At 63.6% G+C, this 53546-nt stretch carries 65 protein-coding genes and 1 pseudogene (2 of these 66 cut by a window edge); 17 read left to right on the forward strand and 49 right to left on the reverse strand.

The genetic code is table 11. The features are described from left to right. The 10 genes from F2P45_RS15295 to F2P45_RS15340 form a co-directional block, all read right to left on the reverse strand. Positions 1–443, reverse strand: partial view of a hypothetical protein gene (locus tag F2P45_RS15295; RefSeq protein ID WP_166876545.1) — the 5' portion only. Its footprint begins 76 nt before the window's first position; 443 of the gene's 519 nt are visible here — the first part of the coding sequence; it begins with the start codon at positions 441–443; its stop codon lies beyond the left edge, outside the window. Positions 444–510: 67 nt separating this feature from the next. Continuing rightward, entirely contained in the window at positions 511–1089 is a 579-nt protein-coding gene (locus tag F2P45_RS15300; protein WP_166876548.1) for a hypothetical protein, read from the reverse strand. 193 nt (positions 1090–1282) lie between these two features. Beyond that, positions 1283–2008, reverse strand: coding sequence for an amidohydrolase family protein (locus F2P45_RS15305; RefSeq protein ID WP_166876551.1), 726 nt, complete (start codon positions 2006–2008; stop codon positions 1283–1285). Beyond that, entirely contained in the window at positions 2005–2658 is a 654-nt protein-coding gene (locus tag F2P45_RS15310) for a hypothetical protein (RefSeq protein WP_166876554.1), read from the reverse strand. The genes F2P45_RS15305 and F2P45_RS15310 overlap by 4 nt, the downstream gene beginning before the upstream one ends. A 26-nt stretch (positions 2659–2684) precedes the next feature. Continuing rightward, entirely contained in the window at positions 2685–3311 is a 627-nt protein-coding gene (locus F2P45_RS15315) for a GIY-YIG nuclease family protein (protein WP_166876557.1), read from the reverse strand. Further along, entirely contained in the window at positions 3295–4368 is a 1074-nt protein-coding gene (locus tag F2P45_RS15320; RefSeq protein WP_166876560.1) for an aminotransferase class I/II-fold pyridoxal phosphate-dependent enzyme, read from the reverse strand. Before F2P45_RS15320 ends, F2P45_RS15315 begins: the two co-directional genes overlap by 17 nt. 3 nt (positions 4369–4371) lie before the next feature. Continuing rightward, positions 4372–6480, reverse strand: a complete 2109-nt coding sequence (locus F2P45_RS15325; RefSeq protein ID WP_166876563.1) for an MSCRAMM family protein — start codon at positions 6478–6480, stop codon at positions 4372–4374. A gap of 10 nt (positions 6481–6490) precedes the next feature. Then, positions 6491–7810 carry a hypothetical protein gene (locus tag F2P45_RS15330; protein ID WP_166876566.1) on the reverse strand — a complete coding sequence of 440 codons (1320 nt, stop codon included), beginning with the start codon at positions 7808–7810 and terminating at the stop codon, positions 6491–6493. A gap of 5 nt (positions 7811–7815) precedes the next feature. After that, entirely contained in the window at positions 7816–8520 is a 705-nt protein-coding gene (locus F2P45_RS15335; RefSeq protein WP_166876569.1) for a hypothetical protein, read from the reverse strand. Positions 8521–8604: 84 nt separating this feature from the next. Then, complete coding sequence (locus F2P45_RS15340; RefSeq protein WP_166876572.1) at positions 8605–9207, reverse strand: hypothetical protein; 603 nt, start codon at positions 9205–9207, stop codon at positions 8605–8607. Positions 9208–9429: 222 nt separating this feature from the next. Here F2P45_RS15340 and F2P45_RS15345 point away from each other — a divergent pair, with 222 nt between their 5' ends. The 3 genes from F2P45_RS15345 to F2P45_RS15355 all read left to right on the forward strand — a co-directional run bounded on the left by F2P45_RS15345 (position 9430) and on the right by F2P45_RS15355 (position 11348). Next, positions 9430–10041, forward strand: a complete 612-nt coding sequence (locus tag F2P45_RS15345; RefSeq protein WP_166876575.1) for a DUF6624 domain-containing protein — start codon at positions 9430–9432, stop codon at positions 10039–10041. 69 nt (positions 10042–10110) lie between these two features. Then, positions 10111–10908 (forward strand): isocitrate lyase/PEP mutase family protein, encoded by a 798-nt coding sequence (locus F2P45_RS15350; protein WP_166876578.1) that lies wholly within the window; start codon positions 10111–10113, stop codon positions 10906–10908. 95 nt (positions 10909–11003) lie between these two features. Further along, positions 11004–11348, forward strand: a complete 345-nt coding sequence (locus F2P45_RS15355; protein ID WP_166876580.1) for a CCDC90 family protein — start codon at positions 11004–11006, stop codon at positions 11346–11348. Between the two features lie 92 nt (positions 11349–11440). On the opposite strand, the gene F2P45_RS15360 is transcribed toward F2P45_RS15355, so the two are convergent. The 3 genes from F2P45_RS15360 to rpsO form a co-directional block, all read right to left on the reverse strand. Next, positions 11441–11836 carry a DOPA 4,5-dioxygenase family protein gene (locus F2P45_RS15360; protein WP_166876581.1) on the reverse strand — a complete coding sequence of 132 codons (396 nt, stop codon included), beginning with the start codon at positions 11834–11836 and terminating at the stop codon, positions 11441–11443. Between the two features lie 89 nt (positions 11837–11925). Beyond that, positions 11926–14043 carry a polyribonucleotide nucleotidyltransferase gene (gene pnp, locus F2P45_RS15365; RefSeq protein ID WP_166876583.1) on the reverse strand — a complete coding sequence of 706 codons (2118 nt, stop codon included), beginning with the start codon at positions 14041–14043 and terminating at the stop codon, positions 11926–11928. Positions 14044–14208: 165 nt separating this feature from the next. Continuing rightward, complete coding sequence (gene rpsO / locus F2P45_RS15370) at positions 14209–14478, reverse strand: 30S ribosomal protein S15 (RefSeq protein ID WP_054263682.1); 270 nt, start codon at positions 14476–14478, stop codon at positions 14209–14211. Between the two features lie 297 nt (positions 14479–14775). Between rpsO and F2P45_RS15375 the strand changes: the two genes are divergently transcribed. Further along, on the forward strand, positions 14776–15261 hold the full coding sequence (locus F2P45_RS15375) for a hypothetical protein (protein WP_166876585.1): 486 nt from the start codon (positions 14776–14778) through the stop codon (positions 15259–15261). On the opposite strand, the gene F2P45_RS15380 is transcribed toward F2P45_RS15375, so the two are convergent. Together F2P45_RS15380 and F2P45_RS15385 are read right to left on the reverse strand one after the other, a co-directional pair. Continuing rightward, the gene (locus F2P45_RS15380) at positions 15251–15874 is read right to left on the reverse strand and encodes a hypothetical protein (protein ID WP_223164753.1); all 624 of its coding nucleotides are present in this window, start codon (positions 15872–15874) and stop codon (positions 15251–15253) included. The two genes, F2P45_RS15375 and F2P45_RS15380, sit on opposite strands and share 11 nt — an antisense overlap. Positions 15875–15957: 83 nt before the next feature. Next, positions 15958–16746 carry a substrate-binding periplasmic protein gene (locus F2P45_RS15385; protein WP_223164754.1) on the reverse strand — a complete coding sequence of 263 codons (789 nt, stop codon included), beginning with the start codon at positions 16744–16746 and terminating at the stop codon, positions 15958–15960. Positions 16747–16943: 197 nt separating this feature from the next. Here F2P45_RS15385 and F2P45_RS15390 point away from each other — a divergent pair, with 197 nt between their 5' ends. Beyond that, positions 16944–17660 carry a hypothetical protein gene (locus tag F2P45_RS15390; protein ID WP_166876589.1) on the forward strand — a complete coding sequence of 239 codons (717 nt, stop codon included), beginning with the start codon at positions 16944–16946 and terminating at the stop codon, positions 17658–17660. 9 nt (positions 17661–17669) lie between these two features. Here F2P45_RS15390 and F2P45_RS15395 read toward each other — a convergent pair whose 3' ends face one another. From F2P45_RS15395 to F2P45_RS15425, 8 genes are all read right to left on the reverse strand, one after another. Next, on the reverse strand, positions 17670–17906 hold the full coding sequence (locus F2P45_RS15395) for a hypothetical protein (protein WP_166876592.1): 237 nt from the start codon (positions 17904–17906) through the stop codon (positions 17670–17672). After that, the gene (locus tag F2P45_RS36760; protein ID WP_267877350.1) at positions 17903–18025 is read right to left on the reverse strand and encodes a hypothetical protein; all 123 of its coding nucleotides are present in this window, start codon (positions 18023–18025) and stop codon (positions 17903–17905) included. Before F2P45_RS36760 ends, F2P45_RS15395 begins: the two co-directional genes overlap by 4 nt. A gap of 264 nt (positions 18026–18289) precedes the next feature. Beyond that, positions 18290–19834, reverse strand: coding sequence for a 2-isopropylmalate synthase (locus tag F2P45_RS15400; protein ID WP_166876595.1), 1545 nt, complete (start codon positions 19832–19834; stop codon positions 18290–18292). A 68-nt stretch (positions 19835–19902) separates the two neighbouring features. Next, positions 19903–20769, reverse strand: coding sequence for a CDP-diacylglycerol--serine O-phosphatidyltransferase (gene pssA / locus F2P45_RS15405; RefSeq protein ID WP_166876598.1), 867 nt, complete (start codon positions 20767–20769; stop codon positions 19903–19905). 128 nt (positions 20770–20897) lie between these two features. Further along, positions 20898–21647, reverse strand: coding sequence for an SIMPL domain-containing protein (locus F2P45_RS15410; RefSeq protein ID WP_187367176.1), 750 nt, complete (start codon positions 21645–21647; stop codon positions 20898–20900). 243 nt (positions 21648–21890) lie between these two features. Beyond that, positions 21891–22907, reverse strand: coding sequence for a ketol-acid reductoisomerase (gene ilvC / locus F2P45_RS15415; protein ID WP_166876601.1), 1017 nt, complete (start codon positions 22905–22907; stop codon positions 21891–21893). Between the two features lie 70 nt (positions 22908–22977). Next, positions 22978–23469, reverse strand: coding sequence for an acetolactate synthase small subunit (gene ilvN, locus F2P45_RS15420; protein ID WP_054263691.1), 492 nt, complete (start codon positions 23467–23469; stop codon positions 22978–22980). After that, positions 23469–25196, reverse strand: coding sequence for an acetolactate synthase 3 catalytic subunit (locus F2P45_RS15425; RefSeq protein WP_166876604.1), 1728 nt, complete (start codon positions 25194–25196; stop codon positions 23469–23471). Before F2P45_RS15425 ends, ilvN begins: the two co-directional genes overlap by 1 nt. Positions 25197–25696: 500 nt before the next feature. Between F2P45_RS15425 and F2P45_RS15430 the strand changes: the two genes are divergently transcribed. The 7 genes from F2P45_RS15430 (at position 25697) to F2P45_RS15460 (ending at position 29472) form a co-directional block, all read left to right on the forward strand. Further along, on the forward strand, positions 25697–26266 hold the full coding sequence (locus F2P45_RS15430) for an RNA polymerase sigma factor (RefSeq protein ID WP_099876475.1): 570 nt from the start codon (positions 25697–25699) through the stop codon (positions 26264–26266). Further along, on the forward strand, positions 26263–26655 hold the full coding sequence (locus F2P45_RS15435) for a DUF3619 family protein (RefSeq protein WP_166876606.1): 393 nt from the start codon (positions 26263–26265) through the stop codon (positions 26653–26655). The genes F2P45_RS15430 and F2P45_RS15435 overlap by 4 nt, the downstream gene beginning before the upstream one ends. 50 nt (positions 26656–26705) lie before the next feature. After that, complete coding sequence (locus tag F2P45_RS15440; RefSeq protein ID WP_229505097.1) at positions 26706–27458, forward strand: DUF3106 domain-containing protein; 753 nt, start codon at positions 26706–26708, stop codon at positions 27456–27458. Further along, the gene (locus F2P45_RS15445; RefSeq protein WP_166876609.1) at positions 27448–27987 is read left to right on the forward strand and encodes an RDD family protein; all 540 of its coding nucleotides are present in this window, start codon (positions 27448–27450) and stop codon (positions 27985–27987) included. The genes F2P45_RS15440 and F2P45_RS15445 overlap by 11 nt, the downstream gene beginning before the upstream one ends. A gap of 12 nt (positions 27988–27999) precedes the next feature. Next, a complete protein-coding gene (locus tag F2P45_RS15450; RefSeq protein ID WP_166876612.1) occupies positions 28000–28290 on the forward strand; it encodes a hypothetical protein in 291 nt (96 codons plus the stop codon). 293 nt (positions 28291–28583) lie between these two features. Then, the gene (locus tag F2P45_RS15455) at positions 28584–29096 is read left to right on the forward strand and encodes an RING finger family 4 domain-containing protein (protein ID WP_166876615.1); all 513 of its coding nucleotides are present in this window, start codon (positions 28584–28586) and stop codon (positions 29094–29096) included. A 1-nt stretch (position 29097) separates the two neighbouring features. Continuing rightward, positions 29098–29472, forward strand: coding sequence for a hypothetical protein (locus F2P45_RS15460; RefSeq protein ID WP_166876618.1), 375 nt, complete (start codon positions 29098–29100; stop codon positions 29470–29472). Between the two features lie 53 nt (positions 29473–29525). Here F2P45_RS15460 and F2P45_RS15465 read toward each other — a convergent pair whose 3' ends face one another. The 7 genes from F2P45_RS15465 to F2P45_RS15495 are packed head-to-tail and all read right to left on the reverse strand — an operon-like array spanning position 29526 to position 35712. Then, the gene (locus F2P45_RS15465) at positions 29526–30503 is read right to left on the reverse strand and encodes a beta propeller repeat protein (protein ID WP_166876621.1); all 978 of its coding nucleotides are present in this window, start codon (positions 30501–30503) and stop codon (positions 29526–29528) included. Between the two features lie 17 nt (positions 30504–30520). Next, complete coding sequence (locus F2P45_RS15470; protein WP_166876624.1) at positions 30521–31309, reverse strand: hypothetical protein; 789 nt, start codon at positions 31307–31309, stop codon at positions 30521–30523. A gap of 7 nt (positions 31310–31316) precedes the next feature. Beyond that, complete coding sequence (locus tag F2P45_RS15475; protein WP_166876627.1) at positions 31317–31715, reverse strand: DUF4150 domain-containing protein; 399 nt, start codon at positions 31713–31715, stop codon at positions 31317–31319. Between the two features lie 25 nt (positions 31716–31740). Further along, positions 31741–32829 carry a hypothetical protein gene (locus F2P45_RS15480; protein WP_166876630.1) on the reverse strand — a complete coding sequence of 363 codons (1089 nt, stop codon included), beginning with the start codon at positions 32827–32829 and terminating at the stop codon, positions 31741–31743. Beyond that, positions 32826–33917 carry a DUF2169 family type VI secretion system accessory protein gene (locus F2P45_RS15485; RefSeq protein ID WP_166876633.1) on the reverse strand — a complete coding sequence of 364 codons (1092 nt, stop codon included), beginning with the start codon at positions 33915–33917 and terminating at the stop codon, positions 32826–32828. The genes F2P45_RS15480 and F2P45_RS15485 overlap by 4 nt, the downstream gene beginning before the upstream one ends. A 48-nt stretch (positions 33918–33965) precedes the next feature. After that, positions 33966–34475: a DUF6484 domain-containing protein gene (locus F2P45_RS15490; protein ID WP_166876636.1), complete on the reverse strand. Its 510-nt coding sequence runs from the start codon at positions 34473–34475 to the stop codon at positions 33966–33968. After that, positions 34462–35712: a hypothetical protein gene (locus F2P45_RS15495; RefSeq protein WP_166876639.1), complete on the reverse strand. Its 1251-nt coding sequence runs from the start codon at positions 35710–35712 to the stop codon at positions 34462–34464. Before F2P45_RS15495 ends, F2P45_RS15490 begins: the two co-directional genes overlap by 14 nt. Before the next feature lie 264 nt (positions 35713–35976). On the opposite strand from F2P45_RS15495, the pseudogene F2P45_RS36995 reads away from it, so the two are divergent. Further along, a pseudogene (locus tag F2P45_RS36995) lies at positions 35977–36096 on the forward strand (hypothetical protein); the annotation flags it as partial. Between the two features lie 192 nt (positions 36097–36288). On the opposite strand, the gene F2P45_RS15505 reads toward F2P45_RS36995, so the two are convergent. The 13 genes from F2P45_RS15505 to F2P45_RS15565 all read right to left on the reverse strand — a co-directional run bounded on the left by F2P45_RS15505 (position 36289) and on the right by F2P45_RS15565 (position 46270). Then, a complete protein-coding gene (locus F2P45_RS15505) occupies positions 36289–37023 on the reverse strand; it encodes an rRNA pseudouridine synthase (protein WP_166876645.1) in 735 nt (244 codons plus the stop codon). Further along, the gene (gene ltaE / locus F2P45_RS15510) at positions 37020–38060 is read right to left on the reverse strand and encodes a low-specificity L-threonine aldolase (RefSeq protein ID WP_166876647.1); all 1041 of its coding nucleotides are present in this window, start codon (positions 38058–38060) and stop codon (positions 37020–37022) included. Before ltaE ends, F2P45_RS15505 begins: the two co-directional genes overlap by 4 nt. Next, positions 38057–38953, reverse strand: coding sequence for a class I SAM-dependent methyltransferase (locus tag F2P45_RS15515; RefSeq protein WP_166876650.1), 897 nt, complete (start codon positions 38951–38953; stop codon positions 38057–38059). The genes ltaE and F2P45_RS15515 overlap by 4 nt, the downstream gene beginning before the upstream one ends. Further along, a complete protein-coding gene (gene iscX, locus F2P45_RS15520) occupies positions 38940–39134 on the reverse strand; it encodes a Fe-S cluster assembly protein IscX (RefSeq protein ID WP_166876653.1) in 195 nt (64 codons plus the stop codon). The genes F2P45_RS15515 and iscX overlap by 14 nt, the downstream gene beginning before the upstream one ends. A 13-nt stretch (positions 39135–39147) precedes the next feature. Beyond that, positions 39148–39489: an ISC system 2Fe-2S type ferredoxin gene (fdx, locus tag F2P45_RS15525; protein ID WP_166876655.1), complete on the reverse strand. Its 342-nt coding sequence runs from the start codon at positions 39487–39489 to the stop codon at positions 39148–39150. Between the two features lie 55 nt (positions 39490–39544). Beyond that, positions 39545–41434 (reverse strand): Fe-S protein assembly chaperone HscA, encoded by a 1890-nt coding sequence (gene hscA, locus F2P45_RS15530; RefSeq protein WP_166876657.1) that lies wholly within the window; start codon positions 41432–41434, stop codon positions 39545–39547. Positions 41435–41567: 133 nt separating this feature from the next. Continuing rightward, entirely contained in the window at positions 41568–42083 is a 516-nt protein-coding gene (gene hscB / locus F2P45_RS15535; protein ID WP_166876660.1) for a Fe-S protein assembly co-chaperone HscB, read from the reverse strand. A 22-nt stretch (positions 42084–42105) separates the two neighbouring features. Further along, a complete protein-coding gene (gene iscA, locus F2P45_RS15540) occupies positions 42106–42429 on the reverse strand; it encodes an iron-sulfur cluster assembly protein IscA (RefSeq protein WP_166876663.1) in 324 nt (107 codons plus the stop codon). A 33-nt stretch (positions 42430–42462) separates the two neighbouring features. Then, positions 42463–42852 carry a Fe-S cluster assembly scaffold IscU gene (gene iscU, locus F2P45_RS15545; RefSeq protein WP_166876666.1) on the reverse strand — a complete coding sequence of 130 codons (390 nt, stop codon included), beginning with the start codon at positions 42850–42852 and terminating at the stop codon, positions 42463–42465. Between the two features lie 27 nt (positions 42853–42879). Continuing rightward, positions 42880–44136 carry an IscS subfamily cysteine desulfurase gene (locus F2P45_RS15550; RefSeq protein WP_166876669.1) on the reverse strand — a complete coding sequence of 419 codons (1257 nt, stop codon included), beginning with the start codon at positions 44134–44136 and terminating at the stop codon, positions 42880–42882. A 19-nt stretch (positions 44137–44155) separates the two neighbouring features. Further along, positions 44156–44638, reverse strand: a complete 483-nt coding sequence (gene iscR / locus F2P45_RS15555; protein ID WP_166876672.1) for a Fe-S cluster assembly transcriptional regulator IscR — start codon at positions 44636–44638, stop codon at positions 44156–44158. A gap of 187 nt (positions 44639–44825) precedes the next feature. Then, positions 44826–45308 carry a hypothetical protein gene (locus F2P45_RS15560; RefSeq protein ID WP_166876675.1) on the reverse strand — a complete coding sequence of 161 codons (483 nt, stop codon included), beginning with the start codon at positions 45306–45308 and terminating at the stop codon, positions 44826–44828. Positions 45309–45490: 182 nt separating this feature from the next. Further along, complete coding sequence (locus tag F2P45_RS15565) at positions 45491–46270, reverse strand: uracil-DNA glycosylase family protein (RefSeq protein WP_166876677.1); 780 nt, start codon at positions 46268–46270, stop codon at positions 45491–45493. 165 nt (positions 46271–46435) lie between these two features. Between F2P45_RS15565 and F2P45_RS15570 the strand changes: the two genes are divergently transcribed. After that, a complete protein-coding gene (locus F2P45_RS15570; protein WP_229505098.1) occupies positions 46436–46876 on the forward strand; it encodes a CBS domain-containing protein in 441 nt (146 codons plus the stop codon). A 185-nt stretch (positions 46877–47061) separates the two neighbouring features. Here F2P45_RS15570 and F2P45_RS15575 read toward each other — a convergent pair whose 3' ends face one another. Beyond that, the gene (locus F2P45_RS15575) at positions 47062–47649 is read right to left on the reverse strand and encodes an NAD(P)H-dependent oxidoreductase (protein ID WP_166876680.1); all 588 of its coding nucleotides are present in this window, start codon (positions 47647–47649) and stop codon (positions 47062–47064) included. Positions 47650–47914: 265 nt separating this feature from the next. On the opposite strand from F2P45_RS15575, the gene F2P45_RS15580 reads away from it, so the two are divergent. After that, positions 47915–48127: a DUF2970 domain-containing protein gene (locus F2P45_RS15580; protein ID WP_166876683.1), complete on the forward strand. Its 213-nt coding sequence runs from the start codon at positions 47915–47917 to the stop codon at positions 48125–48127. Positions 48128–48134: 7 nt separating this feature from the next. On the opposite strand, the gene maiA is transcribed toward F2P45_RS15580, so the two are convergent. The 3 genes from maiA to F2P45_RS15595 are packed head-to-tail and all read right to left on the reverse strand — an operon-like array spanning position 48135 to position 50351. After that, complete coding sequence (maiA, locus tag F2P45_RS15585; protein WP_166876686.1) at positions 48135–48779, reverse strand: maleylacetoacetate isomerase; 645 nt, start codon at positions 48777–48779, stop codon at positions 48135–48137. After that, entirely contained in the window at positions 48776–49801 is a 1026-nt protein-coding gene (locus F2P45_RS15590; protein WP_166876689.1) for a fumarylacetoacetate hydrolase family protein, read from the reverse strand. Before F2P45_RS15590 ends, maiA begins: the two co-directional genes overlap by 4 nt. 7 nt (positions 49802–49808) lie before the next feature. Then, a complete protein-coding gene (locus F2P45_RS15595) occupies positions 49809–50351 on the reverse strand; it encodes a VOC family protein (protein WP_166876692.1) in 543 nt (180 codons plus the stop codon). 88 nt (positions 50352–50439) lie between these two features. Here F2P45_RS15595 and F2P45_RS15600 point away from each other — a divergent pair, with 88 nt between their 5' ends. Further along, positions 50440–51372, forward strand: coding sequence for a LysR family transcriptional regulator (locus tag F2P45_RS15600; RefSeq protein ID WP_166876695.1), 933 nt, complete (start codon positions 50440–50442; stop codon positions 51370–51372). Positions 51373–51568: 196 nt separating this feature from the next. Then, positions 51569–52135 carry a gamma-glutamylcyclotransferase gene (locus tag F2P45_RS15605; RefSeq protein WP_166876697.1) on the forward strand — a complete coding sequence of 189 codons (567 nt, stop codon included), beginning with the start codon at positions 51569–51571 and terminating at the stop codon, positions 52133–52135. Positions 52136–52196: 61 nt separating this feature from the next. Here F2P45_RS15605 and F2P45_RS15610 read toward each other — a convergent pair whose 3' ends face one another. Beyond that, positions 52197–53330: a PA0069 family radical SAM protein gene (locus tag F2P45_RS15610; RefSeq protein ID WP_166876700.1), complete on the reverse strand. Its 1134-nt coding sequence runs from the start codon at positions 53328–53330 to the stop codon at positions 52197–52199. 105 nt (positions 53331–53435) lie between these two features. Continuing rightward, positions 53436–53546: the 3' portion of a tRNA-uridine aminocarboxypropyltransferase gene (locus tag F2P45_RS15615; protein ID WP_166876703.1), read on the reverse strand. Its footprint extends 525 nt past the window's final position; the window shows 111 of its 636 coding nt (coding positions 526–636); the start codon falls outside the window, past its right edge; the stop codon is at positions 53436–53438.

Genomic DNA, 53546 nt, shown 5'->3' on the forward strand with positions numbered 1-53546 from the left:
GCCGCATTGACGGGACGCGCGCCCGCCTCTTGCTGGGCGATCAGGGCATTGTATGGATCGGCGACGCGAATCAGGCGGCCGGTATAGGCATCGAGCACGGCGAGAAAGCGGACAGGAATCAAGCTTATCCGTGGCGGAGTGCAGCGGAAATCGAACATGACGTGCACTTCTTCGGCAATCGAAGGCATGCACTGGACGGCGATGAACATATCCTTCGCCTGCATGCGGCGCGCAAAACACTGCTGAACCTCGGGGTGCAGCAGTGCGCTCAGTACAAAGCGGTCGCCGCTGGTGCCGCCGTAGTTTTTGACGAGTTCGGAAAATTCATGCACGGCGTTGCGGATGGCGGCGCTCGTCTCTTCGGTGATCGGCGCTTCGATCGGGGCGGAGGATGTGTCGGGATCGGGGGTTTTCTTGTCTGTCGGGTCTTTTGGATTTGGCATGAAACTGACTCCTGAAAAAGAGACAATCGGCCCGCCCCGGCAGCGGCGGGCGTGCTGGATGATCGGATCAGTACACGATGCCGGTCAGCGATGGATGATGGGAGGCCAGCGATGGATGATGTGCTGCCACCGATGGATGATGGGTTGCCAGCGACGGATGATGCACGGCCAGCGATGGATGATGCAGCGCCACGGATGGATGGTGCGTCGCCAGCGAAGGATGGTGCACTGCCACGGCCTGGGATGGGTGGTGCGCAGCCAGCGACGGATGATGCAGCGCCACCGCTTGGGATGGATCTTGCACGGCCAGTGACGGATGATGCACGGCCAGTGACGGATGATGCACCGCCAGCGACGGATGATGCGCCGCCACGGATGGATGGTGGGTCGCCAGCGAAGGATGGTGCACGGCTGCTGCCTGAGATGGGTGGTGCGCAGCCAGCGACGGATGATGCGCCGCAGCGGCCTGGAATGGATCTTGCGGCGCCAGCGACGGATGGTGCGCCGCCAGCGATGGATGGTGCAGCGCCAGCGATGGGTGATGGACTGCCAGCGATGGATGATGGACTGCCAGCGATGGGTGATGTACAGCTAACGAAGGATGGTGCGAAGCAAAAGCGGGATGGTGTTGAGCAAAGTCTGCCATGATGATTTCCTGTCGAAGAGATGAGTCGTTCTGAAACGAGCCGCCAGCCTGTTGGTAATCAATGCAGCTATTCGAAGCTGATCTCCATCATCATGATTTTGATCAACTGCGCAGCGCAACGCCATTCTTCCACGCTTGATTGGTCGAGGTACCTGTCTGAATAGTGAGCTTGATCTCTTCGGCGCCAGATCGCTCAGTGCCCGATCAGGCGCAGCAGATTCTGTCCCAGCACCAGCGCCTCGTCGTCCGGCGCCAGGCCGAGCATGCCGATCTTGGCCAGCTCCACGCCCGGATGCAGCCACGGCCCGTCCGACCCGAACAGCAGCTTGTGCGGGCCGGCGCGCCGCACCGCCATCTCCAGCAGATCGAAGCGGCGCACGCCGGCGCTGTCGGCGAAGATATTGCGGTGGCGCGCCAGATGGTCCACCAGCGCCAGCTGCGCGCTCCAGTCGTCGGCGAAGCTGCCCAGGTGCGGCAGGATGAAGTTCACGTCCGGGAACTGGCTGGCCAGCAGTTCGGCCACCGCCACTTCGCCCGTCACGTCGTACAGCACCGGCAGGCGAAAGAAGCGCGCCGTCTCGCACACCTCGCGCGAGATGCGGGCGTCGTGCCGGTGCAGCTTGATGCCCACGAAACCGTACTCCTCGACGGCCACCCGCACCAGCGCGCGCACGCGCCCGCGGTCGCGCTGCGCATGCACGAACGCGAAGCCGTAGAAGCGGCCCGGATCGGCCGCCACGATGCGCGCCACGCTGCGGTTGGCCTGCGCGTAGTCGGAGTGGAACGCGGCCAGCAGCACGGTGCGCGCAATGCCGGCCTGGCGCGCCCGCGCCAGGTAGCGTTCGAGGCCGGCGTCGCTGTCCCACGGGCCGGAAAAGCCATCGCCCTCGCCCGCGTGGCAATGGCAATCGATGATCATAGATCAAGCACGATCCGGCCGCGTCCCTGGCGGCGCCAGGTGCCGCTGTTGGCGCCGCTGTTGGCGCCGCCGGCCAGGCCGGGCTGGCGCATACGCGGCAGGTGGCAGCGCAGCGCCGCGTCGAGCGCCTGGCGCGCTGCGCGCTGCGGGTCCATGCCCTGCCCCGCCATGCCGGCTTGCTGGGCGGCGGTGCCGGCGATGCGCACGAAGCGGCGCGCCATTTCCAGCTCGCGCTCCTCGCCATCGAGACCGGCCGCTTCCATCTCCAGTGCCTTGGCGACGGCGTTCCCGAGCGCGCCGCCAATCGCCGTGCCCACAACCGGAATCGGAATGAAGGAACCGAGCGCTTTGCCCACGAACGGCAGCGCGGTCTTGGCCAGGCCCTTGAGCACGCCGCCGAGCGGCTTGGCGACCTTGCCGATGAAGGAACCGACCTTCTTCACGCCCTTCCAGATCCCCTTGAACATCTTGCCGAGGAACTGCTCCAGTTCTTCCTCGCTGGCGACCGACATCAACTCCATCGCCAGCGCGATTTCCTCCTGTTCCCCGAAGGGGCCGGGTGCTTCGAACTCCATCACTTCCAGTTCGCCCGACGCAGCCTGGCGGCATTTGGCGCATCCACATCCTGATCCTGATCCTGATCCTTGCATGATGATCTCCTTCGGTTGGTAAATCGCTAGCCCCAGAACTCGCCGAGCAGTTCGGCCTCCAGTTCCTTGCGCTGGTTGGTCAGCACGCCAGGCGGCTCGCCCGGTTTGCGTTTTCTGACATCCATCTTCGTGTGCAGGTCCTTCTCGGTCCTGCGCCGCGCGGCAGCCGACGGCGCCGGTGCCACGAATACCCGGTGCTTGCCCACGTCGAGTCCAAGCATGGTGGCGCACAGCAGATGCTGGCGCAGGCGCCGCCCCACGTCCTCGCTCTGGCCGCTGTAGGCGCGCTTGCCCGCCGGCCCATCGAACTCGATCAGGTACAGGCCAGCGAGCTTCGCTCCCACCCTGGCTACCGCGTCGCGCAGCGGACCGTAGGACTGGTACGTTGGCGCAGCGCTCATCTTCGCCAGCGCGGGCGCGATGCTGGCCGGCTGCTCGTCCTGCGGTTCGTCGTCCTCGACCGGGTAAGGGTAAGGATAGGGTTCCGGCCACGGCGCCAGCACCGGATAGCGCCAGCCGCCCCACGCCGGCCGGCGCGGCCTGGACGGCCCGCTACGGCCCGGCGACGGCCGTGGCCCGCGCCCCGCTCCAGCGCGCCGCCCGCCCCGCTCTTCTTCCATCTCGAATGCCACCATTTCAAATTCCGTATTCATATTCCCTCCTTGTCTGCATGCCTGATGGCGCCTGTGCGCGCAGGCAGGCCGCCAGCAGCGCCAGTGCGCGTTCGATCTCGTCCGGCGCATGGCGCGCCGTGACGATGAAACTGAGCGCAGCCTGCGCGCCCGAGCGCTGCAGCACCGCGTCGACCCCGGCGTGGCGCAGGCAGGCGTGCAGCGCCACGCCGTCGACGCCGCGCCGCGGCGCCAGCGTCTGCACCGGAAACGCACTCGCATGCAGCGCAATGCCATGCCTGGCCGCGCCGCCGCGCCACTGGGCCACGCGGCGCCACAAGCGCGCGCGCAGGCGCTCGCCGTGCGCGCGGTTGATGCGCAGCGCCGCCAGCGCGGCCCGGATCGACGCCACCGGCGGCGGGCTGGAATGCACGCGCGCCTGGCTCGATTGCCCGAAACGGCGCACCAGCTCCGCGCTGGCGCACAGCACCGCCAGCGGCGCGCCGAACGCTTTCGAGAGCGAACTGCCGGCCACCACGTGCGGCCCGTCGACCCCGTGCCGCCGCAGCGAACCGCCGCCGCCCTCGCCGAACAGGCCGATGGCCTGGGTGTCGTCGAGCACCAGCCAGCCGCCCGCCTCCCGCATCAAGGCGGCGTAGGCGGCCAGCGGCGGCGGCCGTGGCGCGCCGGGCACGTGGCCGTCGGCCAGGATCAGCGGGCGCCGTCCCTGCCTGCGCGCCGCCTGCGCGAGCCGGCGCGCGCCGTCCACATCGGCATGCCCGAACACCGTCAGCGGCGTGCCGCGTGCCGCCGCGCGTTCGGCGCCGGCGCGCGCGATCGGGTAGCTGGCGCCATCGACCAGGATCGCCAGCGGCTCGCGCGCCAGCAGCTCGAACAGGTCGCAGAACAGGTGCAGGGTCGATGGCAGCAGGGTCGCCGCCTGGCAGCCGCACAGCAGCGCCAGCGCTTGCGCCAGTTGCGCGGCGCCGGGCGGCTCCCTGCTGGCCGCCGGCCGCCCCAGCGTCAGCGCATCCCAGCCTCCCAGGTCCGCGCTGGGATGGCGCATGCCGAGATACAGGGCGCTGGAAAAGTCGAGCATGGCCTAGGCCATCCGCGCTTGCTGCTCGAGGCGCTTGCGCAGCAGGATCGAGGGCAAGGTGCCTTCCGCCTTGGGATCGCGCGCGTCCACCGTCAGATCGACGCCGGTGGCGGCGCGGTAGGCGTGGATGTAGCCCTGGATCTGCGGACGCCAGAAGCGCGCCCAGTTGAAGGCCTGGGTCGGCTCGTAGATGTCGCTCCAGGCGCCGTAGCGCACCGACAGCAGCACCTGTTCGCCGAACATGGCCAGGCTGCGGAAGTGCATCACGCTCGTATCGGACCATCCCTGCAGCTTTTTCATGGCGTCGACCCGGTCCATCCACGGTTCCGGATAGGCGACCATGATGCGGGTCGGCAGGAACTCGCGGAACTCGGGGCGCGCCAGCATCCACTGCTGCATCAGCATTTCGATGCGCGCCGTCGAGGGCAGGTCGCCGAACTGGTTGTGCGCCCCCTGCGACAGGATCAGGTGCACTTCTTTCAGACCGTTCAAGACCGGGAAGGCGTCGGCCTTGACGGTGGTGTCGTCATCCTGGCGGTAGAACGCGGTGCACAGGCGCAGCAGGTAGTGGAACGCTTCGAGGAATTTCGAGCGCGTGTCGGCCGGGCGGAAATGCTGGACCGCCTTGCCGTCGAGCCGCACGCCGTAGTGGTGGTCGTACTCGTAATTGCGCCGCACCACGGTGAGGCGATGCTGTTCGTCCTGCGTGTAGCCCCAGATCAGGTTATTCAAGGGCCGCAGCGGATCGATTTCGAGGTTCGCCAGCGGATCGTCGCGGCCCAGCGCGCGCACGTTCTGGAAGCGCTGGGTGATCGCGTTCATGGTCTGCACCAGCATGCCCTCCTCGTGCCAGTAAGACCAGATCAGCTCCAGCAGGCAGGGATTGGCCAGCTTTTGCTGGACGATGCCGAAGCACAGATCGGCTTCGCCCTCGATCCCGCGCAGCAGGTGGATCGGCACGTCGGGCAATTTGCGCCGGATGATCGCCAGGTACGGCAGCACCTTGGTGCCGTCCACCGTGGTCTCCAGGTAGTCGGCGTTGAAGGTGGTTTCCAGGTCGCGCGTGGCCGGAATGTCGCGCCGGTCGAGGTAGGCCTGGTCTTCGGCCGGATTGAACATGTTCGGCTGGCTCAGGACCCCGCAGTTGACCATCACGAACGCTTCGGTCGCCACCTTCAGCACGCGGTAGGCTTCCGAATCGTTGAAGGGCAGCGCGCGGCGCTGGCGCAGCTGCTCGAACAGCTGGCTCTTGGCCTCGAACGCGGGGCCGCGGTTGGCCGGGGTGCAGAACAGCGCATCCATGAAGTTCAGGTAGTTCGTAAACGACATCGCATCGGTGCTGTTGCGGATCAGGGTCCACAGCGGCAGGTCGTCGGTCGGTTCGGTCTCGGTGCGCGTCATCGACACGCCGATATTGCCCGAGATCGGGCTCGGCGTGCGCTCGTCGGCCACAAAGCCCTGGCGGATGCCGATCATGGCCGGCGCGGCCAGTGGCGCCATGTTGATGCCCGGCGCCAGCGCGGCGGCCGAGGGCCGGCGCTCGAATGCCAGCACCGCCTCGAACTGCTGCGGCCCGGCGTGGCGCACCACGCGCGAGAGCACGTAGGGATCATCCTCGCGCGCGATCCAGCCCGGCGTGGGCAGCACCCGCACATGCGGCCTGAGGTCGGACTGGTTGCCGGAAAAGCGGATGGTCGCCACCACCCGGTCCGCCACCCGCGCCACGCTGCAGGCATTGGCCTGGCAGTCGACGGTTTCGTAACTGAGTTCGGCGCGCAGTTCCAGCGCCAGCTGGAAGCAGACCACGGCGCGGCAGCCGCCGTCGACCTTGACGCAGCGCGGCTCGGTCAGCGGATAGTGTTCGTACACCACCACGTAGCTGCCCGGCGCCAGGTTGGCGACCGTGGCCTCGCCGGCGCTGCCGGTGAGCGCGCTCGCTTCGAGCTGCTCGTACGACGGCGTCCAGCGCGCCGCCTCGAAGCTGTCGATGCCCTCCGCGTGGCGGTACACGCTGATCGCGCCGTTCGATACCGGCGCGCCGGTCTGGGCCTCGTGCACGGTCACCTCGAGCGACCCGCTACGGGCTTGCTTCAGATTGTTCTTGCTGCTCATGTCATTCTCCTCAGTGGAAAGTCAAAGGTGCCCGGGGAAGCGCCGGCGCTTGCGCCTCCAGCGAGGCGCACAGGAAGCTGGTGTCGAGCGTGCTGCGCAGCGCCCAGTGGGTCAGCAGTTTGGCCAGCAGGACGTTTTCGTCTTCCGGCCCGACCAGGCCGTCGGCGCGCGCCTGCCCCAGCACCGCGAACACCAGCGATGGCGGGGCGCGGTACATCTGCGCGGGCGCCTTCTCCCAGCGCCGGTACAGCGACACCAGCAGCGCCGGCTGGCGCCCGGCCACGTCGAGTACCTCGGGCAGGGTCTTGCCGCGCAGCGCCGCCGGCTTGTGCCGCACCAGCAGCTGGACAAACGCCGGCATGGCGCGCCGCAGCCGCCCCAGGAGATCGACCGTCTCCGGCGCCAGGGTCGCGCTCGGGTAGTAGTCGTGCCACACCGTGGCCAGGCGCTCCCACTGCGGATGCGGGTACAGGGCCTGCCCCATCGCGCAACTGAGCATCACGCGGATCCACGGAATCGGATGCGGGTCGTCGGGACTGAGGCGAAACACGAACACGCGCGGCAGGCTGACCACCCCGATCAGGCCCAGGGTCGAGACCACGCCGACCCGCGCCACCGACCAGAAGTCGGCCACGATTTCGGAAATCCAGCGCTCCCACCACTGCCACGTTTCGCGCTGGGCCGGGTCGCTCTGCTGCATCGCCTGCAGTTGCGGGCGCAGCGAGTTGACCAGGTCGAGCAGGGCCGCGCCCTGGTGCCCGACCTCGTGGATCAGCGAGGACGCGATGCCGCTGCCGATCATGCGTTCGCGCGGCACCCGCACCACCGCCACCGGGTTCTCGCCGCCGCCCGGCAGGCGGGTGCGCGCGCGCCGGATCGCCGCGCCCGGCCCCCGGTCCAGGTAGCAGACCACGGGCGGCATGCGGTAGTAGCCGCCCGGCAGCGCCAGGGCGTCGGCCGCGACCGCGTCGAGGCCGGACAGCCAGACCCCGTTTTCGTGCTCGCTGCGCTGGGTGATGACGTCGTTGAACAGATCGAACTGGGTGAGCGTGGCATTGAACTTCAGGCGCAGGAAGGTGAAGCGGCGCTGCGCCTCGGCCGCGCTGGCGCTCGCTTGCGCGCCGGCCAGCCAGTGCTGGAAGGCCGCCACCAGCGCCTGCAGTTCGCGCCGTCCCGTGACCAGGTAGCGCTCGAGCGCCGACTGGGCCGACGGCAGCAGCGCGGCGGCCGGCACCATGGGCTCGATCAGGGCAAAGGGACGGACCCGCGCCAGCCTGGTTTGCAGGGAACGCGCTTCCTGTTCGAGCAGCGACGCGGCATACGGGCTCATGGCGGTCAGGCGCCGTAGATGACGATCTTGTTGCCCTGGCGGCTCCAGCGTCCGCTGGCGCCCCGCCCGCCGCCCGCACCCATGCCGCCGCCCTGCTGCGCCATGCCGCCAGCGCCGCAACTGGCGCAGCCGCCGCCGGAGGCGCCGCGTTTGAGCAGGCCCGGTGCGTGCTGGCGCGCCGCCGCCATGGCCGCATTCTGGGCGATCGCGCGCGGGTCGCCCGAGCCGGGTGCCTGCGAGGCCTTCTGCACCGTGTCGGCGGCCAGGCGCACGAACTGGCGCGCGCCTTCGTACTCGCGGTCGTCGCCGCTCATCTCCGCTTCGAGGCCAAGCGCGCCGCCGGCCGCCGAAGCCAGTCCGCTGCCGATCTTGGCGCCCAGCGGGCCGCCGAAGTAGCCGCCGATGGCGCCGCCGGCCAGCGGCAGCGCTTTTTTGGCCACGCCTTTGAGCACGCCGCCGACGGCCTGCCCGACCGGCGAGCGGATCACGCGGCCGGCGGTGGCGCCGACCTTGCGAATGAAGTCGCCCAGGAACTGGTCGAGCTCCGCTTCGCTGTTCACGTTCAGCAGTTCCTGCGCGTATTCGGCTTCCTGCTGTTCGTTCAGACTGGATTCGCCGCTCCACTCGCCCTGGCCGAATTCGAACTGTTCGCCCTCGAAGCTGGAGGTTTCCTGGCCATATTCCATTGTCGTGCGGTCGATGTCATGCATGATGCGCTCCTCTAGAAAAATGAAACAACAAGGTGAAACAACGAAGTAAAACAACACAGTGCCCGGATGGACAATCGGTCCGGATCAGCAATCGTGAAGAATCAGTTGGCCCGCCCGGCGGGTCCAGCGGCCCTGCGTGGCCGGCCGCGCGTGCACATGCGGCAGCAGGCCCGGTGCGTACTGGCGCGCGGCCGCTTGCACGGCGGCGCGCGCGGACTGCGGCGTCGCGCTGCCGGCATTGCCCGCGTGGCGCGCGGCTTCGTCGGCCAGGCGCACCAGCTGGCGCGCCAGGACGAATTCCTTGTCTTCGGCGCTCAGGCCTTCGAGTTCGAGGCCGAACATGCGCGCACCGAGGTTGATGCTCACCGTCTTTGCGCTGGCGCCGGACACAGGGCGGCGCTGCGGAGACAGGATCGGCCGCACGGCGCGCAGCAGTTCGGTGACCAGCAAGGGCCCCATCGGCGAACGGGCCACGCGCGCACCGAGCACGCCGGCGCCGGCAATCGCCCGGCCCAGCACGCGCCTCAGGTCGGCCGGTTCGGCCGCTTCGAGCAGTTCGGCGGCCAGCGCCAGGTCGGCGCTGTCGTCCGGGAGCGGCGCGGCGTCGAACTCCTGTTCGCTCGGGCGCGGCGCGGCGTTGGTGAAGATGTCGAACACCGGACTGTATTCAAGCAGGCGACGGTTCACGGGCAGCCCCTTTGGTTGGTGGTGGATGCGCGGGGAAGAAAGGGTGATGCCGCTGCGCGTCCTGCTCCATCCATTGCAAGGGCTGTGCCAGCGCGCGTGAGGGGCAAATTCGCGATATCGCGGCAGCGGCGCCGAAAAGCGTTTCGGGAAAGCGGTATAGTCACGCAGGAGCGGCGAAAAGCGTTTCGCGATGGCGCCGGCCTCTACTGTGAAGGAGAAAGCATGCGTCAATGGATGTTTGCAATCGGCACGATACTGGCCGCATCGGCGGTCTGCGCGGGAGAAGCGGCGGGCCAGGCTGGCACAACGCCAGTGGCCGCGCCACAGCAGCAAGGCGCGCACCCGCACATCGCGGCCGAACTGCTGGCCATGATGGAGCGCGACCAGGAAGTGCGCCGGCGCCAGGATGCCGCGCCGGATTCGATGGCGATCAGGGCCGAGATGCTCGCGCTCGACGCCAGGCACGAGCCGAGGATCAAGGCCATTCTTGCCGAGATCGGCTGGCCGGGCGTCAAGGCGGTGGGCCCGCACGGCAACCAGGCCATGTGGCTGCTGGTGCAGCACGCCTCGCCGGCCATGCTCAAGCAAACTCTGCCGTCGATGAAGAAAGCGGCGCAGGATGGCGAATTGCCTTGGTCCACAGTGGCGCTGAGCATCGATCGCGACCTGCTCAACGACTACAAGAAGCAGCTGTACGGCAGCCAGTTAGTCATCAACAAGGCCGGCAAGCCGGAACTGCGACCGGTCGAGGATGAAAGCCGGCTCGACGAACGGCGCGCGAGTGTTGGCCTGGAACCGATCGCCGATTATCTGCGCCGGTTCGAGGCGCCCTGACAAGGTATAGTAAAGAAAGCACGGCCGCCAAGGGGCGCCGCCCGACTCACCGTCCACCATGGAGACACCATGCAAGTCCGTAACGATATTCTGTTCCACGCGCTGCACACCGATGGCCTGTTGATGCTGGCCAATTGCTGGGATGCGGGCAGCGCGCGCATTGCGCAAGCGGCCGGCGCCAGGGCGCTGGCGACGAGCAGCGCCGCTGTCGCCTGGTCGCACGGCTTTGCGGACGGCAGCATTTTGCCGCGCGAGCTGTTGATGGCCTCCGTGAAAGGTATCTTGCGCGTCAGTTCCCTGCCCCTGACGGTCGATGCGGAAGATGGCTACAGCGACGATCCGGCGCAGGCGGCCGCGCTGGTGGGCGAACTGATCGACGCGGGCGTGGTCGGGATCAACATCGAGGATGGCGGCGGCACGCCGGCGCTGCTGGCGGACAAGATCCGGGCGATCCGGGCGCTTGCCGCCGCGCGCGGTGTGAACCTGTTCATCAATGCGCGCACCGATGTGTATCTGCGCGGAGTCGAGGCCGGCGCGCGCGTGGAAGAAACCATCCGCCGCGCCGCCCTGTACCAGGAAGCCGGGGCCAGCGGCCTGTTCGTGCCCGCCATGGTGGCCGAAGAGGATATCGCGGCAGTGATCAAGGCCACGCGCCTGCCGCTGAACGTGATGGTGAGGGACGGCGTGCCGCCGCTGGCGCGGCTGGCGCAGCTGGGCGTGCGCCGCCTGAGCGCCGGTTCGGCCATTTCGGAGACGACGTTCGGATGCATTGATGCGCTGACCCGGCAATTTTTGGACAGCGGCACGGTCAACGAGGCGGGGTTTCCGCGGATGGGGTATGGGGCGTTGAACAGCTTGATGGGTTAGAACGTCGACAAAAAACAGCTCACCCAGCGCACTCGGAATGGAACCAGATAGGCTACAACATGTCAAAGTGATATTGGGCATGATTGGAGAAGGTGATGGCAACAATTCCGTTCGACACCTTGAAAATGGCGGAGCGGCTGGAGCGCGCAGGTTTCTCCGTCGAGCAGGCGAAGGTACAAGCTGCCATGCTTGCTGAAATAGTCAGCGCGGCAGATGCCAGTATCGTGGAGCGGTTTTCAAGCAAACATGACGTATCACGGGAATTGACTGAGATTCGCTCCTCCATCGAGAAATTGGACGCTAAAATAGACCGGACAGCGGCCGACGCAAAAGCCAGCGTGTCCGAGGCCAAAGCCGAACCGGTGCGCTGGGTCGTTGGTGTGGGACTGCTTCAAATGGCTTTAATCGCCGGACTCGTCCTGAAGCTGGTTCCCGGATAGCCGCCGCAGCAGAACGCTACGCGGCCAGTCATCTGCGGCGCGACGATGGCGCCCGTGCGCGCCAGTCTCATTCGCCGCGCAAGCCCACGCTCCTAAAACGCCGACTTGCCAAATCGCGCCACACCCTGGTTCACGCCCGGCGGGTCGAGCGTTTCCAGCTTGAGCGGCAGCGGCTCGCCGATCCAGTGCGCCAAGGTAGTGTGGTCGGCCACGTCGTCGTCAGTCAATGGATGCACCAAAGCGCGCAAACCGGACGCTTCAAGCAGCGCAACGACCCCCGGCAGCATCGCCTGGCTGTAGTGAATCTCGTACTCCGGCAGCGGATGCGGGCCGACCGCATGCTCGCCCGGTTCGCCAACAAAAAACAGTTCCGGCATGGCGCCGCTGTCCTTCGCATCGAGCAGGCGTGCGCGCAAGGCCAGTGCCTGCGCGCGCGATGCAGCGTCGTAGTAAATATGTGCGTGGTACGGGGCGTTAAGCTCGTCCATGAAAATCATCCTTTCCAAATGGGGGCAGTCCGAAAAAAACCGCCAGGGCTTGCGCGCTGGCGGTTTTTACAGGCATTGCTAGACAACGATTACTGAGGAGCCGCTTCCGCGCCTTCAGCAGCTTTCATCGACAGCTTCAGACGGCCGCGGTCGTCGGTTTCCAGAACCTTGACGCGCACTTGCTGGCCTTCTTTCAGGTAGTCGGCAACCGCGTTCACACGCTCGTTGGCGATCTGCGAGATGTGCAGCAGGCCGTCCTTGCCTGGCATGACCTGGACGATCGCGCCGAAGTCGAGCAATTTCAGCACGACGCCGTCGTAGGTCTTGCCTACTTCGACCGAGGCGGTCAGTTCTTCGATGCGGCGCTTGGCTTCCTGGCCGGCGGCGGCGTCGACCGACGCGATGGTGACGATACCTTCGTCGCTGATGTCGATCTGGGTGCCGGTTTCTTCGGTCAGCGCGCGAATGACGGCGCCGCCCTTGCCGATGACGTCACGGATTTTCTCAGGATTGATCTTGATGGTGATCAGGCGCGGTGCGAAATCCGACAGTTCGGTTTTCACATGCGGCATGGCCTTCTGCATTTCGCCGAGGATGTGCTGGCGGCCTTCTTTGGCTTGCGCCAGAGCCACTTGCATGATTTCCTTGGTGATGCCCATGATCTTGATGTCCATCTGCAGCGCGGTAATGCCATTGGCGGTACCGGCTACCTTGAAGTCCATGTCGCCCAGGTGATCTTCGTCGCCCAGAATGTCGGACAACACGGCGAACTTGCCGCCTTCCTTGATCAGGCCCATGGCGATACCGGCCACGTGCGCTTTCATCGGCACGCCGGCATCCATCAGCGCCAGGCAGCCGCCGCAGACCGAAGCCATCGATGAGGAACCGTTCGATTCGGTGATTTCGGACACCAGGCGAACCGAGTAGCTGAAGTCTTCAGGGTTGGGCAAGGCGGCGATCAGCGCGCGCTTGGCCAGGCGGCCGTGGCCGATTTCGCGACGCTTCGGGGTGCCGACACGGCCGGTTTCGCCGGTGGCGAACGGAGGCATGTTGTAGTGCATCATGAAGTCGTCGGTGTACTCGCCCATCAGCGCGTCGATCTTCTGGCTGTCGCGCGCGGTACCGAGGGTAGCCACGACCAGCGCTTGCGTTTCGCCGCGGGTGAACAGGGCAGAACCGTGGGTGCGCGGCAGGATGCTGGTGCGGATCGCGATCGGACGCACGGTGCGGGTGTCGCGGCCGTCGATGCGCGGCTCGCCGTTCAGGATCTGCGAACGCACGACTTTGGCTTCGATATCGAACAGCACATTGCCGACGTCGACATTGTCCGGCTGGGCGATGCCGGTGGCGGCAGCGTCAGCGGCCAGGGCGGCGTAGACTTCCTGGAACGATGCCTTCAGCTTGGCGGTACGGGCAACCTTGTCCTTGATCTGGTAGGTTTCGTTGATGTTCGTTTCGGCCAGTTCTTTCACGCGGGCGATCAGCGCTTCGTTCTTGGCGGGAGCGGTCCATTCAACTTCCGGCTTGCCGCCGTCGCGCACCAGTTCGTGGATCGCATCGATCACGACTTTCATCTGGTCATGGCCGTAGACCACGGCGCCGAGCATGATTTCTTCGGACAGTTGCTTGGCTTCGGATTCGACCATCAGCACGGCCGTTTCGGTACCGGCGACAACCAGGTCCATCTCGGAGGTCTTGAGCTGGGTGGTGGTCGGGTTCAGGATGAACTGGCCGTTGGCGTAGCCGACGCGCGCGGCGCCGATCGGGCCGCTGAACGGGATGCCGGAGACGCACAGGGCGGCGGAAGCGCCGATCATGGCGGCGATGTCCGGATCGATCTCAGGATTGACCGACAGCACGTGGATGATGATCTGAACTTCGTTCAGGTAGCCTTCTGGGAACAGCGGGCGGATCGGACGGTCGATCAGGCGGCTGGTCAGGGTTTCTTTTTCGGAAGGACGGCCTTCGCGCTTGAAGAAACCGCCTGGGATTTTACCGGCTGCGTACGTTTTCTCGACGTAATCGACGGTCAGCGGGAAGAAATCCTGGCCTGGCTTGGCGTCTTTGCGCGCAACCACGGTAGCCAGAACGACGGTGTCTTCGATCGACACCATGACGGCGCCGGAGGCTTGACGGGCGATTTCGCCGGTTTCCAGAGTGACTTGATGTTGGCCGTACTGGAAGGTTTTCGTAACTTTATTAAACATGGGTAATCCCTTTCTATTTGCCGACAGATTTTCAGGCGCTGTCGTCCACCTCACCACAGGCAACATTGCTTGCTGCCTTTACTACTTTTTCGGGACTGGAAATGCAAAAATGCCCGCGACAGCAAGCTGTGCAGGCATTTCTTGATCAACTTGAAACGGCAAAAATTACTTGCGCAGACCGAGTTTGGCGATCAGATCGCGATAACGGGTAGCGTCTTTGCTTTTCAGGTAGGACAGCAGGCTCTTACGACGGTTGACCATCATGATCAGACCACGGCGCGAGTGGTGATCTTTCGCGTGCGCTTTGAAGTGGCCGTTCAGTTCGTTGATGCGTGCGGTCAGCAGAGCGACCTGAACTTCAGGGGAGCCGGTGTCGTTTTGCGCACGGGCGTTGTCCGCGATAATCGCGGCTTTATTGATGTTTTCTACGGTCATGATAGTACCTTTCACATGCGGTGCACGAGTCGCAACCCGACACACCGTGAACTTCGATTGATGAACCGGCCAAAACGGCCAGACCCGCAAGTATATGCGAAAAGCGCCCGGGCCGCCAGAAAAGCTTGCGCCGCAGCGCCCCGACGGGATTTTTGCCATCTCAAGCGTGGTATTGATGTGAAAATGCGCAAAAAACGAGATGCGGCCAGAAACGCACGCCGTGACGACGTCCTCAGGCTGGTGCATGATGGTGTTTTGAGCGATTCCAAGGTGGTTTTTATGCGAACACGAGCAAAAATGGCAATCCTGAGCGTTGTGCTGAGCCTGGCCGGCTGCGCGGCGATGATGCGCACGCCCCCAGTGCCGGGCGACACATTCGACGTGGTGCGCGCCAAGTTCGGCGAGCCGAGCGCGATCCACGCCCTGCCCTCGGGCCAGGTGCTGGAATACGCGACCGGGCCGTTCGGCCAGTTCACCTGGATGGCGCGCATGGGGCCGGACGGCAAGCTGGCCGCCTTCGAGCAGGTGCTGGGCGACGTCGGCTTCGGGCGCATCAAGATCGACCAGGCGACCAGGGCCGACGTGACGGTCACGGTGGGGCGCCCCGCCGAGCGCTCGTACCTGTCGCTGTCGGACCTGGAAGTATGGTCCTACCGCTACAAGGAGAGCGGCGTGTGGAACTCGATGATGCACGTGCACTTCGACCGCAACGGCATCGTGCGCAAGATGATCAGCGGACCGGATCCGATGTACGAGGAAAAGCGCGGCTTCTTCAGGGATTGACGGGCGCGGCGCTCAAGGCCTCGCTGGGTCGCGTCAGCGGAAACTCGACACTGCGCATCACCCCCGCCCGGTCCTCGACCGACAGCACCGCCGTGGTTTCTCCTTCGACGAGTTCGATCCTGGGCGAGGGTTGCTTGTACCAGTAGATCCAGTTGGTGACGCTCTCGAATGTTTCCGGCCACCTCGTGCCGAGCAGGCTGCGTTCGAGCAGGCGTTCGCCTTTCTTGTTGAACACAACGAGATGATACGGATTGTCCCTCTTTACCTGGGACACGCCGACGATGTACTTCGATGCCGGATCGATCCACAGATAGGTCAGCGCGGGCACCGGACGGCGGAACAGTTCCGCGCCGGACTTGTTGTCCAGCACGCGCAGGGTGGAAAACGTATTCGCGACGCCGAACGGATCTTCGCCGGTCGTCATCATCTTGAAGCGCGCAGGACGGGTCTTGTCGCTCCAGTCATGGTGGTGCTCCACCCGCAAGGCCGTGGACTTGGCGGTCAGCTCAACGACCTCCTGGTAGCCGATGCTGTCCGCGCGGGCGGCGGAACTGCCGAGCGCCAGGAAAGACAGCGCGATGGTAAGAAAGTGCCTGCGATAGCCAGAAGTCATGAACGGTTATCCGATAAAGTTAAGTTGCGCCGCGACTATACCATTGCCCCGTGACGGCCGGCTTGCAGCGATGCCCGCAAGCGCTATTGCGCAGGGCGCTTGTGCGCCTGTTTGTCCGGTGGGCGTGGCGGCGGCGCGAACCAGCTGCTGTCGCTCCTGAGCAGCGCCACCGCACTATGCAGGAAGCGATACAGCGCCGGCTGGTCGAGCGGCACCAGCATGCTGCGCTGGTACGATGCCGTGCGCGGCCGGCTGGCCACATGCAGCAGGGCCGCGTCGATGACGCGCTCGTGCTTGAGCGCATCGAGGGTGGAACGGTCGACCACGGTAAAGTCCAGGCGCCGGTGCGCGCCGATCATCTGCAAGGCATTCTTGATCTGCGGCACATCGATGCGCGTAATCTCGCCGGCGCTAATCAGCGGCTCCAGGTCGGGAAAGCGATGACCGCCCGGCGCGCCGAAGCGCTTGCCGCGCAGCGAGTCCGGCCCGTCGTACTCCAGCGGCGCCGCGCGCGGCGACACCACCAGCGATTCATCGTCCATCAGGGGACCGGTCCAGAAATAGCGCGTGCGCTCCGGGTCGCCGAAAAAACGCGGATGCACCCAGGCAACGACCATCGTCAGCTTCCCTTCCTGCAACAGCACATCAAGCCGGCGGCGCGGAATGTACACCGATACGAAGCGGTAGCGCCCACCGGACATCTCGCTCAGCCGGCTTGCCAGACGGGCGTTGAGCCCGGCGGAAGGCCGGCCCGGCACGAACCAGGGCACGTAATCGTAATAGGTCGCCAGCTGCACGGTCTCGGCCGCTTGCGCAAGGCGCAGCGGGAGCAAGGGCAACAGCATCGCTATCAGAAACGATCTGGAACGCATGACCATCCCACGGACAAATTCATCCGTTCGCCACTTCCACGCCGTATCAGAGGACCCGAGCATCATCGCCCATTTAACCATGATCAGGTCGCATGCGGCGGCACCATTTGTAGCGCCAGGCGCCTCTTTCGTCAAACCGTCAAAAGTGGCCAGACCAATTTCTTTACATACATAAAACTACCGATATACTCGCGACCATGCTCCCCGCCTTCACGCCACTTGCCGCAAACCGCCGTTACGCCGCCATCGCGCTGACATTGCTCGCGCACGCGCTGCTGGTGCTGGGCTGGCAATATGCACGGCGCGTTCCATCCGTCGACAACGATCCCGGCCAGAGCATTCAATGGATCAATATCACGCCGCCAGGCGCGACAGCGCCGCCGCCGCCGAAGCCGGCATTGCAGCCGGATGCCCGCAAGACCGCGCGCGCCGACGCCCCGGCTGCACGCCCGGTTGCGGCCACGCCGGCGGCAGCGCCGCTTGAGCCGATAGCCGAAGCGCCGCCCGACATGGTTGTGCAAGACGCGCCCCCGGCGGCGCCGAACGCGGCCGAGATCATGCGGCAAGCCCGGCGCAGCATCGGCAAGATCGACCAGGACTTGCGCAAGGCCCATCCGGGGCAGCCGATCACCGCACCGGTCAGCAATGGCACGACGCGGCTGGCGCAGGGCTTGCAGGCCGCCGCCGACGCCGCCCCCAACCGCTGGTACGAAGCGCCCAAGGTCACCGAGATCATCGACCCCGGCTCGTACGACAGGCGCCGCTACCGCGTGGTGGGAGCCAAGGGCACCTACTGCATCACGGTCGAATCGAACCACGCACCGGACGGACTCGATATCGGAAGCAAAGGCATCCAGCACAAAAAGACCAACTGCGAAGAAAACGAACAGGCCGCCGCCAAACAAAAGTGGTGACGACGCGCTTCAACCCGGATGCGCCAGCAAGGCCTTCTGGGCAGCACGTCGACCCGGATGCAAGCGCTGCGACAGGACGAAAAGCCATCCAAGCGCAGGCGTGCGCCGCCCGAGGTGAGCACCGGGTCGGCCAGCGCCAGCGTGCGCGCCTTGCGGATCGGACATTGCCAGTTGCAGGCGCGGTTGAGCGGTCGCGTCGAGCGGCGAGGGAGCCAGGTAGCGGTAGGCGTGGGTATGCGTTGTCACGATGCCATTTTATGGCACATCATCCAAGGCAGCGACGTGAGGGCCTGGCCCTCGATCATGATCCAGCCGGCGTTCCTGGCGAAGCTGACCCACAGTTTGTCCGGCGTGGCGTACGCCATGCTGCCGTCGTCGCTGGCGAAGAACGTGTACGCGCCATGGCCCGCAGCCTTGGGCTGCGGCGACGGGCAGCGGCGCCGCCGGCATCGTGCCAGGTCTTGCCGTGGTCGACGCTGCGCACCGTGCCGAAGCTCGCGCCGACGACGATCTCGCCGGTGGCGCTGGTGCGCGCCCAATGCAGCTGCTGGACCGTGCAGGAGCTGGCCTGCGCAGCGCCGGCGGCGATGCACAAAGCGGCGACAAGCAAACTGGCCGGTCGCATGCGGCTACTGCTGCGGATTGACGCGCTCGATCTTCGAGTGCAGCTTGTTCAGCCCCGACAAATAGGCCTTGGCCGAAGCGACGATGATGTCGGGGTCCGAGCCGACGCCGTTGACGATCCGCCCCGAGCGCGACAGGCGCATGGTGACTTCGCCCTGCGACTGGGTACCGTTGCTGATCGCGTTGATCGAAAACAGCACCAGTTCGGCGCCGCTGGCAGCAATCTTTTCGATGGCATTGACGGTGGCGTCGACCGGGCCATCGCCCTCGCCTTCGCAGGTAAATTCCTTGCCGTCGATGGCGAACACCACTTTGGCGCTCGGGATTTCGCCGGTTTCGGAGCGCTGCGCGAGCGACACGAAGCGGTAATGCTCGCCTTCCTGCGCGTGCTCTTCATCCGACACCAGCGCCATGATGTCTTCGTCGAAGATCTCGGACTTGCGGTCGGCCAGTTCCTTGAAGCGGGCGAAGGCGGCGTTCACCTCGGCCTCGGAATCGAGCGCGATGCCCAGTTCGCGCAGACGTTCCTTGAAGGCGTTGCGGCCCGACAGTTTGCCCAGCACGATCTTGTTGGCGGCCCAGCCCACATCTTCGGCGCGCATGATTTCGTAGGTTTCGCGCGCCTTCAAGATGCCGTCCTGGTGGATGCCGGAAGCGTGCGCGAAGGCGTTCGCACCGACCACCGCCTTGTTCGGCTGCACCGCAAAGCCGGTGATCTGCGAGACCATTTTGGAGGCGGCCACGATCTGCGTGGTGTCGATGCCCAGTTCGAGCTTGAAATGGTCGCCGCGGGTGCGCAGCGCCATGACCACTTCTTCGAGCGCGGTGTTGCCGGCCCGTTCACCCAAGCCGTTGATGGTGCATTCGATCTGGCGCGCGCCGCCGATCATCACGCCGGCCAGCGAGTTGGCAACCGCCAGGCCAAGGTCGTTGTGGCAGTGGACCGACCAGATGGCCTTGTCGGAATTGGGAATGCGCTCGCGCAGGCGTTTGATGGTGGCGCCGAAGACTTCGGGCACGGCGTAGCCGACGGTGTCGGGGAAGTTGATGGTGGTGGCGCCTTCGGCGATCACCGCTTCGAGCACGCGGCACAAAAAATCTTCGTCGGAACGGCTGCCGTCTTCGGGCGAAAATTCGATGTCGTCGGTGTACTGGCGCGCGCAGCGGATCGCGATTTTCGCCTGTTCGAGCACCTGTTCCGGCTCCATGCGCAGCTTCATCCGCATGTGCAGGGGCGAGGTGGCAATGAAGGTGTGGATGCGTTTGCGTTCGGCCGGGGCCAGCGCTTCGGCGGCGCGCGCGATGTCGCGGTCGTTGGCGCGCGAGAGCGAGCAGATGGTCGATTCGCGCACCGCACCGGCGATGGCGCGGATGGCTTCGAAGTCGCCCGGCGAGGCCGCCGCGAAGCCGGCTTCGATGACGTCGACGCGCATGCGCTCCAGCTGGCGCGCGATGCGCACCTTTTCATCCTTGGTCATCGAGGCGCCGGGCGATTGCTCGCCGTCGCGCAGGGTGGTGTCAAAAATGATCAGGCGATTCGCATTCGTCATGGCGGCTCCATTGGGCATTGTAAAAAGGCGGGCGTGCGCCAGCCGCCATCGACGCAGTGCGTGGACGGTCAGCGGCGCTCGCTCTGGTCGACAGGTTCGTCGTCGGTTTGCACGATGCTGACCGGCTTGCCCTTGGCAAGGCGCCACGCAAACACGGCATAACCGGACAAACCATACATCACGAACAGCGGCATCAGCACTTTCGGCGGGTCGATCGAGACCAGCGCCAGCGCCAGCGCGATCAGGAACACGACGATGAACGGCACCGACTTGCGGAAATTGACGTCCTTGAAGCTGTAGAACGGCACGTTGGTCACCATGGTCAGGCCGGCGAACAGCGCGATGCCCCACGAGAACCACGGCAGTTCGGCGCCGGAAAAGCCGAGGTCGGACATCATCAGCACGAAGCCGGCCACCATGGCGGCGGCCGCCGGGCTGGGCAAGCCCTGGAAGAAGCGCTTGTCGACCACTTCGATATTGGTGTTGAAGCGCGCCAGGCGCAAGGCGGCGCCGGCGCAGTAGACAAAGGCGGCCAGCCAGCCGAATTTGCCGAGGCCGCGCAGCGACCATTCGTAGATCACCAGCGCCGGCGCGGCGCCGAAGGAGACCATGTCGGCCAGGCTGTCGTACTGGGCGCCGAATTCGGATTGGGTATTGGTCAGGCGGGCGATGCGCCCGTCCAGGCCATCGAGGATCATGGCGATGAAAATGGCCCAGCCGGCGTGTTCGAAGCGCTGGTTCATGGCCATGACGATGGCGTAAAAGCCGCAGAACAGCGCGGCGGTGGTAAAGGCATTCGGTAACAGGTAAATTCCCCGGCGCCGCATCGGGTTGCCGTCGGCGTCGACCCGGCGGCCGATTTTGCTGAAGCGGGACAGCTTGCCGCCCTTGGCTTTCGGGACTGATGGCTTTCTGCGGCGTGGGAAGGTCGGCATATGTTTCCGTTTCAAGTAATGGATCGCTGCGTAGCAGCCGCGCCCGAAGGCGGACGCGGCCGCCGTGGATTCGGCCCGTGTCCCACCTATTATAGTGGGAGCACCGTCAACTTAGCGATCAGATACTTTTACTTGAATTTCACCTTTCCTACAAGACGCATCTGCAGTGTGGTTTCGCCCGGCTCGAAGCTCGGCTCGGCCACATCGGCGCTTTCGGCCTTGGCGGCGCGCATCAGCATCGGGGCGGAGTCTTGCTGGCCGGCATAGTTGCCCGAACCTTCATAGTCGAGCGTGTCGATCACCGCTTCGCTCATCTTGCGGCCCATGGCGCTGGCGATCGCGGCGACGCGCTCGTTCAGGTTCTTGTAGGTGGCGATCAGGCGCTGGTCGTCGAGCTTGCGGGTGGTTTCCGGCGAGAGGCCGAAATTGAGGCCGTTCAGGGCCAGGATTTTTTGCACGGCGGCCGTCATCTTCGGCAAGTTGGCCAGGTTGGTGGTTTTCACTTCCAGATACTGGCCGACACGCCAGCCGGTCGGCACGAGCGGGCGCGGCTGCGGCTGGCCGTCCGGACGCGGCGCCACTTCAGGATAGACCGGATAGGTGTAGTAGCCAACCGTTTTCAGGATCGCTTTCGGGTCTTCGCGGCGCACGATCTCGGTGCCCTGCTTCATCTTTGTATTGACGCGCGAGGCGGCGGCGGCCTTGTCCTTGTCCGTTTCTTCGATGAAAAAGGTGGCGACGACCTGGTCGTTCGGGTGCGTGACTTCACCGTAGGCGGGAACGATCACCAGCGCGCCGGCGGTCGCGAGCGTGTTCTGGGCGAACGCTGGCATGGCAAAAGCCACGGCGGCGAGGAGTGCAATTTTTTTGAGGGACATGATTTTCTCCAGGTAAATGGCAAGCATGAGGGGTATCGCTACCTCATCAGCTTGGTTAACCCGGACGATACCCGGAATCGGACGGACCACGTACCGTTGTAATCAAAATTTGCAAATTTGGGAAGGTTGCTTACATCTGGGAATGCCGACGTGGTTCTCGTTGTTGAGTCAAGTCTAGCGTGTCTCAGCACCACAAACCCTTGAGCCGTCGTTCCCGCGCAGGCGGGAACGACGGTGGTACGCTTAGTTCTTCGACTGATCGACCAGCTTGTTCTTGGCGATCCACGGCATCATCGCGCGCAGCTTGGCGCCGACTTCTTCGATCGGGTGCTCAGCGGTCAAACGGCGGCGCGAAATCAGGGTCGGGGCGCCGGCCTTGTTTTCCAGGATGAAGCTCTTTGCGTATTCGCCGGTCTGGATATCTTTCAGGCACTGACGCATCGCCTCCTTGGTCGCCGAGGTCACGACTTTCGGACCGGTCACGTACTCGCCGTACTCGGCGTTGTTCGAGATCGAGTAGTTCATGTTGGCGATGCCGCCTTCGTAGATCAGGTCGACGATCAGTTTCAGTTCGTGCAGGCACTCGAAATATGCCATTTCCGGCGCGTAGCCCGCTTCGGTCAGGGTTTCGAAGCCGGCCTTGATCAGCTCGACCGCGCCGCCGCACAGGACTGCTTGCTCGCCGAACAGATCGGTCTCGGTTTCTTCACGGAAGTTGGTTTCGATGATGCCGGCACGGCCGCCGCCGTTGGCCATGGCGTACGACATGGCGATATCGCGCGCCGAGCCGGACTTGTCCTGGTAGACCGCGATCAGGTGCGGCACGCCGCCACCGGCTGCATAGGTGCCGCGCACGGTGTGGCCCGGCGCCTTTGGCGCGATCATGATCACATCCAGATCGGCGCGTGGCACGACCTGGCCGTAGTGCACGTTGAAGCCGTGCGCGAAGGCCAGCACGGCGCCCTGCTTGGCGTGCGGAGCGACATTCTCGGTATAGACCTGGGCGATGTTTTCGTCAGGCAGCAGGATCATGATGATGTCGGCGGCTTTGATCGCGTCGTTGACTTCGGCAACTTTCAGGCCGGCCTGTTCGACCTTGGTCCAGGAGGCGCCGCCCTTGCGCAGGCCGACCGTGACGTTGACGCCCGAATCGTTCAGGTTCTGTGCGTGCGCGTGGCCCTGCGAGCCGTAACCGATGATGGCAACGTTCTTGCCTTTAACGAGGGAGAGGTCGCAATCTTTGTCGTAAAAAACGTTCATGATAATTTTCCTATAATTTTTGGTGTGGGACGTGCCCGTCCAGGATCGTGTTCCTGCTCGTGGGCACGGATTAAACTTTGAGGATGCGTTCGCCGCGGCCGATGCCGGACCCGCCGGTACGCACCGTTTCGAGGATGGAGGCGCGGTCGATGGAATCGATGAACGCGTCGAGCTTGCCCTTGTTGCCGGTCAGCTCGATCGTGTAAGTCTTTTCCGTGACGTCGATGATGCGGCCACGGAAGATGTCCGCAGTCCGCTTCATCTCTTCGCGTTCCTTGCCGACCGCGCGCACCTTGATCAGCATGAGCTCGCGCTCGATGTGCGCGCCTTCGGTCAGGTCGACCACCTTGACCACCTCGATCAGGCGGTTCAGGTGCTTGGTGATCTGTTCGATCACATCGTCCGAGCCGCTGGTGACGATGGTCATGCGCGACAGGGTGGCGTCTTCGGTCGGGGCGACGGTCAGGGTTTCAATGTTGTAGCCGCGCGCAGAGAACAGGCCGACCACGCGCGAGAGCGCACCGGCTTCGTTTTCGAGCAGGACAGAAATGATATGGCGCATTACAGATCCTCCGAGCCGAGCAGCATTTCGGACAAGCCCTTGCCGGCCTTGACCATCGGCCAGACGTTTTCGGACTGGTCAGTGATGAAGTTCATGAACACGAGGCGGTCTTTCATGCCAAAGGCTTCTTTCAGCGCGCCGTCGACGTCGCCCGGCTTTTCGATCTTCATGCCGACGTGGCCAAACGATTCGGCCAGCATCGAGAAGTCCGGCAGCGAATCCATATAGGACTCGGAATAGCGCGAACCGTAGTCGATCTGTTGCCACTGGCGCACCATGCCGAGGAAGCGGTTGTTGAGCAAAATGATTTTCGGCGTCAAGTGATATTGCTTACAGGTAGCCAGTTCCTGGATGCACATCTGGATCGAACCTTCGCCGGTGATGCAGGCCACCGTGGCGTCCGGATTGGCCATCTGCACGCCCATGGCGTACGGCAAGCCCACACCCATCGTGCCCAGGCCGCCGGAATTGATCCAGCGGCGCGGCTTGTCGAACGGGTAGTACTGGGCCGCCCACATCTGGTGCTGGCCGACGTCGGAGGTAATGAAGGCGTCGCCCTTGGTGATTTCCCACACCTTTTGCACGACCGACTGCGGCTTGATGACCAGGTCGGAATCGGCGTATTTCAGGCACTCGCGGCCGCGCCATTCGCCGATCTGCTTCCACCAGTCCTTGAGCGGCGCGGCGTTGACCTTGGCGTCGGCGGCGTCGAGCTGCGCCAGGAATTCGATCAGCACGTCCTTGACGTTGCCGACGATGGGAATATCGACCTTGACGCGCTTGGAAATCGACGATGGATCGATGTCCACGTGGATGATCTTGCGCGGGTTCGAGGCGAAGTGTTTCGGGTTGCCGATCACGCGGTCGTCGAAGCGGGCGCCGATGGCGATCAGGACGTCGCAGTGCTGCATCGCCATGTTCGCTTCGTAGGTGCCGTGCATGCCGGGCATGCCGAGGAAGTTGTCGCTCGACGCGCGGTAGGCGCCCAGGCCCATCAGGGTGTTGGTGACCGGGAAGCCGAGCTTGTCGACCAGCTTGTTCAGCTCGGGCGAGGCATTGGCCAGGATCACGCCGCCGCCGGTGTAGATCATCGGACGTTCAGCCTGCAGCAGCAGTTGCACCGCCTTGCGGATCTGGCCCGAATGGCCCTTGTCGATCGGCTTGTACGAGCGCATTTCGATATCCTTCGGATAGTCGTAGGCGCACTTGTGCATGCTGATGTCTTTGGGGATATCGACCAGGACCGGGCCGGGACGGCCGGTGCGCGCAATGAAGAACGCTTTCTTGATCGTGGCGGCCAGGTCTTTCACGTCCTTGACGAGGAAGTTGTGCTTGACGCAGGGCCGCGTGATGCCGACGGTGTCGCATTCCTGGAAGGCATCCTGCCCGATCGCGGTGCTGGGCACCTGGCCGGAAATGACGACCATCGGAATCGAATCCATGTACGCCGTGGCGAGGCCGGTAACGGCATTGGTGACACCAGGACCGGAGGTGACCAGGGCCACGCCGACGGTGTTCGAGCTGCGCGAATAGGCGTCCGCCGCATGCACGGCGGCCTGTTCGTGGCGTACCAGGACGTGTTGGAATTTGTCTTGCTTGAAGATGGCGTCGTAGATATACAGTACGGCGCCGCCTGGATAACCGAAAACGTGTTTAACGCCTTCTTCCGCCAGACAACGGACGAGTATTTCGGACCCTGTGATGGTGGCCGATGTTTCGTTGTTCATGATACATTCCTTTCAAGACCCATTGGGAGGTGATCGGATGCTCTTTCCTAACGAAATTCGCGTGGCGCGACAGTGCTCAGGCTTCCCTTCTTTCTGCGGTCACGGCGATCTTTCACGTACCCATAGATACGTTACGAACCGGCGCTAAACGCAACTCGTTTGGCGTGAGTTTCTGTAGCGATTACTGCGAACCTCTCGCGCTTGTGGCGCGGGTCAGAGCAAACTGCCTACATATGAAAGCGCGTCACGTCGAGGTTGGCCTTGTGTGGCGTTTTCGACTTGACCATACAGCTTCGGGGTTGCAAAGCGTCATATACCTTACTGCGTTGCACCATTGCGGTCAAGTTAAATCGGCCGGGACCGGCTGCTTTCGTGGCGCTGCGCAGGGCAATCGCAGTAAATACCATGCAAAAAGGCCCATTCTTTGCTAGCATGCGTCAGTTTTCTCAAATGCCCCCAGGCTATGTACCAGGGGTGCTCCTTACCCCACTCCGGTTCGCATGGCCACAGACAAAGAGTTATCCGATTTTCTTGAGAATGTCGAGCGGCGCGCTTTCAAGCAAGCCGTGTACGCCGTGCGCAAGGACGAAGCTGCGCTCGATATCGTGCAGGACGCGATGATCAAGCTCGCCGAAAAATACGGAGACAAGCCGGCCGCCGAATTGCCGATGCTGTTCCAGCGCATCCTGCAAAACACCATCCTCGATTACTTCCGCCGCGAAAAGGTGCGAAATACCTGGGTCAGCCTCTTCTCTGGCATGGGTAAACGCGAGGGAGAAGACGAAGAATTTGATATACTTGAATCGTTAGAGGCGGAACAAGGTTCGGCCTCGGCGGAGTCGAGCGCGGACCAGGTCGAGCGCCAGCAGACCTTGAGCCTGATCGACGCCGAAGTACAAAAACTGCCGGCGCGTCAACGGGAAGCCTTCCTCATGCGTTACTGGCAGGACATGGACGTGGCTGAAACAGCCGAAGCGATGGGGTGTTCCGAGGGAAGTGTCAAAACGCACTGCTCGCGAGCAACTCATACCCTCGCCGAATCGCTGAAAGCCAAGGGAATAAAATTATGAACACCGACGATCTGAACTTTGCGTACAAGGTACGCCACGCCCTGAACGACCATCTCGACGAGCTCCCCGCTGCGACGACCGACCGCCTGTCGGCCGCGCGCAAGGCCGCCATGGCACGCAAGAAGCCGCACGCCCCGGTGCAGGCTGCGCAAACCCAGCTGGCCGGCAATATCGGCGCGCTGTTCTCGTTTTCCTCGCTCGGCCGCATGAGCGTGGCCATTCCACTCATGGCGCTGGTGGCCGGTCTTGCCGGCATCTATCAATATGAAGAACAGCAGCGCCTCGAAGAAATCGCCGAGCTCGACGCGGCTGTGCTGTCCGACGAGTTGCCGCTGACGGCCTACCTGGACCAGGGTTTTAACGCCTACCTCGCCCAGCGCGCCCAATAAGGATGACACGCGCAGCTTCGTCCCGGCACTTCCTGGCGCTTGCGCTTGCATTGTTGACAACAAGCGGCATCGCCGCAGCCCAGGGTGCCGCACCGGCGCCCGGCGGCGCTCCCTTGTCCGCGCCTGCCGCCGTGCCCACCGCCGTGCCCGGGCAACCGGCAGCGAAGGTGCTCGCGCCGATCTCCAAACCATCGCCAGCCGTCGCCGCCGCGCCCGCAGCGCTTGCCGGCAAGCCCATGTGGAAAGACTTGTCGCCACCCCAGCAAATCGCACTCGACCCGCTCAAGGGCGAGTGGGACCGGATGGAATCGGTGCGCAAGCAAAAATGGCTCGATATCGCCAACCGCTATTCGTCCATGAAGCCCGATGAGCAAGTGCGCATGCAGGAGCGCATGCGCGCCTGGACCCGGCTCACGCCCGACGAACGGCGCGTGGCGCGCGAGAACTACACGCTGAGCAAGAAGATCGACAAGAGCCAGAAATCGGCCGAATGGGAGAAATACCAGCAGTTGCCCGAAGAAGAAAAGAAAAAACTGGCACTTGACGCTGCCGCCGTCAAAAAACAGGTGACCAACCTGCCGCCGGCAACCCAGACCAAGCCGCTCGCGCCAAGCAAGCCGCCGCCGGCTGGCTGTCCGCCCGGCACGATCCGCAACGCCCCGGCTGCCGTGCCGCGCTGCATCGTCAGCCCGTCGGCAGGCGCGCCGCTGGCTGTGCCGGCGATGCCACCGGCTGTTACCGCTCCACCTACCACAGCGCCGGCCGCCCCTGCGCCGGCCACGCCAGTTTCCAATGCAAAATAGTAAGACCCCGGTTGCCACACCCACCCTGAAGCGCCGTCTGATCTGCCTGGTGTACGAGCTGTTCCTGCTGACCGCCGTGGTCATGTTCGGTCTGCTCATTTTCCTGCTGATCACCCAGAAAATGAACCAGGGCATCATTGAGCATGGCCGCACGGTGGTGCTGTTTCTCGTTCCGGGCATCTATTTCATTTATTCCTGGACCGGCAGCGGCCATACGCTGGCGATGAAAACCTGGCGCATCAAGCTGGTCAAGGTCGGCTATGCGACGGTGCCGTTCAAGGCCGCCGCCGTGCGCTACCTGCTGGGCTGGGGCTGGGTGCTGCCGGCCCTGGTGATCTGCTGGCGTTTTCACCTGACCAGCAAGACCCAGGTGGCGAGCGCGCTGGCGATCAATATCGTGGCGTGGGGCATGACCGTGTTTCTCGACAAGGACCGCCAGTTCCTGCACGACAGGCTGGCCGGCACCCGCCTCATTTCGCTGCCCAAGCCGGTCAAGGCCGACAAGGCGGCCAAGCCGGCCCAGGCTTGAGCACGGAGCGGCATGAGCGAGGCCTTGTGTCCCCTGTGCGGCCGGCCCCTCGGCACGCGCAATGTCGACCGCCATCACCTGATCCCCAAGACCTACAAGGGGCGCGAGCAGTTCGATATTCACAAGATCTGCCACCAGAAAATCCATTCCACCTTCACCGAACATGAATTGTTCAAATCCTTCCATACCTGGGAGGCATTGCAGCAGCATGAGGATATTCGGGCGTTTATCGACTGGATCGCCAAAAAAGACCCCGCGTATTTCTCGCGTAATGTGCGCTCGAATAACAAAAAGAAGCGCTGAACATAATCCGCTTGGATCTTCATTGTCAATCGGTTAATATCATTCCCGAGAAGGCTTAGGTTGGGCTTCCTTCTATCATAAGACCAGTCTGATCGATTTCCTTCTCACCTTTCAAAAACGGATCAAGGCTTGCGCCTGCATCCGTTTTTTTGTGATGGGACCCACCATGTCTGTCGATTTTCAAGAAACCCGGGCGCTGCTGCTGCGCCGCCAGGCAACCTTGTTCGTATCGGAAGGCGCCGACCAGCAGCCCGACGATTGCATGCAGCTGTTCGATATCGATCTGGCCAAGCTTGGCTACGCTGACGCAGCGCCTGCGCGCGCGCCTGCAAACCCTGGACTTGCCCGTGCTCAATGCCACCCGCGAGCATATCTGGAGGACACTGGCAGCGCAGCTCGGCGGCAATCGCCAGCACACGCCGCTGTTCCGGCGCTTCCCCAAGATGGTGCCGCACAGCACCGCGGCACTGTGGATCGACCGGGTCCTGACCCACTTCATGCAAGCGCCCGACCAGCCCTGCCTGCATTGCGGCCAGCGCGGCACCACGCATGTGCTCAAGCCGTGCCTGCACGTCGTGTGCGACGCCTGCTTCGACGGGGCCAATTACAGCGCCTGCCCGATCTGCCACCGTCACGCCGACCGCGATTCGCCGTTCTTCCTGCCCAGCCCCGCACTGACCCAAGGCGCGGCGCCGGCGCCGCTCAAACTGCTCGAACGGGGTGTTCCTGCCGATGGTGTTCGGCCTGGAGGGCAACCGGCTGCACTGGCTCGACCTGTACACGTCTGGCGAATTCGAGTTCAATAACGTGGCAACGTCGAACGCTGCCATTACCTCGGTGTGCCCGGCGATGATCGCCTATTTTGCCAGCGGCATCCGCATGTCGATGTACCACCTGGCCCTGCTGCATGGCGCGGCGCGGGCACAGCGCGTGATAGTGCGCGATGAGGCAGGAAGCCTGCGCGCGCTGTCGCGCCATGCCGGGGAAGATAACGCCAGTTTCCTGGGGCGCCTGCGCAGATTCGGGCCGGAAGATGTCGATACGGCGCCAGCGCCGGGCGAGGCGCCGCTGTTCGCCGCGCTGCTCGACGCCGACATGGCGCTGCCCGACAACAGTGTCGCCTGCGCGCTCAGGCCCGGGGTGACGACGCCGAACATCGCCGCCAGCGACCTGATTTCCTGATGCGTGCCGGGCCTCGGGAGCGCTCGTAATCGCGCCGGTAGCGCCACTGCCGGCTACACGTTATCGGGGTCGTCGATTCGTTTCCAGTCGACGCCATCGAACACCAGCAGCCAACGCTCCGCGACAACAAGTAGTTGTCCATCTGCGGAATCGAGCGCGACGCACGAAAAACTCCCCTGTTTCGTGTCAACCGCGTGCAGGCCATCGGCCTCGAGCCGATACAGCCCCTTGAGGCCACCGACGTAGACCATCCCGTTGAAGGAGGTAAGCGCGTAAAAATCGTCGTTCACGCCGGTCTGCAACGCCTGGAATCCCTTGTCATTGCCGCGCAGCAGAACGCCTGGCTCGCCGGCCGCGTAAGTCCAGCCATCAGCGGCACAGTGAACGCAATGTAGATTTGCATTGGTCGGCGATTCGACCTCAATCCACGTCGCGCCATCGAATCGGAAAATCAGGCCCGCTCGCCCCACACAGTAAATCTCCTGTTCCGACAAACCATCGATTGCCTTCATATTGCGTTGGGTATTCCTGGCGGCGGCCAGGGCTTGCTTGATCGGCAATCCCTGCTTCATGTAGTCGCCAAGATCGAGCGCTTTCAATCCTTGATCGAGAATTGCCCATTTCCCCGAGCTGCGGCGGAAGACCTTGCCGCCATAGCCGCACACATACAATGCAGTGCCGATCTGTTTCACGTCCGTTAATGACGCAATGCCATGCCCATCTTCCGCTCCCGGCAGCACCTCATCGTCGGTGGCCTTGGCGCCTGGCCAATACAGGCCGACGATACCGCTTCCTTCTTCGAGCGCGATCGAGGCCCTTCTTGCTTCAGCCGGCGTGGGGCGCATGACGCACACCGAACTGACTTGCCAATCGCGCTTCTGGTAGATCCACTTTCCCTGCACGTACCACTCTATGATGCCGAGATCGTATTCATCGATGGGCTGCGAATCCAATCTGCAGGAAAACAGGTAGGTATCTTTTTCGACAACGCAGCCATCCAAAAAGGTGACCGAAGTTTTTGTACTAGCCATTTATTTTCCTCGCGTTATCATAAAATCCCAAGCGATTTCTTACGCAAAATTTCTCCAAATTTTTCCATCGTCAGTCCGCTTTGTCCGCGCGGATCTGCCCGTAACAGCGTATCTTCGTCGAGATCCAATGCTTCGTGACGCTCGCGCAATGTATCCTTGATTTTTTTCTGGTCGCAGCCGGTGACAGCCGAGACCGAATCGGCGCCTATTTCCTCCAACTGATCCAGGGTCGCGGTCCATTTGGGATCGGCAGCTTCACCCACCAATTTCTCCGCCGCGTCATGCAGCAAGTGCACCTCGGTGTGCTCTTTCGTTGTGAGGCAGATGCACTGCCCCTTTTGCTCATCCATCTTCCCCGCATAGTAATAGCCGCCACCGCGCCATGGCAAATATTCATCGAGCATCGTATCGATCAGCGCACTGATCGATATTTTGCCGGTTTTGGCACCGCGCGTCCCCGGCGAGCGCCAGCTTCGATCAGGCACGATGTGATGCGAGCGCCCATCCGGACACTCCTTTTTCGCATCGCTGTAAGGATAGATCTTACATTTATCCTTCTCATCGTCATCCTTGTTGTCCTTGTACCGGTTGGTCAGGGCATTCGCGATCGTCAGCATCATCAAGGCCAGCAGCCTTGGATCGATGATGAAAGGCTCCGGAAAAGGCGCAGGCCGCGCCGGCGGAAACTCGTCGACGGGAATCCCCCCGGGCGGCACCGGGACCGGCCAGCCCTTCGGCACCCTTCCGACAATGACTGACGACCCGGCGGCCTGTTGGGCAGTCAAGCCCCTTGCTACGATGCCCATCGCGGTCCTAGCTCTTGTGATTGTGGGTCATGAGATCGAGATGGCGCGGCACGTTATAGCCTTCCACAAACACATTGGGAGACCACGACGTGAAGTACGCCTTGCCCTTGATGACATCGGTCTTCACGCCCTTCTTGAACGCCTCCGTCGCAGGTTCATTGCCGGTGCTGGTCCCGATGCGGCTCTTGTCGCGCAGCGCAACCGGTTCATCGTACATGAAGACGCTGGTCGAGCCGTTCTCCAGGTCCTTGATTTTTGCCGTGTTCGGGTAAGGGACCGGGATCCCGATTTTTTCCGGCTTGGGCGGGCTTCCGCACACGTCGGGAAATGCCGCCGCACTCATGCCCGCACCGGACGCCTGACCGGCAATCGACATTCCGTTTGCGTAAATCTTAAAGGCCGCCATAGCGCTCATCTTTCAATAGGTTAAGTTATGCCTGGTACTGCCCAAATCCGAGCAGGGCAGCGGCGCGGTCGCCCTCATCGCTTGCCGCCAGGCACAGCATGGTCAGGGAGGGGGCATACGCTTTGTGAGCGCTGGCATAAGCCCAGGCAATCGTCAGCAATCCGGCCGCCGCCCCCGTTTCGCCAAGACTATCGGCCAGCATCCACAAAGCGCTGGCCGACACATCGGTCCTGGCGGTCGCCATCGCAAATTCCTTGGCGTAAAAATCCTCGCTCGATTGCGCACTGATGCGCAGGCCGATGCCGGATGCTTGCTGCGGCATCCCGGCGAGGGCCGCCCTGATCGCGGTAGACAGGGCACTGGCCTTGTTGGGCGCTGCGCCGCCCCGGATGGCCAGTTCGCGGGCGACGCCCAGCCCGGTGCAAAACAAGGTGCTTGCCGGCGCGCTTTGCGGGCCGTCCCGGTCGGGCCGCACATTGCTGAAACGGGGTGCGAGCCGGGCTATGCTGTGGGGGGCGCCGACCAGTAGCGCGCAGGCGGCCTCACCAGGAATGAAGCCTTGCGGATTGGTCGAGGTGAGAATCCGGTCCGCTGACAGCATAGCGCGCAAGGTCGCCGGGCTGAGATAGGAGTCGACAGCGGCAATCAGGACCAGGGGATGGGAATGGATCAGCGCAAAGCTGTCGTTCAGCGCCATCATCGCGCTGGCCTGACCGTAGGCGTAGATCGCCGATTGCGGGGCAAACGCCGTTGTCAGCGCCGCTTCGATCCCCTCCTTCAGACGCGATTCGAGCTGCGCCAACCGGCCCGGACGGCTCACCTCGGCTACGCATAGCAGCAAGGGCAAGGTGCGCAAGTCCAGTCCGGGCACATCGGCCAGGCATTCACGGATGGCTTGCGCAAGCATCGCGACCAGCTTGCCGGTCGACGCAAGCCGGTCCTCCTCGCCTCCCAGCACCAGCGCGCCCGCAGCGACCGGCACCCCACGGGTATCGATGAAGAGCGTCTCGTCAAAGTTATTGAGCCGGGTACGCAGCGCCGCAAATGTTGACGGGGCATTCTTCCCGACGGACGTGACGGCGCCCGTTCGCAAAATGGCGACAGGCAAGGTCATGGCGATTCGCCAGGCAAGGCGCCACCGCGCTGGGAAGGCAATTCGCCCAGCAGCATCTCAAGGGGAATCTTGACGACATGACCCTTGGGCCGCTCGCCAATCTCGATCGCCTTGTAGCGCATGATATCGTTGTGCAAGTCTTTCACCACCCGCCACACGACGGTAAAACGTTGATTGTCCGGCTCGAGCACCAGCGTGTCGGCACGCGCGGCAACGCGCTCAGGCACGCCCTGCTGGGGAATCATGTTGATATGCATGGCAAGGTCTGGCAAATGAAACGTGAGCCGGCCGGAAGGTGTCAGGGCCGGATGGGTGAGATTGGCAAGGATGACCAGTTCGCCGCCGACAAGCGCGTCCAATTGCTGGTCTTCCGGCGCGCTCTGGAAATAGCGGGGGTCGAAATCCTTGGGCAGGAAGGGAAAGTCGTTCTCTTGCCATTGGGTATCGTAGGTGCCCGCAAAACCTACCCGCTGCGCCCAGTTCCGCCCCAGCGGTCCAAAACTCATCGGCAGATACGACCCCGACGGGCTGGACACCGGTTGCATCGGCGATTCGGTCTGGGCAACGGCCTGCCCATCGGCAAAGCTGGTGTGCGGCTTATAGCCGCAGCCAATGGGATTGAGCGCATAGGCCAGGCCCTTTTTCCGCTGCGGACCGGTTTCGGTGCCGCCGTATGCAATATCGTAACTGATGGCCTGCCTGGTAAATGGCTCGGCCTTGCTGATGCCGACGACCGCCCCCAGCAAGTGGGCGCGCCACTGCCGCTTGCCATGCACATTGAAGGCCTTGGTCATCGTGCCGACCCGCAGACCCACCGGAACCACGCTGGCTGGAATTCCTTTGGGAGCATAGGCGCTCCCCAACAGCAAGACATCGACCTTCGGCTTTTCCAGGCAATAATCGCATTCGTATTCCGGCGCGCTCACGCCGGGCTCGCCCGTTGCGGTATCGGCCAAGCTGATCGCCACCTGCTCCTTCATCAATTCGACCGCTTCAGCGCCATACGGAAGGCGGTAGGTCGCCTTGATCACGACGATCAGGCATTCGCTGCCGTCCGTATTGTGGCTGGTGGTGTAGCCGGCCACCATGGCCGTGTGATTTATCAAGTTCATCGCTGCGCTTATCCGTTCCGGCATTCAGTTCAAAGAAACAGAACTTCCCTTGATCCGGTTTTGCCCGGCCGCACGCGAGAGCACGTGCTTCCCCCGGATCTCGACATTGCCATCGGCGTCGAGCGTGATGGACGCAGCGCCGCAGCGTAAGGTAATGCGGCGTTTTGCCGTCAGTACGATCTCTTCGTCATCGATGCTGGCCGTGATGGCGCCGTGCTCAATTACCGGCACAGGCTGCGCGCTGGCCGGCCACAGTGGCGCTGGCGCCGCCTGGCCGCGCAGCAGCCCCATCACCAGCGGCAAGCGCCGGTTGCCGCCGTCAAACTGGACCGCGACACGCATGCCGATATGCTGTTCGTCCAGATCGACCAGGGTCGATGCCGACAGCGCCGGCCCGTCCCCGATGGCGATGAGTGGCGTTCCCCCGTCACCGACGCCCGCCAGCGTAGCGATGACGACCCCATACTCCTTATCGGGACTGCCCAGGTTTTCCTTGGCACCCGCCGATGCTGTAGGAGGATTAGCGACGTTCATGATTATTTCCTTGCAGTCGTTCAAGTTGGCGCATTTGGATGGCCGCGCTTGCCAATACCGGAAAATAGGGCATCCCTGGCTCCAGGAGCGCGAGATGGAGTGCTGCGAGTTCCCGATGTGCTTGTTCGCCCGTAGCCAGAATATGTCGTAGCCAGGCATGTGTGCGCGGCCGCCCCAGCAAATAGGGTGTCCCCTGCTCGTAGCGCTGACCATTGGCTTGCCACCAGTCGCGCAGCAGGCCGCCATCGGGAACCGGCCCGGCCCGGGCCGCTTTACCAGAGAGAGCGGGCGCTTGCGTGAGCATGTGATTGGCTTTCAGGTCGAGTCCGGTAATCAGGACGAAGGCTTCCCCGGCCAGGACGGCAAACTGCTGGTCGGCGACCTTGTCCAGCAGCCAGGGGATGTGCGCCACGTCGCCGCTCCAGCCGGCGGCCTGGACCAGCAAGCCCGCTGGCCCGCCATGCGCGTCGAGTCCGTGCAAATGCGGCTTCAATTGGCCAGGCGGCAATGCCGCACAGACGAGCTTCATGGCATCGCCTTGCCAGGATGTCAGGGCGGTGCAGCAGGCTTGCAATGCCGGGAGCGCCGTCTTGCGATCCCCGAGCAACAGTGCACTGCGGGCGGCGGCGTAATGGCGAGCATCGTCCGGCCCCGTACCGGCAAGGGCCGTCAACGCAATCCCAATCAAGCGCGTTTGTCCCGCTTGTCCGATTGCGTGCAGCGCCAGTGCATCGGGTGCCGTGGCGACCAAGGCCGACGCGCCCGCCTCTTCGCCAGCCTGGCGCCGATGCACATGCCAGGCAGCAAGCGCCGCACTTCGGCACAGCGCATCCTCGTTCGACAGATTGTCAAGGACCAGCCTCATCGCGGCCGCCGAATCAAACCAGCCGAAAAGGCCGTCGACGGCATCGGCGAACCCTGGCCGGCTGCGCATGCGGTTCATCGCCTCGAGCATGACTGCCGGGTCATCGCGCAAAAAGGAGAGCGCCAGGACGACGAAAGCATCGGCAGCGACATCATGGCAGCGGTTGGCGACCGCCTTGTCGTATGCGCTCTGAACGATTTGTCCGGCCAGCTCGCCCCCCTCGCGCAGGCCATCGAGGTGTGCGTCAATGGCGCCATCGAGGTTCGCGATCTCGTCGAATCCGGCACCCGGGGCGTAAATCAGTTGCCTGCGGCGCCACCAGTTGGTGGCCACATCGGTGGCATGCTGCCTGAGCATCAGGGGATTGGTCACGGAATAGCCGCCGCGCAAGCTGAGCTTGAACCTGGCCTTAACAGTTCTCCAGAATATTCTTGTCCCTCATGATGAGCTTGCCATCGGCCTGGAGGGTTATTCATCCGTCGTGTTAACACTGAAGATCCTGTCGTTAAAAGGGATCATGCCATGTTCCTTCATCACCGGAACGCCCTTGCCCACTGCGCTCAACAATTCCGCGAGGTGGTCAATGAGATATTCTTGCCAACATTGGCGGACTGGTTCACGCGTACCGCCGTCGCCATGCCCGCTGCCGCCAGCTTCGCCATTAATGAATATTATCATAACATTAGCACCCTGCCTGACGGCAAAATCGAGGAGCTGGCCGGCCTGGGTTTCGTGGAGTGGCGCGCGAATGGGGTGCTGGCCGGTCCCAGCTGCGTGGGCAAGATGCATCCGGCGATGGCGCCCGGCGACAAGGCGACGCCGGTCGTCATGATGGGCGCAAGCGAGGTCACGGACAAAACACATGGTGTGTTCGGTGACGGGGTGCTTCAGTTTTCAATCGCCGTCGACAGCGGCGATGTGATTTGTAGCGTTGTTACGGAGCAGGCGTCAGAAGCGCTCGTAGTCGTGCAGGTAGCGCCACTGCCCGGACGGCAGGCTGGCCATCGGCACGCGGCCGATGCGCAGGCGCTTGATGCTGACGATGGAGAGGCCGACCAGGCGGCACATGTGCATCAGCTGGCCCGGCTTGACGCCCTTGAGCGCGAAACGCAGGCGCGTTTCGTTCTGCCAGCTGACCTTCATCGGCGCAATTTCCTTGCCGTTGAAGGTGAGGCCGTGATTGAGCAGCGCCAGGCCGCCTTCGCGGATGTCGCCTTTGACTTCGACCACGAACTCCTGCTCGACGCGCGCGCCTTCGTCAATGAGTTTGCGCGCCACGCGGAAGTCCTGGGTGAACACCACCAGGCCGCTGGCCTTGGTCTCCAGCGGCGACGTCAATGTCAGGTTGCCCAGATGGCGTTTCAGAAATCGCTGCTTGCCGTGTTCGGCCACCAGCAGGTTCTCCGGCGTGAGCAGGTTCAGGGCCGCCTCGGCATCCGAGTCCGCCCCGGCGCTGTAGCCGGCCGGCTTGTGGAACAGGATGGTGACCGGTGCCAGTTCGACCAGCGTGGCCTCGGGATGGATGACGACGTCCTGCTCGTCGGCCACGCGCGCGCCGGCTTCTTCGACAACGACGCCGTCAACGCTGATCCATCCTCCGGCGATGTACTTGTCGGCTTCCGCGCGCGAGCACGGCATCATTTCGGAAACGCGCTTGGCGAGGCGGATGGTGGAATCGGTCATGAAGCTTGGTGCCAGTCTTTAAAGAATGTGGTGAATACGGCGACGACGCGCTCGACGTCGGCGGCCGTGATGTTGAGGTGCGTGACCAGGCGCGTATGCTGGCCGACGGTGGCGCGGATATGCTCGCGCGCGAGCGTCGCGCGCAAGGCGTCGCAAGCGCCTGGGGGCACCTCAATGTAGAAAATATTGGTCTGCGGCGTGGCCACCTTGAGCTGGGCGATCCGCGCCAGTTCACGCGACAGCCTGGCCGCGTTGCTGTGGTCATCGGCCAGGCGCTGCACGTTGTGCTCCAGCGCGTAAAGTCCCGCAGCCGCGATCATGCCGGCCTGGCGCATGCCGCCGCCGAGCATCTTGCGCCAGCGCTTGCCCTGCTCGATGAAGGCCCTATTCCCCAGCAGGACCGAACCGACCGGCGCGCCGAGACCCTTGGACAGGCACACCGAGACACTGTCGAAACCGGCGCAGGCCGCGCGCAGGCTGATGCCCTGCTTCACGGCGGCGTTGCAGATGCGCGCGCCGTCGAGGTGGGTCGCCAGGCCGCGCTCGTGGGCCAGCGACGTGGCCGCCGCCATGTAGTCGGCGCCGAGCACGCGCCCGCCGATGGTGTTTTCCAGCGCCAGCACGCGGGTGCGCGCGAAGTGCATGTCGTCGGGCTTGATATAGGCTGCGATGTCGGCCAGCGCGATGCTGCCATCCGGCTGGTTGGCGATCGGCTGCGGCTGGATGCTGCCCAGGACCGCGGCGCCGCCGCCTTCGTATTTATAGGTATGCGCCTCCTGGCCGACCAGGTATTCGTCGCCACGCGCGCAGTGCAGCAGCAGCGCGATCAGGTTGCTCTGCGTGCCGGACGGCGCGTACAGGCCGGCCTCGAAACCGAACATCTCGGCGGCGCTGTCCTGCAAGCGGTTGACGGTGGGGTCGTCGCCGTACACGTCGTCGCCCACGGGCGCGCCGTGCATGGCGTCGCGCATGGCGTCAGTCGGCTGGGTGACGGTGTCGCTGCGCAGGTCAATCCAGGAGGTGGCGTCGTCGCTCATGTCGTCGACTCGGCTTCGGCTACATGCTGCGTGTAGAAACGCTCGCCCATTTCTTCCAGGCCGAGCGTGGCGAGGACTTCCTGCAAGCGTTCGGTGGGACGCTTGCGCGGCAGGTTCTTGTAGCTGGCGATGATCAACTCATTTTTCATCGAGTGTTCCCAGCCCACCAGCTCCGTCACATTGACCTGGTAGCCGTGCGCTTCGAGCTGCAGGCAGCGCAGCACGTTGGTGACCTGGCTGCCGAATTCGCGCGTGTGCAGCGGGTGGCGCCAGATTTCGGTCAGCGCGCTCTTGCCCAGGTCCTTGCCCTTGTTCTTCTTGAGGACTGTGGCCACTTCGGCCTGGCAGCATGGCACCAGCACCATGAACTTGGCGCGCTTTTTGAGCGCGAAGTCGATGGCGTCGTCGGTGGCGGTGTTGCAGGCGTGGAGCGCGGTGACGATGTCGATCTGTTCCGGCAGCTTGTCGGAACGAGTCGATTCGGCCACCGACAAGTTCAGGAACGACATCCCGGGAAAGCCGAGTTTTTGCGCCAGCGCGGTCGACTTCTGCACCAGCTCTTCGCGCGTCTCGATGCCGTAGATACGCGAGCCGTCGTTCAGTCCCTTGAAGAACAGGTCGTACAGGATGAAGCCGAGGTAGGACTTGCCAGCGCCATGGTCGACCAGCGAAATGGCGGCGTGGTCTTCCTGGATTTCTTTGAGCAGCGGCTCGATGAACTGATACAGGTGGTAGACCTGCTTGAGTTTGCGGCGGCTGTCCTGATTGAGTTTGCCGTCGCGCGTGAGGATGTGCAGTTCCTGCAGCAGCGCGATGGACTGGCCCGGACGGATTTCGGGCGCCAGCGTTTCAGCCGGCTTTGCCTTGTCGGCCGTGCTGTCAGCGCGCTTCATCGATCCACGCCGCTTGTATCGCTTCCAGTACCTTCTCGCCGCCGCGCGTGCGGTCGTCGTCGAAGCCGTCGAGTTCAACCACCCAGTTGTGCAGGTCGACGAAACGCACCGCGGCCGGATCGACCTCGGGGTGTTTGTCGAACAGCGCTTCGGCGATGGCCGTGATGTCGCTCCATTTCATGGCGCTCTCCCGATCAATGGTTCTTTTCGGCCGCATGATTGATCGTGTACTTCGGAATCTCGACCACCAGGTCTTCGGTTCCCACGATCGCCTGGCACGACAGGCGCGACACGGGCTCCAGGCCCCATGCGCGGTCGAGCAGGTCTTCTTCTTTTTCTTCCGGCTCGTTGAGCGAGGCGTAGCCTTCGCGTACCAGCACGTGGCAGGTGGTGCAGGCGCAGACGCGGTCGCAGGCGTGCTCGATTTCGATATCGTTTTCGAGCATGATGTCGCACACCGACTTGCCGGCGGGCGCCTCGATGACGGCGCCTTCAGGGCAGAAGACGGGATGGGGAAGGAATACGATTTGGGGCACGGTGATTGTCCTGGTAGTGTGTTCGTGGGACCCGGAATGTCCGGGTCCGGGGTGTTCAGACTTCGTCGAGCGTTTTGCCGGCCAGCGCGCTGCGCACGCTCTGGTCCATGCGGCGCGACGCGAATTCTTCGGTGCCGTTGGCCAGCGCGTCGACGGCGGCGTGCAGGGCAGCCTGCCGTGCGCCGATATCGCCCTCCTCCGCGTTGGATGCGGCCAGTGCGGCGCGCACGCCATCCATCAGCGCATCGACCGAAGCGCGTTCTTCGTTTGACAACAGCGCGGCGTCGCCGTCCAGGGCCGATTGCGTGGCCAGGATGATGCGCTCGGCCTCGACCTGTTCTTCGCGCAGCGCGCGGCGCACCATGTCGCCCTCGGCGGAGGTGTACGAATCCTGCAGCATGCGCGCCACTTCATCGTCGGCCAGGCCGTACGATGGCTTGACCGTGATCGACGCTTCGACGCCGGAACGCGTTTCGCGCGCCGATACCGACAGCAGGCCATCGGCATCGACCTGGTAGGTGATGCGGATGCGCGCGGCGCCGGCCACCATCGGCGGAATGCCGCGCAGCTCGAAGCGCGCCAGCGAACGGCAGTCGGCCACCAGCTCGCGCTCGCCCTGCAGCACGTGCACCGCCAGCGCGGTCTGGCCATCCTTGAAGGTGGTGAATTCCTGCGCGCGGGCGCATGGAATGGTCGAATTGCGCGGGATGATCTTTTCGACCAGGCCACCCATGGTTTCGATGCCGAGCGAAAGCGGGATCACGTCGAGCAGCAACCAGTCGTCGCCGGCGGCGCGGTTGCCGGCCAGCAGATTGGCCTGGATGGCGGCGCCCAGGGCGACCACTTTGTCGGGATCGATGTTCGCGTGCGGGATGGTCTTGAAAAATTCGGTGACCGCGCGCCGCACATGCGGCATGCGGGTGGCGCCGCCGACCATGACCACGCCATCGACATCGTCGACCGACACCGAGGCGTCGCGCATGGCTTTTTTGATCGCGGTCATGGTCTTGTTGACCAGGTGCTTGGTGATGTCGGCAAAGACTTCGGCGCCGACCGTCAGGTGCACCATCTCGCCGGAGTTGAGCATGGCGTCGATGGTGGTCACGGCGTTGGTCGAGAGCAGTTCCTTGGCCTGGCGCGCCTTGACCATCAGGATGGCCGTGTCTTCGTCCGACAGCGGCGCCAGCTTGGCTTGCTCGCAGATCCAGCAGAACAGGCGGTGGTCGAAGTCGTCGCCGCCGAGGGCCGAATCGCCACCGGTGGAGAGCACTTCGAACACGCCCTTGGACAGCTTGAGGATCGAGATGTCGAAGGTGCCGCCGCCCAGGTCGTAGACGGCGAACACGCCTTCGGAAGCGTGATCGAGGCCGTAGGCGATGGCGGCGGCGGTCGGCTCGCTGAGCAGGCGCAGCACGTTCAGGCCGGCCAGCTGGGCCGCATCCTTGGTGGCCTGGCGCTGGGCGTCGTCGAAGTAGGCCGGCACGGTGATGACCGCGCCAACGAGTTCGTCGCCGAGCGAGTCTTCGGCACGCTGGCGCAGGGTGGCGAGGATCTGGGCCGAGATTTCAACCGGGCTTTTGATGCCGGCCACGGTCTTGAGCTGCACCATGCCGGGTGAATCCTGGAAATCGTATGGCAGGTTTTCGGCGTAGGCGATGTCGGCCAGGCCGCGCCCCATGAAGCGCTTGACCGAGACGATGGTGTTCTTCGGGTCGGTGGTCTGGTGGGCCTGGGCCTTGTAGCCGATGTTGGCGTGGCCGTTCGGCAGGTAGCGCACGATGGACGGCAGCAGCGGACGGCCTTCTTCGTCGCTCAACACTTCGGGACTGCCGCTGCGCACGGTGGCGACCAGCGAATTGGTGGTGCCCAGGTCGATGCCGATGGCCAGCCGATGCTGGTGCGGCGCGGTCGACATGCCGGGTTCTGAGATTTGCAAAAGTGCCATGTGATTACCGATTTCTTTTTATATGCGAATGCTCGCGTCGTTCCCGGCACTGCCGGAACCGACTTCCCGCACAGGGCTGGGCACCCCCGCGGGAACGAAGTAGTCCGCCTGGCGCAAGCGTCCAAAGGCGTGACTATTGCTCCAAGGCGTCGAAGGCAAAGCTAAGTTCTTCACCGAATTTTTCCAAAAACATCAGCGCCCTCACCCCTTGCGCCGCCTGCTCGTAATCGCCTGCGTCAAGCTGTTCGCCGATCTGCACCAGGCGCGATTTGCGCTCCTGCTTGACCTGCTCGTCGAGCTCTTCCAGCGCGCCCAGATCCTTGCCCGCGCGCGCGTCGCCGAGCGCTTCGCGCCACTCCATCTGCTGCATCAGGAACGCCATCGGCATGGCCGTGTTCGATTCCGTCTGCAAATCGACGCCGTTCTGCTCGCACAGATACTGCGCGCGCTTTTGCGGATTTTTCAGGGTCTGGTAAGCCTCGTTGGCGCGGGTGGCCCATTGCATGGCGACCCGTTTTTCGGCGTCGGTGGCATTGACGAAGCGGTCGGGGTGCACCTGGCCCTGGACGTCGCGGTAGGCGCAATCGAGGGCGCCCGTGTCGAGCGAGAAACGGGGCGGCAGGTTGAAGAGGTCGAAGTGATTCTGCATGGGTGCGGCTATCTGACCGAGGTCAGATGCGGAAGCTTTCGCCGCAACCGCACTCGTCCTTGACGTGCGGATTGTTGAAGCGGAAGCCTTCGTTCAAGCCCTCGCGCGTGAAGTCGAGCTCGGTACCATCGATGTAGGGCAGGCTTTTCGGGTCGACGAAGACCTTCACGCCATGCGACTCGAAGACATTGTCTTCGGCCGCCGCTTCATCGACATATTCGAGCTTGTAGGCCAGGCCCGAGCAGCCCGTGGTGCGCACGCCAAAACGCAATCCAACACCCTTGCCGCGACGTTCAATGAAGCGGTTGATGTGCTTGGCTGCTTTTTCGGTCAGTGTGATTGCCATGTTTCCCTCCGCGAGTACAACTGTAAATCAACCTCAGGCGACGGCCGGATGCTTGGTCTTGTAGTCCAGTACGGCCGCCTTGATCGCGTCTTCCGCCAGGATCGAGCAGTGAATCTTGACCGGCGGCAGCGCCAGTTCTTCGGCGATCTGGGTGTTCTTGATCGACAGCGCCTGGTCGAGCGTCTTGCCCTTGACCCATTCGGTCACCAGCGACGACGAGGCAATCGCCGAGCCGCAGCCGTAGGTCTTGAATTTCGCATCTTCGATCAGGCCATCGGCGCCGACCTTGATTTGCAATTTCATCACGTCGCCGCAGGCCGGCGCGCCGACCATGCCGGTGCCGATCGTCACGTCGCCCTTGTCGAAGGCGCCGACGTTACGTGGATTTTCGTAGTGGTCCAACACTTTGTCCGAGTATGCCATGGTAAAACTCCTGAATATTCAATACGGTTAGTGGGCTGCCCATTGGATCGAACTGATGTCGATGCCTTCTTTGAACATGTCCCACAGCGGCGACAGTTCGCGCAGCTTGTGGACTTTCGACTTGAGCAGGTCCACTGCGAAGTCGATGTCGGCTTCGGTCGAAAAACGGCCGATGGTAAAGCGGATCGAGCTGTGCGCGAGCTCGTCGCTGCGGCCCAGGGCGCGCAGCACATACGATGGTTCCAGGCTGGCCGAGGTACAGGCCGAACCGGACGACACGGCGATATCCTTGATCGCCATGATCAGCGACTCGCCCTCGACGTAGTTGAAGCTCACGTTCAGGTTGTGCGGCACGCGGTGTTCCATGTCGCCATTGATATAGACTTCTTCGATCTCTTGCAGGCCTTTGGCGAGACGGTCGCGCAGGGCGGTCACGCGCGCCAGTTCGCTGTCCATCTCTTCCTTGGCGATGCGGAACGCTTCGCCCATGCCGACGATCTGGTGGGTCGCCAGGGTGCCCGAACGCAGGCCGCGCTCGTGACCGCCGCCGTGCATCTGCGCTTCGAGGCGCACGCGCGGCTTGCGGCGCACGTACAGGGCGCCGATCCCTTTCGGGCCGTAGGTCTTGTGCGCGGTAAAGGTCATCAGGTCGACCTTGCTGTTGGCCAGGTCGATCTGCACCTTGCCGGTCGCTTGCGCGGCGTCGCAGTGGAAAATGATGCCTTTCGAGCGGCACAGCGCGGCCAGTTCTTCGATCGGCTGGATCACGCCGATTTCGTTGTTGACCAGCATGACCGAGACCAGGATCGTGTCCGGACGGATCGCCGCTTCGAGCTGGGCGACCGTGATCAGGCCATTGTCTTGCGGCTCGAGGTAGGTGGCGTCGAAACCGACGCGTTCGAGTTCGCGCACGGTGTCGAGCACGGCTTTATGCTCGGTCTTGACGGTGATGATGTGCTTGCCCTTGGTCTTGTAGAACTGGGCCGCGCCCTTGATCGCCAGGTTGTTGCTTTCGGTCGCGCCGGAAGTCCAGATGATTTCGCGCGGATCGGCGCCGACCAGCGCGGCGACGTGCACACGCGCTTCCTCGACCGCCGCTTCCGCGGTCCAGCCGTACATGTGGCTGCGCGATGCCGGATTGCCGAACTGCTCGCGCAGGTAAGGAATCATTTTGTCCGCGACGCGCGGATCGATCGGCGTGGTGGCCGAATAATCCATGTAGATCGGGAAATGCGGGGCAGTCACGAAAGTCTGCTCGAGGTTTTTGTCCAAAGGCGCGTTCATCAAATCACTCCAATATGCTTCAATTTTGTCCGACGGCGGCGTGCGGGCGGTGTACGTGCACGACGTTTTGTTCAGAATTCTTTTGTTTCTGCTGGTCGACCAGGTCTTGCAGCGAGACCGAATCGAGATAGTCGACCATCTTTTCGTTGAGCGTGGCCCACAGCTCATGGGTCATGCAGCGGGTGCCGGTGGCCGCATCGGCGCCGTGGCAATTTTCTTTGCCGCCGCACTGGGTCGCGTCGAGCGGCTCATCGACGGCGATGATGATGTCGGCCACGGTCACCTTGTCGGCGCGGCGGGCCAGGCTGTAGCCGCCGCCCGGACCGCGGATCGACTCGACGATTTCGTGACGGCGCAGCTTGCCGAACAATTGCTCCAGATACGAGAGCGAAATGGCCTGGCGCTGGCTGATGCCCGACAGCGTGACGGGACCCTTGCCCTGTCGCAGGGCAAGATCGATCATCGCAGTTACAGCAAAACGGCCTTTTGTGGTCAGACGCATCACAACCCCGGTCACAGTGGTAAAATATTGCCTCGTTCCAATCAACCCCGGCCGATGCTGACTGCCATCAAAGACCTGATTAGTTGATCGAATTAGTCAAGTATACCAAAGATGGGGCGTCTTGTCTTAACATGCCCATTTTTCCTGCCCATGCTTGCCGGGCGGCGAGCGCGAGGTCCGCGGCGGCTTACCTGGCCGTTTCGCAGTTGGCGGTTTCGCTTAGCGGCAGAGGAACGACTTTCGCCTTCCCCTCCGACATGTCGATCCGTCCCAGCCGCACCCTGCACAAACCGTCGGCCACCTCGGTTGACACTTCATAATCGTTGCCCGGCTCGGGAACGAAGGAGAAGGTTGGAAAACGGCAAACAAAGCCCTCTGGCCGCATGCCGGACACATAACCGGCCTGGAGGGCGACTGGCTGGCCTGGCGCCAACGCATATTCCCGGTAGAACCCCTGGCTCCACAGTCCCGTGCGCGCCTTCATGATTTCCAGCCGTGGCGTTTCCGGCATGCCGATCGAGAGTGCAGTTTTACTGCGGAACATGCCGGTCGACCTGCTCATGTTACTGGACGCGATCACGCCGTCGCCGTCCGGGCAAGTCCGGTTGCGGTAGAAGCGCACGTCCACCTTGGCGTCGTCGATGATGCGGATGCGTGTGCAGCCGGGCATTGCGGGCGGCGCGGGCCGCCGGAGCCGCCTGCTCGGCCGGGGCCGCCTGCCCGGTCGGCGCCGGCGCATCCTGGGCGGCGCTGGCCAGGCCGCCACTGCCCAAAGTCAACAAGCCCATCGCGAGCAAAAGATTGTTTATGTGATGCATTCCTTATAGGCAGCCTCGGAACAAGCGCTGCGGGTCACTGGGCAGCTGTGCGGAGCAACTGCATCGGCCCGAACAGCGCCTGCATGCCAGCGTGCTGGATAAATGACAAATTATACGGATGCTCGGAACTCAGTTGCGGAAAATTCTTAGTTTCCGGCAATTTCTGTAGTTGTTCCGCAATTTTCCCCCACAAAACCAGGGTCGGCCTGTGCTCGCGGGCCGCCAGCGCCGCCATGACCGTTTGCAGGAACGGCAGCCAGGCGCGCGCATCGACGACCGGGGGCACATGCGCACGGAACACCAGCGACGCGTTGAGCAGCAGAAAGCCCTGGCGCGTCAGATTCTGCTGCAACTCGGCCAGGGTCTGGATGCTGCCGCTATCCGCCGCCGCTGCGGCCGCCACCGGCGCCAGCGCGGCGCCTCCGGTGTCGTCCGGGGCCAGTTGGCCATCGGCCACCAGCAGCAGCTTCATGAAATTGCGCAGCGACGTCGCCTTGTTGACCGGCTTGGACAGCCCGCTCGCGCACCACAGTTTGCCGACAGCGCCATCCATGAAGCAGACGCCGGTCGCGCTCTCGGCGCGTGGGTACGGCCCCTCGCCCACCAGCACGTAGCGCACCTGGTCGAGCGGCAAGGCGAAGGCGGCGAACAGGCGCTGTTCGGTCGGCAGGTAGTTGTCGGCGGCCAGGGTCGGCAGGTACAGCGGCTCGGCGCGCATGACCGCGTCAAGCCCCTGGCGCAGGATCGGCTGCCACGAAAGATCGGCACGCGCGACGGCGTCGAGGATGGCGGGAGGAATGGGTTGGACGGACATCGGGACCTGCCGGTAAAAAGGGAGGATTGTAGCCGACAGCGCTCCCGGCACCGCTGCGAAAGATGCAATTTCAACCACGCGGCCCTTTTTTGAGAAACCGTGCATGATGCTGCCAACCCGATTGGGATGAATAGCAACTTAACAATTTTAGCTTTGGAGACTCAGATGCAAACCATTCAAGACGTCATGACCCGCGATGTTCAACGCGTTTCGCCGGAAGACAGCGTTCACCGCGCTGCGCAGATCATGAAAGAATTCAATATCGGCTCCGTGCCGGTCGTTGACGGCGACAAGCTGGTCGGCATGATCACCGACCGCGATATCACCGTGCGCTCCACCGCTGCCGGCAAAGCGCCGGAAACGAGCCGCGTCGGCGATTCGATGAGCACCGAAGTGCGCACCTGCTACGCGACCCAGTCGGTCGACGAAGTACTGACCCAGATGGGCGACGTGCAGATCCGCCGGGTACCGGTCGTGGACCAGCAATCGCACTCGCTGGTCGGCATCGTCTCGCTGGGCGACATGGCAACCAAGCAAACGACCGGCATCGGCCAGGCCTTGCAAGAAATCTCGTCGCCAACCGACGCTGCCGCCAAAGCACAGTAAGTCAGCTTGACGCTTGCAACAGGCGGGGCCATGCGCCTCGCCTGTTGCAAGGTGTTCGCGGGCGCGTCTGCACGCATGCCCGCCGCAGCCAAGTAGCTGCAACACCAGCCATGTGCAATGCCGCACCCGCTCCTCCCGTCACGCCGCACGACGCCACGTCCAGTGTTGCGCCTCCCTCCTCCGCCTCACGCCGCACTGCGCCCCATCGCTTCGAGCGCGCCGACCCATTTGTCCACCGCCTGCCGTTCCGGATCGCCCACCATGCCGATCAGGGTGTCGTGCACCGGCGCCACGCCCACGAATCCCAGAATATTGCGCTTGAGCGATTTGACGCTGTGCGCCCGAAAATACCAGCGATACAGCATCGCCGGCATGCCCATGGTCACCACCACCCGCGCCGACCGACCGGTCAGCCCCTTTGCGGCCAGCGGATGCATGCGCTCGCCCGGAAACGCGAAACCGGGCCGTGCCACCTGCTCAAGAAAGCCTTTGAGCAGGGCGGGCATGTCGCCGAGCCACAGCGGAAAGAAAAACACCATGTGCTGCGCCCAGCGGATGTCATCCTGCGCCTGTTGCAAGCCGGGCGGCAACGGCCCGCGCTCCCATTCGTCCTGGCTGCGCAGAAGGGGAAAGTCGAGCGCCGCCACCTGCGTCTGGCGCACCTCGTGCCCGCCCCTGGCCGCGCCCTGCCGGTAGGCGCCGGCGAGCGCGTGGCATAGATGGCCTTGCGCAATATCGGGGTGGCCCTGGATGAGCAGGATGCGCTTAGGCATGGCACCGCTCCGGCATCAGGACGCGCGCGGCGGCAATGCCCCGCCCTCGCGCAGTCCATCGAACCCGCGTGATCATGGTTATCCTCCCGGCATGGCAAGCGCAATCGGCTTGCCTGCTTATATGACCGCGCGAGCGCCAGCTTGGTTCCCGAGTTTTTGATATGGTCTTGCGCGCCGATCTGCTCCTGTCGCGCGCACAGTGCAGCGGCTATGCTCGAAGGAATCGGGGCGCGTGCCCCGCGCGCTTCATCGACAGGGGAACAACATGCTTGACAAGAATCTTAGCCAGCGCACCGAACGGTCTTTTCTCGCGACCCTGGCGGCGATCGCCTGGTCGTTCGTCGGCCTGCGCCGCAAATCGGACTTCGACCGCGACGTCACGGCCCTCAATCCCGTGTATGTGGTCCTGGCCGGCCTGATCGGCGTGGCGCTGCTGATCGCCACCCTGGTCGGCGTGGTGGCCTTCGCCACCCGCTGACCACGCCTTACTCGGCGTCGGGCTGGCGCGACGGATGCGCCTCGGCAAACGGCGGCAAGGCAGCGCACATGGCGTCGATGCGGGCAATCGTGGGATACGGCGCCAGATCCACATGAAAACGGCGCGCGTTGAACACTTGCGGCACCAGGCAGCAGTCGGCCATGGTCGGCGTGTCGCCGTGGCAAAAACGCCCCGTATCCGGTGAATTGGCCAGGTGCGCTTCGATTGCGGCCATGCCCTCGCGCAACCAGTGCACATACCACTCGGTCTTGTCTTCTTCCGGCAAACCGACCTGATGCACCAGATGGCGCAGCACGCGCAGATTGGTCAGCGGATGAATGTCGCAGGCCACCATCAGCGCCAGCGAACGCACGCGCGCCCGTCCGAGCGCATCGCGCGGCAGCAGGGCCACCTGCGGATGCACTTCTTCCAGGTACTCCAGGATCGCAATCGACTGCGTCAGGGTGGTGCCCTTGTCCTGCAAGCTCGGCACCAGGCCGCTCGGATTGATGGCCAGATACTCGGGCGCCAGTTGCTCGCCGCCATTGCGCAGCAGATGTACCGGCACCGCCTCGTAGCCGACGCCTTTCAGGTTCAGCGCAATGCGCACCCGGTACGCCGCCGAACTGCGGAAATAGGTGTACAGCTTCATGGGCGGCGCTCCTCGTACATGGCCACGGTCTGGTCGATGGCACCGAATATGCTGGCCCCGACGGCATCGAACATCTCGATGCGCACGCTGTCGCCGAATTTGAGAAACGACGTTGCAGGCGCGCCATGCTCGATGGTTTCGTACATGCGCACTTCGGCCAGGCAGCAGTAGCCGACGCCGCCGTTGTCGATGCTCGACCCGTGCAGGTTGCCCTGCTTGTTCGATACCGTGCCGGAGCCGATGATGGTGCCGGCCGCCAGTTCGCGCGTTTTGGCCGCATGTGCCACCAGTTGCGCGAAGTTGAAGGTCATGTCGTCGCCCGCGTTCGGTTTGCCGAAGGGCTTGTCGTTGATCTGCACGTTGAGCGGCAGGCGCAGTTTGGTGTCTTGCCATGCGTCGCCCAGTTCGTCCGGCGTGACGCACACCGGCGAAAAAGCGCTGGCCGCTTTCGATTGGAAGAAGCCGAAGCCCTTCAGCAATTCGTTTGGAATCAGGTTGCGCAGCGATACGTCGTTGACCAGCATCACCAGGCGAACGGCGGCCGCGCTGCGCTCGACGCTGGCGCCCATCGGCACGTCGCCCGTGATCACGGCCACTTCCGCTTCCAGGTCGATGCCCCACTCCTCGGACAGCGCATAAATCGGGTCGCGCGGGCCGATGAAGGAGTCAGAACCGCCCTGATACATCAGCGGATCGGTGTAGAACGAGGCCGGAACCTCGGCGTTACGCGCTTTTCGCACCAGTTCAACGTGGTTGATATAGGCCGAACCGTCGGCCCACTGATAGGCGCGCGGCAAGGGCGAATGGCACAGCGCCTGGTCGAAGGGCTGGGCGTCCCAGCTTGCGTTATCGTTCAGGGCGACGTAGACGCCCTGCAAGCGTTCGACCACATCGTCCCAGTTGTCGAGCGCGAACTGCAAGGTGGCAGCGATCTTGGGTACTTTCTGGTAGCGCGACAGGTCGCGGCTGACGACCACCAGCGAGCCATCACGCCCGCCTGTTTTCAATGTTGCAAGTTTCATGTGTGCCTTAGTGTTGGTCCGCTGGGGTTTTTTCGTGCATCCAGGCCGCGTGCTTGGGCGCCTTGCGGGTCTGCGACCACTCGTTGAGCATGTCCCATTTGACGGCGTCGAGCTTCTGCTGCATCTCGGGCGTGGCGGTGTTGACGGCCAGTTCCAGGCGGTGCCCGTTCGGATCGAAGAAATAGATCGATTTGAAAATGGTGTGGTTGGTCGGGCCGATGACGTCGATGCCGTCCGCTTCGAGGCGTGCCTTGGCAGCGAGCAACTCGTCCATCGAACCGACTTCCAGGGCCAGGTGCTGGACCCAGTCCGGGGTGTTTTCGTCGCGGCCCATCGGCGACTGGCTCGGCAGCTCGAAAAAGGCCAGCACATTGCCCATGCCGGCATCGAGGAAAACGTGCATGTACGGGTCGGGCGCGCCGGTCGACGGCACCTGGTCTTCTGCAATGGCCAGCACGAAGTCCATATTGAGGTACTTCACGTACCACTCGACTGTCTCTTTGGCATCCTTGCAGCGGTAGGCTACGTGGTGAATCCTGGTGATTTTCATGCTGTGCTCCCCTGTTGATTCTTCTATTAGAGTGCAAAACGAACTATCATTCAAACAATATTTTCAACGCGACTTATCAGATCATCCTATGAATCCCACCTTGCGCCAGATACGCGCCCTTGTCGCGCTTGCCAGGACGGGCAGTTTCACCCTGGCGGCCGAGTATTTGCACGTGACCCAGGCGGCGCTGTCCGGCCTGATCAAGGAGCTCGAACTGACCCTCGGCGTGCGCGTGGTCGACCGCAGCACGCGCAGGATTGCCCTGACGGAGGTCGGACGCGAACTGACGCCCCTGTTTTCCAAGATGATCGACGACCTCGACGGCGCGCTGCTCGATATTGCCAGCCAGACGCGCCTGAAAAAAGGCGTCGTACGGATTGCCGCCCCGCAGTTGATGTCGTGCACCCTGCTGCCGCAAGTGATTGCCGCTTACCGCAAGCTGTATCCCGAAATCCAGGTGCGCCTGGTCGATTGCGCGGTCGAGAACGTGACGGCGCGCGTGTTCAGCGGCGAGGTCGACTGCGGCATCGGGCCGGAGCGCGATCCGACCGCGCAGATCGAGGCGACGGTGCTGTTCGAAATGCCCTTCGTGCTGGTGTTTCCGCAGCAGCATGCGCTGGAGCAGCGCGAACGGGTGACCTGGTCCGACCTGGCGGCGCACCCGTTCATTGCACTGCAAGGCCAGTTCACCGAGCGCCTGCTGAGCGACATGCACCATTCGCTGCGCGACGTGCCGCTCAATCCGGTCAACGAGGTTACCTTCATGACCACCGCGCTGGCGATGGTCAGCGCCGGCCTGGGCGTGACCGTGTGCCTGCCGTATGCGGAACCGCTGGTGCGGCTGCACCAGTTGCACATGCGCCAATTGCACGAGCCGGAACTGACGCGGCGCTTCTTTGTGTACACGCGCGACAAACGCTCGCTCTCGCCGGCGGCCGAGAGTTTTATTGCCTTCCTGTTCAAGTTCGTCGAGTCGCACGACTGGAACATTCCGCTGGTGAACGCCCAGCAGGTGCCGTAGACAGCGCATGGAAGCAACTCGCGGGCCGCGAGCGAACCGTGAGTGAGCCAGGCGGCCCTGATGCCGGCGACAGCGGATGGGTGCCGGCCGCGGGCCGCGCGCGAACCGGCAGCGACGCAGCCGGCACCGATGCCGGCCGCTGCACCGATAGCGCAGCGCCCCTATAATTGATGCTCGCTTCCAACGGAACCTGCCCATGTCCTTTAACACCATCGCCATCAACCAGCGCATGGATCAATTCGACGGCCACCATCGCGTGTGGCTGTTCGGCTACGGCTCGCTGATCTTCAAGGCGGACTTTCCGTACATCGAGCGCCGGCCGGCGACCATTAGCAATTGGACCCGGCGCTTCTGGCAAGGTTCGCACGATCACCGCGGCACCGAAACCGCGCCCGGGCGCGTCGCCACCCTGGTGGCCCAAGCGGGCGCGCTCACCGCCGGCATGGCGTACCTGATCACGCCCGAAGTGTTCGCCCACCTCGACCACCGCGAAAAGAACGGCTATCTGCGCCTGGCGATCGACATCCGCTTCGACGATGGCAGCAGCGAGCTGGGGCTGGTCTACATCGCCACCGAAGACAATGCGGCCTTCCTCGGCGAAGCCAGCGAGTTCGATATTGCCCGTCAAATCGCGCGCTCGCATGGCCCGAGCGGCGCCAACCGCGACTACCTGATCGACCTGGCGCACGCGCTGCGCGAACTGGGGATGGAAGACGCACATGTGTTCGACATCGAGCGGCATTTGATCGAGATGCGCGAGTAAGCGCGGCAAACAAAGTCGCAACAAAAAAGGTCCGGCAACAAAAGCCGCCGGATGGCCAGCATTATCCAAACAAATCGAGCTGCCCGGTCGCATTGCCGCACTGCCTGGACGGCGCCGTCGGCACAAGCTGCGGCCGCTTGAAGCGCGACGTGTCGAGTTGCGCAAAGCGCCCGCTGGTGGCATTCATGCCCAGCCGCTCCACCGCCTTGACGAAACGCTGGCGTATCAGATCGGCCCAGACGCCCTCCCCGTGCATGCGCTTGCTGAAGTCGCTGTCGTAGTCTTTGCCTCCCCGCATTTCGCGCACCCGGTTCATTACCCGCTGCGCCCGCTCGGGAAAGTGTGCCTGCAGCCATTCCTGGAACAGGGGATTGACCTCCCATGGCAAGCGCAGCACGACGTAGTGCGCGCTCACTGCCCCGGCGTCGCGCGCCGCTTCGAGCACGCGTTCGAGTTCGGGCTCGGTGACGAAGGGAATCACCGGCGCCACACTGACCCGCACCGGGATGCCGGCGTCGGTCAGCCGCCGGATTGTGCGCAGGCGCCGCGCCGGGGCCGCCGCGCGCGGCTCGAGCGTGCGCGAGATGTCAGGGTCGAGCGTGGTTACCGTGACCGCCGCAATCGCCTGGTTCCTGGCGGCCATGGCCCCGATCAGATCGATGTCGCGCTCGATCAGCGAGGACTTGCTGATCAGCGCGACCGGATGCTCGCAGTCGTGCAGCACTTCCAGCACGCGCCGCGTAATGCCCAGCCCGCGCTCGCACGGCTGGTAGGCGTCGGTGTTGACGCCCACCGCGATCGGTTCCGGCACGTAGGACGGCCTGGCCAGCTCGCGCCGCAGCAGTTCGGGCGCGTTGACCTTGGCGAACAGGCGGCTTTCGAAGTCCAGCCCCGGCGACAGCCCCAGATAGCTGTGGGTCGGCCGCGCAAAGCAGTAAATGCAGCCGTGCTCGCACCCGCGATAGGGATTGAGCGACACATTGAAGGGAATGTCGGGCGAGCTGTTGCGGCTCAGGATGGTCCTGGCGAATTCGTCGGTGACCTGGGTGCGGAACGGCACCGGCGTGTCGTCCTCGTCGTCGGCATGCACCCAGCCGTCGTCGAACCGTTCGCGCGCATTGACCTCGTAGCGGCCCTGCAGGTTGGTGACGGCGCCGCGCCCCTTTTGCGCCGCGAGCGGACGCGGCGGGAGCATGACGCTTTCTTCAAAGTCCTTGTCGCGATCGGTCACCGGAGCACCCATTTAACTGTATAAACATACAGTATTCTACGTGGGTGATGCCGCTTTTTCAAGCACCGTTCAAAGCCGGCCTTGATGCAGCACAAACGTGTCGATCAAGTCATCGAAAGCGCGACTCAGCGGCAGGAACTTTTCGTGGTCGCCGTCGATCTCACCCAAAGCGTGACAGGT

Origin of the sequence: Massilia mucilaginosa, assembly GCF_011682145.1 — a bacterium.
Classification (GTDB): Bacteria; Pseudomonadota; Gammaproteobacteria; order Burkholderiales; family Burkholderiaceae_D; genus Telluria_A; species Telluria_A mucilaginosa.

What these genes read in the sequence shown, in the direction of transcription:
- F2P45_RS15515 (WP_166876650.1), bottom strand. Translation starts at nt 38,953, where the DNA reads ATGAAGCGCGCTGACAGCACGGCCGACAAGGCAAAGCCGGCTGAAACG.
- F2P45_RS15490 (WP_166876636.1), bottom strand. Translation starts at nt 34,475, where the DNA reads ATGAACGTCGCTAATCCTCCTACAGCATCGGCGGGTGCCAAGGAAAAC.
- hscA (WP_166876657.1), bottom strand. Translation starts at nt 41,434, where the DNA reads ATGGCACTTTTGCAAATCTCAGAACCCGGCATGTCGACCGCGCCGCAC.
- iscR (WP_166876672.1), bottom strand. Translation starts at nt 44,638, where the DNA reads ATGCGTCTGACCACAAAAGGCCGTTTTGCTGTAACTGCGATGATCGAT.
- pssA (WP_166876598.1), bottom strand. Translation starts at nt 20,769, where the DNA reads ATGCCGACCTTCCCACGCCGCAGAAAGCCATCAGTCCCGAAAGCCAAG.
- ilvC (WP_166876601.1), bottom strand. Translation starts at nt 22,907, where the DNA reads ATGAACGTTTTTTACGACAAAGATTGCGACCTCTCCCTCGTTAAAGGC.
- F2P45_RS15435 (WP_166876606.1), top strand. Translation starts at nt 26,263, where the DNA reads ATGAACACCGACGATCTGAACTTTGCGTACAAGGTACGCCACGCCCTG.
- F2P45_RS15330 (WP_166876566.1), bottom strand. Translation starts at nt 7,810, where the DNA reads ATGAGCCCGTATGCCGCGTCGCTGCTCGAACAGGAAGCGCGTTCCCTG.
- F2P45_RS15610 (WP_166876700.1), bottom strand. Translation starts at nt 53,330, where the DNA reads ATGCTCCCGCCGCGTCCGCTCGCGGCGCAAAAGGGGCGCGGCGCCGTC.
- F2P45_RS15575 (WP_166876680.1), bottom strand. Translation starts at nt 47,649, where the DNA reads ATGCCTAAGCGCATCCTGCTCATCCAGGGCCACCCCGATATTGCGCAA.
- F2P45_RS15565 (WP_166876677.1), bottom strand. Translation starts at nt 46,270, where the DNA reads ATGTCCGTCCAACCCATTCCTCCCGCCATCCTCGACGCCGTCGCGCGT.
- F2P45_RS15430 (WP_099876475.1), top strand. Translation starts at nt 25,697, where the DNA reads ATGGCCACAGACAAAGAGTTATCCGATTTTCTTGAGAATGTCGAGCGG.
- F2P45_RS15325 (WP_166876563.1), bottom strand. Translation starts at nt 6,480, where the DNA reads ATGAGCAGCAAGAACAATCTGAAGCAAGCCCGTAGCGGGTCGCTCGAG.
- pnp (WP_166876583.1), bottom strand. Translation starts at nt 14,043, where the DNA reads ATGTTTAATAAAGTTACGAAAACCTTCCAGTACGGCCAACATCAAGTC.
- F2P45_RS15600 (WP_166876695.1), top strand. Translation starts at nt 50,440, where the DNA reads ATGAATCCCACCTTGCGCCAGATACGCGCCCTTGTCGCGCTTGCCAGG.
- rpsO (WP_054263682.1), bottom strand. Translation starts at nt 14,478, where the DNA reads ATGACCGTAGAAAACATCAATAAAGCCGCGATTATCGCGGACAACGCC.
- F2P45_RS15335 (WP_166876569.1), bottom strand. Translation starts at nt 8,520, where the DNA reads ATGCATGACATCGACCGCACGACAATGGAATATGGCCAGGAAACCTCC.
- F2P45_RS15385 (WP_223164754.1), bottom strand. Translation starts at nt 16,746, where the DNA reads ATGCGTTCCAGATCGTTTCTGATAGCGATGCTGTTGCCCTTGCTCCCG.
- F2P45_RS15465 (WP_166876621.1), bottom strand. Translation starts at nt 30,503, where the DNA reads ATGGCTAGTACAAAAACTTCGGTCACCTTTTTGGATGGCTGCGTTGTC.
- iscX (WP_166876653.1), bottom strand. Translation starts at nt 39,134, where the DNA reads ATGAAATGGAGCGACATCACGGCCATCGCCGAAGCGCTGTTCGACAAA.
- F2P45_RS15485 (WP_166876633.1), bottom strand. Translation starts at nt 33,917, where the DNA reads ATGGTGGCCGGCTACACCACCAGCCACAATACGGACGGCAGCGAATGC.
- F2P45_RS15375 (WP_166876585.1), top strand. Translation starts at nt 14,776, where the DNA reads ATGGCAATCCTGAGCGTTGTGCTGAGCCTGGCCGGCTGCGCGGCGATG.
- F2P45_RS15550 (WP_166876669.1), bottom strand. Translation starts at nt 44,136, where the DNA reads ATGAACGCGCCTTTGGACAAAAACCTCGAGCAGACTTTCGTGACTGCC.
- F2P45_RS15305 (WP_166876551.1), bottom strand. Translation starts at nt 2,008, where the DNA reads ATGATCATCGATTGCCATTGCCACGCGGGCGAGGGCGATGGCTTTTCC.
- F2P45_RS15355 (WP_166876580.1), top strand. Translation starts at nt 11,004, where the DNA reads ATGGCAACAATTCCGTTCGACACCTTGAAAATGGCGGAGCGGCTGGAG.
- F2P45_RS15505 (WP_166876645.1), bottom strand. Translation starts at nt 37,023, where the DNA reads ATGACCGATTCCACCATCCGCCTCGCCAAGCGCGTTTCCGAAATGATG.
- F2P45_RS15590 (WP_166876689.1), bottom strand. Translation starts at nt 49,801, where the DNA reads ATGAAACTTGCAACATTGAAAACAGGCGGGCGTGATGGCTCGCTGGTG.
- F2P45_RS15475 (WP_166876627.1), bottom strand. Translation starts at nt 31,715, where the DNA reads ATGGCGGCCTTTAAGATTTACGCAAACGGAATGTCGATTGCCGGTCAG.
- ilvN (WP_054263691.1), bottom strand. Translation starts at nt 23,469, where the DNA reads ATGCGCCATATCATTTCTGTCCTGCTCGAAAACGAAGCCGGTGCGCTC.
- F2P45_RS15345 (WP_166876575.1), top strand. Translation starts at nt 9,430, where the DNA reads ATGCGTCAATGGATGTTTGCAATCGGCACGATACTGGCCGCATCGGCG.
- F2P45_RS15605 (WP_166876697.1), top strand. Translation starts at nt 51,569, where the DNA reads ATGTCCTTTAACACCATCGCCATCAACCAGCGCATGGATCAATTCGAC.
- F2P45_RS15570 (WP_229505098.1), top strand. Translation starts at nt 46,436, where the DNA reads ATGCAAACCATTCAAGACGTCATGACCCGCGATGTTCAACGCGTTTCG.
- iscU (WP_166876666.1), bottom strand. Translation starts at nt 42,852, where the DNA reads ATGGCATACTCGGACAAAGTGTTGGACCACTACGAAAATCCACGTAAC.
- maiA (WP_166876686.1), bottom strand. Translation starts at nt 48,779, where the DNA reads ATGAAGCTGTACACCTATTTCCGCAGTTCGGCGGCGTACCGGGTGCGC.
- F2P45_RS15380 (WP_223164753.1), bottom strand. Translation starts at nt 15,874, where the DNA reads ATGACTTCTGGCTATCGCAGGCACTTTCTTACCATCGCGCTGTCTTTC.
- F2P45_RS15445 (WP_166876609.1), top strand. Translation starts at nt 27,448, where the DNA reads ATGCAAAATAGTAAGACCCCGGTTGCCACACCCACCCTGAAGCGCCGT.
- F2P45_RS15470 (WP_166876624.1), bottom strand. Translation starts at nt 31,309, where the DNA reads ATGGGCATCGTAGCAAGGGGCTTGACTGCCCAACAGGCCGCCGGGTCG.
- F2P45_RS15400 (WP_166876595.1), bottom strand. Translation starts at nt 19,834, where the DNA reads ATGACGAATGCGAATCGCCTGATCATTTTTGACACCACCCTGCGCGAC.
- F2P45_RS36760 (WP_267877350.1), bottom strand. Translation starts at nt 18,025, where the DNA reads ATGGCGTACGCCACGCCGGACAAACTGTGGGTCAGCTTCGCCAGGAAC.
- F2P45_RS15315 (WP_166876557.1), bottom strand. Translation starts at nt 3,311, where the DNA reads ATGAATACGGAATTTGAAATGGTGGCATTCGAGATGGAAGAAGAGCGG.
- F2P45_RS15310 (WP_166876554.1), bottom strand. Translation starts at nt 2,658, where the DNA reads ATGCAAGGATCAGGATCAGGATCAGGATGTGGATGCGCCAAATGCCGC.
- F2P45_RS15580 (WP_166876683.1), top strand. Translation starts at nt 47,915, where the DNA reads ATGCTTGACAAGAATCTTAGCCAGCGCACCGAACGGTCTTTTCTCGCG.
- F2P45_RS15320 (WP_166876560.1), bottom strand. Translation starts at nt 4,368, where the DNA reads ATGCTCGACTTTTCCAGCGCCCTGTATCTCGGCATGCGCCATCCCAGC.
- F2P45_RS15450 (WP_166876612.1), top strand. Translation starts at nt 28,000, where the DNA reads ATGAGCGAGGCCTTGTGTCCCCTGTGCGGCCGGCCCCTCGGCACGCGC.
- F2P45_RS15300 (WP_166876548.1), bottom strand. Translation starts at nt 1,089, where the DNA reads ATGGCAGACTTTGCTCAACACCATCCCGCTTTTGCTTCGCACCATCCT.
- F2P45_RS15595 (WP_166876692.1), bottom strand. Translation starts at nt 50,351, where the DNA reads ATGAAAATCACCAGGATTCACCACGTAGCCTACCGCTGCAAGGATGCC.
- hscB (WP_166876660.1), bottom strand. Translation starts at nt 42,083, where the DNA reads ATGCAGAATCACTTCGACCTCTTCAACCTGCCGCCCCGTTTCTCGCTC.
- F2P45_RS15390 (WP_166876589.1), top strand. Translation starts at nt 16,944, where the DNA reads ATGCTCCCCGCCTTCACGCCACTTGCCGCAAACCGCCGTTACGCCGCC.
- F2P45_RS15360 (WP_166876581.1), bottom strand. Translation starts at nt 11,836, where the DNA reads ATGGACGAGCTTAACGCCCCGTACCACGCACATATTTACTACGACGCT.
- iscA (WP_166876663.1), bottom strand. Translation starts at nt 42,429, where the DNA reads ATGGCAATCACACTGACCGAAAAAGCAGCCAAGCACATCAACCGCTTC.
- F2P45_RS15560 (WP_166876675.1), bottom strand. Translation starts at nt 45,308, where the DNA reads ATGCCCGGCTGCACACGCATCCGCATCATCGACGACGCCAAGGTGGAC.
- F2P45_RS15410 (WP_187367176.1), bottom strand. Translation starts at nt 21,647, where the DNA reads ATGTCCCTCAAAAAAATTGCACTCCTCGCCGCCGTGGCTTTTGCCATG.
- ltaE (WP_166876647.1), bottom strand. Translation starts at nt 38,060, where the DNA reads ATGAGCGACGACGCCACCTCCTGGATTGACCTGCGCAGCGACACCGTC.
- F2P45_RS15480 (WP_166876630.1), bottom strand. Translation starts at nt 32,829, where the DNA reads ATGACCTTGCCTGTCGCCATTTTGCGAACGGGCGCCGTCACGTCCGTC.
- F2P45_RS15350 (WP_166876578.1), top strand. Translation starts at nt 10,111, where the DNA reads ATGCAAGTCCGTAACGATATTCTGTTCCACGCGCTGCACACCGATGGC.
- F2P45_RS15425 (WP_166876604.1), bottom strand. Translation starts at nt 25,196, where the DNA reads ATGAACAACGAAACATCGGCCACCATCACAGGGTCCGAAATACTCGTC.